Source organism: Nocardia sp. CA-119907 (genome assembly GCF_050955995.1).
GTDB lineage: Bacteria > Actinomycetota > Actinomycetes > Mycobacteriales > Mycobacteriaceae > Nocardia.
In genome coordinates this window covers 6,944,328-7,001,998 of record NZ_CP192091.1, presented here as the reverse complement: position 1 = coordinate 7,001,998, position 57,671 = coordinate 6,944,328, and the positions used below count along the sequence as shown (strand labels likewise).

Here is a 57,671-nt window from a genome sequence, read left to right as displayed (position 1 = left end):
CTATAGCCCAGATCTGCCCGGCTGTGTCGCGGTGGCGGACGACCAGGATGAGTGTCTGCGACTCATGATCGAGACGATCGAGTTCCATCTCGCGGGGTTGCGCGAGGATGGCAAGCCGATCCCGCATCCGAATACTGTGGCCGCGACGACATTTACGACGGCCGCATGAGGTCGCGCGGCTAATAGATGACGCTGTTGGCGGCGATACGGGTAGCGAGGGTGGCCAGGTCGTCGGCGGTGAAACCCGGGTAGCCGTGGAGGACTTCGCGCCAAGGGGCGGGGATGGCGCTGGCGCCCCAGCGGGCGCCGAGGAGACCGCCCGCGATGGCGGCGGTGGTGTCGGTGTCCCCGCCCGCGCGGACACAGAGTTCGAGGGCGCGGGGGAGATGATCGGGGCCGGAGGCGTCGGCGGTGGTGATGGCCCACCAGGCGGTCTGGAGGGCGTGCACCACCCAGCCGTTGTTCGAAAAGTCTCGCGGGGTACCGGATTCGGCTTGATCGAGCAGATAGGTCCAGTAGGCGGCGCTGGGCGAGTCGTCGACGAAGGCGCGGACGCCGTCGAAGCTTCCGCTGAGCACCGCGTGCCGAATGGCGGCGGTCCAGATCTTGCAGGCCTCGATCGCCTGCTGGTCGTGATGGGTGAGCGCGCCGATCGCACCGGCCATCCGGACGCATTCCGCGGCGTCGCCGAGATAGGCGAGGGCGACCGGCGCGGTGCGCATGAGCGAACCGTTGCCGCCGGTCTTGCCGTGCAATGACATGGCCTGCGTCTGCATTTCCCTAGCCGAGCGCGGGCGCACCGCGAGCACGGCGCGGGTCTGGATGCCGATATCGGGCGGATCGGAATCGAACCACCGGACGAATCCGGCGGCCACCTCGTCGAGGTCGATACCGGACCCCTTATCGGCCGCCAGCGCGATGGCGATCGCCATGGAGGTGTCGTCGGTCCACTCTCCAGGGGCCCACCGGCACGGCCCGCCGCCGATCATATCGATCGCGACATGTGTTCCCGGCCACGTGAATTCGTAGCCCGCGCCGAGCGCATCGCCCGTCGCGGTGCCGAGCAGCACGCCCGCCGCACGATCGAGTTGCGCATCGTCCAGCATCGAAGAAACCTTCCGGTCCGGCTGTGATCGCGGCCAATGTACCCGATGACCAGGGCAATTCCGTCCTGTCGGTATCGACAAGTGACGCTGTACAAATCTGTGCCCTCATCACGAAACCAGGGCTGGGAATAGCAGGTCAGTCGCGGTCTGCGAGAGTCGACGGTTCGCGTTCGGCGGCCCTGGCGCCCGGCCGACCGCGCCGCCGCCCACGCATGAGCGCATCGGCGGTGAAGATCGCCAGTGCCACCCAGATGAGCGCGAATCCGGCCCACCGCGACGCGGGCATGGGCTCGTGCGCGACGGCCACGCCCCAGGCCATCTGGAGTGCCGGAGTGAGGTACTGGAGCAGTCCCATGGTCGAGAGCGGAACCCGTTGCGCGGCAACGGCGAACAGCAGCAATGGCAACAGGGTGACCGGACCGGTCGAGATCATCAATCCGGAATGCCCTATTCCGCTGGCGAATTCACTGCGACCCGTCACCGCGAACACGATGACGAAGGCCAGTGCGAACGGCGCGGCCACCACCCCCTCGGCCGCGATCCCGTGCAGCGCGTCCAGCGGAATCACCTTTTTCACCAGCCCATAGGTGGCGAATGAGCAGGCCAGTGCCAGCGCGATGAGCGGCGGCCTGCCGTAGTCGACGGTGAGCACCACGACGGCCAGCGCACCGAGTCCGAGCGCCGCCCACTGCGCCCCGGCCAGCCGCTCGCGGAAGATCAGGACGCCGAATGCCACCGTCACCAGTGGATTGATGAAGTAGCCGAGCGCGCACTCCACCACATGCCCGGAGGTGACGCCGTAGACGTACACGCCCCAGTTGATCGACAGCGCCGCGATGGCCACCGCGGCCATCCGCCAGGTCCGCGCGCCGATCCCACGCAGCCCACCCAGCCGGCCGGTCACCGCGAGCACGGCGAGCACCAGCACCAGGGTCCACAGGATGCGCTGCGCCACCACCTCGGCCGGGTTGGCGAAGGCCAGTAGTCCGAAGTATGCGGGGAACAGGCCCCAGATCAGAAATGCGCCGGTACCGAACGCTACGCCGGGGACTGTCCTGCTTCGCTGCACCCTGCCGACCGTAGTTCTCGGTAGCCTTGCGGTCATGTCGATAACCGTGTCAAAGACGGCCGTCACCGGGCTGACCGCGGCGGAGGTCGAGCAGCGTCGCCGCGACGGGCACACCAACGATGTGCCGGACCGGGCGAGCCGATCCGTCCGCGACATCGTCCGTGCCAACGTCTTCACCAGGATCAACGCCATCCTGGGCGTGCTGTTCATCCTGGTGCTCGCGACCGGTTCGATCATCGACGGCATGTTCGGTCTGCTGATCATCGCCAACAGCGCGGTCGGCATCATCCAGGAGATCCGCGCCAAGCGCACCCTGGACCAGCTGGCCATTGTCGGCCAGGCCAAGCCGACCGTGCGTCGCGACGGTAAGGCGCAGGAGGTCATGCCGAAGGAGGTCGTCCTCGACGATCTGATCGAGCTCGGTCCCGGCGACCAGATCGTCGTCGATGGCACCGTCGAGGAATCCGCACTGCTCGAGGTCGACGAATCGCTGCTCACCGGTGAGGCCGATCCGGTGGACAAGCCGGTCGGCGGGGCGGTGATGTCGGGCAGCTACGTCGTCTCCGGTTCCGGCGCCTACCGCGCGACCAAGGTCGGCAAGGACGCCTACGCGGCCAAACTGGCCGAGGAGGCCAGCAAGTTCACGCTGGTGAAGTCCGAGCTGCGCAGCGGTATCGACACCATCCTCAAGGTCATCACCTACCTGTTGATCCCGGCCGGTCTGCTGAGCATCTACAACCAGCTGTTCTCCAGTAAGGAGTCCTGGCAGCCCGCGGTCACCGGCATGGTCGCGGCACTGGTGCCGATGGTGCCCGAGGGGCTGGTGTTGATGACCTCGGTCGCCTTCGCGGTCGGCGTCGTGCGACTCGGCAGACGCCAATGCTTGGTGCAGGAATTGCCCGCCATCGAGGGCCTGGCCCGGGTGGACGTGGTCTGCGCGGATAAGACCGGCACGCTCACCGAGAACGGAATGCGCCTGTCGGATATCAAGACCCTCGGTTCATTCGACGATGCCGAGGTGCGCCGGGCCTTGGCGGCCGTGGCCGCCGACGATCCGCGCCCGAATGCGAGCGTGCAGGCGATCGGCGAGGAGCTGACCGATAGACCGGATTGGCAGCAGACCGCGGTCGCGCCGTTCTCCTCGGCGAAGAAGTGGAGCGGCTTCTCCTATGGCGAGCACGGCGACTGGCTGCTCGGTGCGCCCGATGTGCTGCTCGATCCGAGCTCCGAAGATGCCCGCGTCGCAGAGGAACTCGGCTCCTCGGGTCTGCGTATTCTGCTGCTGGCGCGCAGCGACCGTCCGGTCGATGCCGCCGACGCCCCCGGCACCGTCGATCCCGCCGCACTCGTCGTACTCGAGCAGAAGGTGCGTCCCGATGCTCGCGAGACCCTGGATTACTTTGCCGGCCAGCAGGTTTCGATCAAGGTGATCTCCGGTGACAATGCCGTGTCGGTCGGCGCGGTGGCGTCCTCGCTGGACCTGCCCGGCGGCGATCATCCGGTCGACGCCCGCGAATTGCCCGAAGACCGTGACGCGCTCGCCGATGTGCTCGAGACCGCGACCACCTTCGGCCGGGTGCGCCCGGATCAGAAGCGGGCCATGGTTGCCGCTCTGCAATCTCGCGACCACACCGTCGCCATGACCGGTGACGGTGTGAACGACGTACTGGCGCTGAAGGATTCCGATATCGGTGTGGCCATGGGGTCGGGCAGTCCGGCCACGCGCGCGGTCGCGCAGATCGTGTTGCTGGACAATAAATTCGCCACGCTGCCGTATGTGGTCGGTGAGGGCCGCCGGGTGATCGGCAATATCGAGCGGGTCTCGAATCTGTTCCTCACCAAGACCGTGTACTCGGTACTGCTCGCCTTCCTCGTCGGTATCGCCGGTATCGGCTCGCAGATCTTCGATTACGATCCGATCGGATATCCGTTCCTGCCGAGGCATGTCACGATCGCGGCCTGGTTCACCATCGGCATCCCGGCCTTCATCCTGTCGCTGGCGCCGAACAATGAACGCGCGCGCTCCGGATTCGTCTCGCGCGTCATGCGTTTGGCGATTCCGTCCGGTGTGGTGATCGGCGTCGCCACCTTCGTCGCCTACCTGATCGCCTACGCGGGGCCGCATGCCACCCCCGAGCAGAAGGAGCAGGCGGGCACCACGGCGCTCATTACGCTGATCATGATCGCGGTGTGGGTGCTCGCCATCGTCGCCCGGCCGTATGTGTGGTGGAAGGTGGTGCTCATCGGCGCCTCGATCCTCGCCTATGTGCTGTTGTTCACCATCCCGTTCACCAGGCATTTCTTCAAACTCGACCCCTCGAATGTCGGACTCACCACCGCGGCGTTCGTCTGCGGGGCGGTCGGCATCGTGCTCGTCGAGGCCGCCTGGTGGATCGCCGCCGCCGGTCGCGGCGAGAAGCACTCGCTACTTCCGAGCTCACCGGGCGGGGGCGCCTGAACAATTGGACAGGTGACTCGGCGCGCCACGAGATACCTTGTGCGAAGCGATCATTGAGGGTTGGAGTACCTTCTCGACTATGGAGGTATTGCTGCACCAGATCGACGCGTTCGCCGACGCACCGTTCTCGGGCAACCCAGCCGCGGTCATGCCGCTGCCCACCTGGCTGCCGGACGAGCTGTTGCAACAGCTGGCCGAGGAGAACAACCTCGCCGAGACCGCCTTCTATACGTCCCAATTACCCGTCGAGGCGGGTGGGCCACCCGGAGAATGGCCCGCCTGCCACCTGCGCTGGTTCACCCCGACGATGGAGGTGGACATGTGCGGCCACGCCACCATGGCCGCGGCCGCGCAGATCCTCGAGGACATCCACCCGGGCGAGGACCGGGTGAGCTTCTTCACGCGCAGCGGCTGGCTGCACGTCGACCGCACCGATGACGACGAATACGTACTCGACCTGCCGGCCCTGGAATCCAAGGAAGTCACGCCCGATCCCGTACTGGTGGACGCGCTCGGTGTGCGCCCGGTGCGCGCGTACACCGGATTCGACGAGGTGATCGTGCTCGGCTCCGAACGGGAGGTGCGCGAGGCGCGGCCGAATTTCGCGGCCTTCCCGCCGCTCGCGTTCGATGCCGTGATCACCGCGCCCGGCGACACCGTCGACTTCGTCTCCCGGGTCTTCGGTCCGGACCTCGGTGTGGCCGAGGATCCGGTCACGGGATCGGCCCATGCCCAGCTGGTTCCGCTGTGGAGCCGCGAATTCGGCCGCCCCCAACTCAGTGCGCGTCAGCTGTCCCGGCGGGGCGGCAGCCTGCGCTGTGAACTCGCTGGCGACCGGGTGCTGCTCATCGGACGGTGCCGTCGGTACCTGGATGGTGTTGTGACACTGCCGGATCGAAGTTGACGGAGGCGAGCGCATCGCCCACTGCACCGATAAGTGGTGCCGCGACTACTGATCCGGGACCGCCCCGTCGTCTGGGCCGGGCAGGGCGATGTCCTCGTACTCCGGCAGTAGCGGGACGATGGCGAAGCTGGTGGCGACCGCGTCGGCGGGTAGCGCCTGTACCGCGCGGATGCCGTTCTGGGCGGCCAGATTTCGGAGTTCGGAGAGTCGGCCGCGAACCACGAGACCGACGGTGCACGCGCATCCGGCGCGCAGGCGGGCCACCGATACCGCGGTGATGCGGCTGGTGCGCTCGTCGGCGGGGTGCTCGGCAAGCAGCTGCCAGGCGGCGTTATCGGCGGAGGCGACCGCGACGGCATTGCCCGCGGGCAGTTGGACCGTGACGATCGGGGTGTGCACGCGGGGGATCGACACGTGATGGCTGGCCGCGGCAATGCGCAGGCCGCCGCTGTGCGCCGGAATCTGGTTGGGGGTGAGCGGTTCGGTGAACGAAACCAGTGCCCAGTGATCACTGGTATCCGGGCCGGATAGCGAATCCCGGGCCCGCACAAGATAATCCGCGACCGGCTCGCCCCGTTCGGGGCCGAGCCGGTCGGTGGAGATGCCGGATGGACGTGGCGGATTCAGCGCGCCGAGCAGCACGATGAGCACCGCGAACCCGACCGCCGCAACGGCGATCGCGATGCGGCGCAAGACCATCGAGTCAGGCATTGCGCAGCACGTCGAGCGCGTTCCTCAGATCGTCCGGATACTCGCTGGTGATCTCGAGGTACCGGCCGTCGACCGGATGGTTGAACCCGAGCGAACGCGCGTGCAGCCATTGCCGTTCCAGCCCGAGCCGCTCCGCCAGCCGCGGATCCGCACCATAGGTGAGATCACCACAGCATGGATGCCGGATCGCGGAGAAATGCACCCGGATCTGGTGGGTGCGCCCGGTTTCCAGATGAATATCGAGCAGACTCGCCGCCTGGAACGCCTCGACGGTGTCGTAGTGCGTAATGCTCGGTCGCCCGTCCGCGGTCACCGCGAACTTCCAGGCGTCACCGCGGGCCCGGCCGATCGGCGCATCGATGGTGCCGCTGCTCGGATCCGGATGTCCCTGCACCAGTGCGTGATACCGCTTATCGACGGTGCGCTGCTTGAACGCCCGCTTGAGCACCGTATACGCGTGTTCGGACTGCGCGACCACCATCACACCGGAGGTGCCGACATCGAGCCGGTGCACGATGCCCTGTCGTTCGTGCGCACCCGAGGTCGAGATGCGGTAGCCCGCCGCGGCGAGTCCGCCGACCACCGTCGGACCGGTCCAGCCGACGCCGGTATGCGCCGCGACGCCGACGGGTTTGTCCACCGCGACGATGTCATCGTCGGCATAGAGGATTTTCATCCCCTCCACCGGGACGGCCTCGATGGTGAGTTCGCGCTTGGGTTCTGGAAACTCGACCTCGAGCCAGGCGCCCGCGACCAGGCGATCCGATTTGCCCGCGGCGACGCCGTCGAGCTGCACCGAACCCTCCTCGGCCAGGGTGGCCACGGCGGTGCGGGACAGGCCGAGCAGTCGGGACAGTCCGGCGTCCACACGCATGCCGTCGAGCCCGTCGGGTACGGGCATGGTCCGCGTTTCCCTCATGCCGCCACCTCGCTGGCGCTCGGTTCCGGCATGAGCGATGCCCGCTGTGACATGATTCGCTCGCTCATGCCGCCGTCCCCTTGCTGTTTGCCGCACCGTTGGCGCCATTGTCCGACGGTTCGTCCTTCGGCGCCGCGGGCGAATCGGTCGCGGTCTCCTCGTGGCGGCCGTGTCCGGTGCGCGAGCCGTCGGGTTCGAAGCCGAAGACCGTCAGCACCACCAACAGGATCGCGCCGCAGACGATCGAGGAGTCGGCCAGATTGAACACTGGCCACCAGCCGACCGCGATGAAGTCCACCACATGGCCCTGCAGCGGTCCCGGCGCACGGAACAACCGGTCGACCAGATTGCCGAGCGCGCCGCCGAGCACCATGCCGAGCCCGATCGCCCACCACAGCGAGCGCAGCGTGCGGCCGATGCGGATCACGCCGATCACCACCGCCGCGGCGACCAGCGTCAGCAGCCAGGTCATGCCGGTCGCCATGGAGAATGCCGCACCCGGGTTGCGCACCAGCGACAGCCGCGCGAAATCGCCGATGATCGGCACCGGATCGCCCGGGGTCAGCTTCGCGACGACGATGGTCTTGGTGAGCAGGTCCAGACCCAGCAATACCGCGGCGATGATCAGTAGCGTGCGTAGCCGCAGCGGTGCGGCGGCCTTCCCGGAATCGGCGGTTGGCGTCGGTGTTTCTGTCTCGTCGCTGGGCGGCACCGCCTCATCGTCGGTGTTGTCCTCGGGCGGCCGGTCATCACTCACGTCGACCATCATCTCTCGAGTGACGACATGCCCTGTGCACGCGGTCACCTGCATGTCCCAGCTGACACTCAGGAAGCGGTCGTACTCTGATGCTCGTGACGGTGTTGTCTTCCCCCCACATACCCCGAATTGCACGCTCGGGTGTGTTGTTGATGGTGCTCGCGGTCGGACTGTCCGCGTTCGGCGTCGGCTGTAGTGACGGCTCCGACGCGCGCGTGGAAGCCGACAGCACCGAGCCGCTCGGCATCGGTAAGGAAGTGACCGTGCCGATCTCGGCCGCTGTCGCCACCGTCATCTCGACGGGCGAGGAGCCGCGGTCGCTGCTGCGTCCCGGCTATCCGGCGGGCACGGTGCAGCAGGTGACGCTGCGCACCGATCATCACATCGAGCAGCAGATCAATGATCAACCGCCGAGCGATTTCTCCTCGCCCGCGCTGACGATTCCAATGACGGCCCAGACCGATGCCGACGGTGTCGAGCTGACCCTCGGCACCATCTCCACCCCGGATCCGTCACTGGCCAAGGCGCTCACCGCCGCCGGCGGTTCGCACGCCGGATTCGATATGAGCGATCTCGGTGCGATCACCGCGCTGCGCCTCGCCCCGTCACCGGATACCTCCAATGCCGCCCGCGCGGCCTTGGAACAGGCCTTCTATCAGGCGGTCTACCGTTCGATCACCTTCCCCGACCAACCCGTCGGCGAGGGCGCGGTGTGGACGGTGCGCCAAGAGGTCGACGGCGGTGTCGCGCTCGACCAGGTGACCACCGCGACGCTGACCAAGCGCGACGGCGACCGGCTGACCATCGAACTCGAGGTGACCCAGAAGCCGAAGTCGCCGGTCTGGACGCTGCCCAATAACGCGGGCACGCTCGACATCAAGGATTACGTCATGCAGGGCGCGGGCACGATCACTGTCGATCTCGGCCTGCCGCTGCCGGTGGCCGGATCCATAACCGTCGGCGGGCATCAGGCCTACCGCGATCCGCGCAGCGCGAGCATGCTGCAGCAGACGATCAATACGCAGGTCACCTGGAACGAATGAGGGCGGCCCGCGGTCTGCGGAGCAGCCGCAGGTCGTGAGACCAAAGCGCCGATCCAGTGCCTTTTGTCGGATCCGGGGAATAGGCTCGCACCTGTCCGACAAACGCCTCGATCGGAGGTATTCGATGTCCGATGTCAAACCGATCCCTGACGGATATCCCGTGGTCTCGCCCGGGCTGGCGATTGATGGCGCGGCGGCCGCCATAGATTTCTACAAGCGCATCTTCGGCGCATCGGAGCGGATGCGCATGCCGGGACCGGAAGGCAAGGTGGCGCATTGCGAACTCATGTTCGGCAATTCGCTCGTCATGGTCGGCGATCCGGCTCCCGATATGGACTTCCTCGACCCGAAGACGGTCGGCGGCACACCCGTCAATCTCTATGTCTACGTCCAGGACGCCGATGCCGCCTTCGCCGCCGCGCTCGCCGGGGGCGCCAAGGAACTCACTCCCATGACCACCCAGTTCTACGGTGATCGCAGCGGTGCGTTCGAGGATCCGTGGGGGCACCGATGGACCGTGGCCACCCATGTCGAGGATGTTCCGCCGGACGAGATGGACCGGCGGATGGCCGAACTGTTCGGCGGCGCCTGACCTGTGCTCGGATGGTTGGCCGCGCGGACCGTATGCCGCGCGGCCCGAATCGATCTGTGCGGGACCTACCCGAGCACGATCGAGGCGCCCTCGACGCGGACCGATTTCGAGGCGAGTGGCCGGGTGGCCGGGCCGTTGACCACCGAGCCGTCGAGGCCGAATTTACTGCCGTGGCAGGCGCAGTTGATGGTGCCGCCGGATACAGTGGCGACCTTGCAGCCCGCATGTGTGCAGGTCGAATCCAAGCCGACGAATGAACCGGCACTGGGCTGGGTCACCACCACATCGCCCTTGATAACACCGCCACCGACCGGCACTTCGGAGGTGGTCGCGATCGCAGCCGGTTGCCCGGCGGGCGCCTTCGGTCCGGGCGGTCCCGCGGCGGGTGCCGGTGCTTGGGCCTGGGGACTGCTTTCCTTGCCGTAGGTGGTGCACGCGGTGAGCGCGGCCGCGGCGGCCGCGGCGCTCGCTCCCGCGATCACGATGGTGCGGCGGTTGAGACAGAGATCATCATTGGACATAGCGGACTCCGATCAGAAGGGTTCAGAAGGTGATGCCGTTGTGCTGGAAGAACCACAGGCCCGAGGTGAGCCACAGGCCGGTCAGTCCGGTCAGCACCAGACCGCCCGCGACCGGAATGACCCAGCCGGGCAGGCCCTTTCGGGTCAGCAGCAGCATCTTGGCAACGAACGCGCCATAGAAGAAGCAGCCCAGCAGGGAATGGATGAGCACGCGGCTCTCGTAGTCTTGAAAACCCAATGCGTACAGGCAGTGCACGGCGACCGGAACGGTGACGAGTACGGCCAGGCGGCCGGACCACACATGGACGGTGCCGATCCATGGCGGGGTCTTGGCGAAGAGCGCGTCGAGTTTGCCGTACATGGCCAGTGCCGAGAGGAATTGGAACAGCGCGAGCGCGGTGGCGAGGGTGGCGAGCCAGGTCTTCACCGCAACCGGACTGGAGAATCCGGCCACATTGATCGAAAAGAACCGTGGGTCATGCTGTTTCGCGTAGACGCCGAGCAGTACCGAGACCGCCGCGCTGATGAGCAGCGGTATGACGATGGCCGCCGCCGATGCCCGGCTCGGATTCGCCCGGATCGTTGGCGCTTCTCGATCAGCCGACACTGTCACCACCACTTATCTTGTTCGCCGTGATCTTCTTGCCATTGACGACGGCCGTCGCATCGGGTGCGAGGGTGACCGCCGGTGCGGTGGAGCCGTCCGGATTGCGCTGGACGCCGGTGACGCCGCCGTTCGCGTCGACTATCCAGCTCTGGCGAGTGCCGGCCTCGCTGTAGATATAGAGCCCGGCGGGTGGTTGTACCGGGGTGGCGGTGTAATTCCACTGCTTGCCGCCGATCCAGAGGGTGCCCTGCACCGATCTACCGTCGAAGGCACCGGTCAATTTGGCGTCGTCCTTGCCGGTGAGCTGCACGGATCCGTTCGTCGCGCTGCCACGCAGCCAGGATTCGATCGTCTTGCCGTCACAGGCGTAGGCGATGGCCTTATCGCCCGCGATGGTGATCTCCAGGGTGATGGTGCCGCCGGAGGCCAGCGGGATCTTGCCCACGTAGTCGGCCTTGGCCGGGAAGGGCGCGGCCGCGGGCGTCGTGGTGATCGGCGGTGCCTGCGTCGTGGGTGCGGCGGTGGTTGCCACCGTGTTCGTCTTCGCCGTCGACGGTTCGGTGTCCTTGGACATATTGATGCCCACAAGGACGAGGCCGAGTACGGCCACTGCCGCCAGGGTGAGCCACGGTCCCAGTCGTTTCATAGGGTCTCCTCGATGGGCGGCCGCTGGTGCCGCTGTTCGAATTGTCTACGTGGCAGCCCCATCCAGCGGTTCAAACCAGTATTCGCGGCAACCGCCGAGCGGCGTGTCACTCGAACGTGTCGGTTCTTACCGATCGGTCAGTGAGGCGAGCCTTTTACCAGGGCGAATCCGTTGCGGTCAGATGCTCTCGGATTCTGCCCACCGCCACTGTCGAGCGGTACCGGCGATCGGAGCGTGGAAACCCGGCAGCGGCGTGTGGGGTGAGGTGAGGTGAGGATGTTACCGAGCGGGCTGAGGTCTCGCTGTCGTGCTGGTGATCGCGGCGGCGAGGTCTCTCGCTTGTGCTGGAGTCAGGTCGGCACCGGCGGCGTGGGCTGCGGTGAAGGCCGAATCGCCAAGGGCGGCAATGATTCTGGCGGTGGGTCGGTCGATGTCATGGCGTTCGGCGGGCAGCAGGGGGATGCCGTTGGTAATGCGTATGGCCTCGGCCGTGCCCAAGAGGGTTGCGGCGGTTTCGTATTCGCCCAGTTCGGCGGCCGTGGCGGCCGAGGCGGCGATGGCGAAGGTGGTATCGCGGGGAGCGGCGATGCGCTGGGCGCCGTCGAGGGCGGACAGGTGCAGGGCAAGGGCGGCGGTCGGGTCGCGGTTTTCGAGGATATAGCCGAGTTCGACCTGGAGCATGGGCAGGAACAGGGGTGTTTCCGCCCCGTCGGCGGGGGCCAGTTCCAGCAGCTCGCGCAGTATGTGTTCGGCGCGGTCCGGATTGCCGTCGCGGCGGGCCGTGAAGGCCGCGACAATGGAGGCGAACAGGCGGCCGGGAGCGTAACCGTGTTCGGCGGCGATGCGCAATGCCTGGTCGGCGAGGGCGGCGGCGCGGTCGAATTCGGTGTGCTGCATACAGATCCAGCCGAGCCAACACAGGTGGGTGCAGACCTGCCCCCACAGCTCCAGCTCCTGCGCCAAACCCAATGCTTCGGTGTGGATTTCCAGCGCGCCGGTCAGATCGCCGGTCAATTCGGCCAGCCCGCCCAGCCATTCGGCCGCCTGCAGGCGACCCCAGCGGTCATCGATTTCGGCGAAGATACGGGCGGCCGCGCGGGCATGCCGCTCCAAGGCGGGCAAATCGACTCGGCTGTGCGCGGCCTTGGCCAGCGCCACATGCGCGGTCGCGACGGCCCACCGGTCACCGAGTTGCGCACCGACCGGGAGCGCCTGTTCGATGACCGCCTCCAGTTCCGGGAGATCACCGGATTCCAAGGCGGAGAAGGCAAGGAACAACGCGGCCCGCGCCCGCCCCACCGGATTGTCGACACTGTCGAAGGCGGCGAACACCTCCGCCCGCCGCGCCGCCCCATCGGCGAATTCACCCTGTTGGAACGCGAACCCGAGGTCCCACGCCAGTGCGCGGGCACGCGTCTCCGCCGAACTGCTCTGGCCGGGGTCGGTCAACGCCAGGGCGGCGGCCAACCAGCGGCGCGCTTCACCGAATCGGCCGCGCAGGAGCCAATACCACGCGAGGGCGTTGACCAGGCGCAGGGCGTGTTCCGCGTCCGCCGCGCGCACGAATCCATCCAGTGCGGTGCGCAGATTCGCGCTTTCGCTGTCGAGTCGGCGTAGCCAGCGTTGCTGGTCCGCGCCATAGAGTTCGGGTTCGGCCTGCTCGACGAGGTGTAGGTAGTACAGGTGATGCGCGCGGTACACGGCGTCGAGTTCGCCCGCCTCCGTGAGCCGGTCCACACTGAACGCCGCGACCGATTCCAGCAGCCGGTAGCGGCGTCCGGACGTTTGCACGAGTGAGCGATCCACCAGACGCGCGACCACATCGGCGATTGTGGCTGGATCCAGCCGGACCGGCGTGGACGCGGTGTGACTGCCATTCGCCCAATCAAATCCGGTGACCAGGGTTGCGTCGGCGGGTGGTCGGATGCCGCCAGTGGTGTCCGCTGCGGTGGCGCGACGGCCATCGGCGGCCGCCGTTGGGTCTGCGGCGCATACGGTTTCGGCGGCGTCGAGGGTGCAGCCGCCCGCGTGCACCGCCAATCGGCGCAGCACCGTGCGCTCGGTGTCGTCGAGTAGGCCCCAGCTCCAGTCGATCATGGCGGTGAGTGTCTGCTGTCGCGGCGGGGCACCGCGGTGGCCGGTGGCCAGCAGGCGGAATCGGTCGTCGAGGCGGGCCACCATTTCGTGCACGCCGAGGGCGCGGACTCGGGTTGCCGCCAGTTCCAGGGCCAGTGGGATGCCGTCGAGTCGACGGCACAGGGTGGCAACGGATTCGGCGGTGTCGGCGTCGAGGGTGAAGTCGCGGTCGCTCGCGCGGGCACGTGTGACGAAAAGCTGGACGGCACTGGACTTTTCGAGTTCGGACAGCTCTTCTTCGGCGGCGGGCACGGCCAATGGTTCGACCGCGACGATATCCTCACCGGGCAGCCGCAACTGTTCGCGGCTGGTCGCCAGGATGTGCAGCTTCGGTGCCGCGCCGAGCAGCAGTTCGGCGAGGTCGGCCGCGTGGTCGACGACGTGTTCGCAATTGTCCAGGACCAGGAGCAATTCCTGATCGGCAAGTACCTCGCACAGCAGGTCCGTCGGATCGGCGCCGTCGGTGATGCGGACACCGAGCACCTGCGATACCGCCTCGGCCAGCCATGAGGTGGCGTCGGTCGAGGTCGGCTGCAATGGCGCGAGCTCGATCAGCCAAGCGCCGTGTGAGAAGCGCTCTTTCAGCCCGGCGGCGGTCGTCAGCGCCAGGCGGGTCTTGCCGACGCCGCCCGGCCCGGTCAGCGTCACCAGCCTGGTTTCCGATACCGCATCGCGCAGGCGCGCCACCTCCTCGTCCCGCCCGATCAATGCGGTGCGCTGGGCCGGGATATTGGAGCTGCGCCGTCGGACCGCGTTTTCCGGTCGCGGTGCGGCGACCTCCAGCTCCTGACCGAGAATCGAGCGCTGCAGCGCAACGAGTTCCGGGCTCGGATCCAGACCCAGTTCATCATCGAGGTGGCGGCGCAGATCCTCGTAGCTCGCCAGTGCCTCGGCCTGGCGTCCGGCACCGTAGAGTGCGCGCAATAGTGCGGCCCGAAGTCGTTCGCGCAGTGGATGTTCGCGCACGAATACCGCGAGATCGCCTGCGACCTCCCGATATTCACCGAGCGAAAGCCGCGCCTCGGCCAACTCCTCGACCGCGACCAAGCGCTGCTCCTCGAGCTGCGCGATGACGGGCCCGGCGAATTCGGCATCGCGGAAGTCGGCGAACGCGGGTCCGCGCCACAATCCCAGCGCCTCGGTGAGCGCCGTCATGCGGGCGGTGGTGTCGGTGGTGGCACGGGCCGTGGCGATCAGCGAGCGGAACCGCTGCGCGTCCACCTCGGCCCCGGCCAGCCGGTACCCGGGCGGCGGCGACACCACCAGATCGCGCCCGCCGGGTTCGGCATCCTCGAGCGCCCTGCGCAACTGTGACGCCTTCGCGGCCAGCGTGCCCGCCGGATTGCCCGGCGGATCCGCGGCCCAGATGTCGTCGACGAGCCGGTCCGCCGACACCGGCTGACCACCAGCGACCAGCAGATCCGCCAGCAGCGCGCGCACCTTCGCGCCGGGAATCGGCACCACGGTGCCGGTATCGGTCCACACCGTCAACGGACCGAGCACACCGAAACGCATGTGCGCAGCTTAGCCGGGGTGCCGCTGACCGGAATCGGACCGTAAACAAACCGGAAGGCGGCGCGCCCAGAGTTGGTGACAACGCAGGAACACCGACCAGGGAGCCCGATATGAAACTCACCACCGCGATCGCCACCACCATCGCAGCGACCGTGACCGCACTGCTCACCGGCTGCGGAGCCGAGAGCGCGAAGGCCCCGGCTCCGGGCGCCTATGCCGACGTCAACGGCCTGCACATGTACTACGAGGTGCACGGCCCCGTCACCGACCAGCCCCCGCTCGTGCTGCTGCACGGCGCCCTCTCGGGCATCGGCACCGATTTCGGCCAGCTGATTCCGGAACTGTCCAGGACCCGCCGCGTCATCGCGATCGAACAGCAGGCGCACGGCCGCACCGCCGATATCGATCGTCCGCTGCGCTACGAGCAGATGGCGGAGGACACCGTCGCCCTGCTGCACAGCATCGGCGTGCGCCGCGCCGATATCTTCGGCTACAGCATGGGCGGTGGCGTCGCACTGCAGATCGCGCTCACCCATCCGGACCTGGTGCGCAAGCAGATCATCGCCGCGGCCAGCCTCGATGTGAACGGCATCAAACCCGGACTGATGGATGGCATCGCTGAAATCCAGCCCGAAATGCTCTACGGCACACCGTTCCACAATGACTACCTCGCGAATGCGCCTCGCCCCGAGGACTTCCCGCGGTTGGTGGCCAAGGTCGGCGAACAGGACAAGAACGCGACGCCCACCTTCCCGGTCGAGGCCGTCCGCCGGATCACATCGCCCACATTGACGATGGTCGGTGACGCCGACATCATCCGACCCGAGCACGCCGTCGAAATGTTCCGCGTCTTCGGCGGCGGCGCGATGGGCGACACTCCGGCGGGACTGCCGAACGCACAGCTGGCCATCCTGCCCGGCACCTCGCACATCACCCTGGTACACCGCCCCGACCTGCTGCTGTCCATCATTCCGGCATTCCTCGACGCGACGATCAAGGCCGCACAGTGACCGAGCATGCGATCGAGGCGCTACCTCGTGCGCAGTCCGGGGTAGCGCACCAGCGCCTGCGCATCGCGATGATCATCGGCTCCACTCGTACGGGCCGCTTCGGTCCGACCGTCGCGGACTGGGTCGCGGGTCGCATCCACCGCCGCCGCGACCTCGACTTGGACACCATCGACCTCGCCACCGCCGGACTGCCCGATCGGCTGACCGATCCGACTCCCGCGCCGGTGCGCGAAATCGGGCAGCGCGTCGCCGCCGCCGACGCCTTCATCGTCGTCACCCCCGAATACAACGGCAGCTTCCCGGCCGCGCTGAAGAACGCGATCGACTGGTTCGATGTGGAATGGGCGGCCAAGCCGGTCACCGTCGTCAGCTACGGCCGCGACTCCGACGGCAGCCGCGCCACCGCCCAGCTGCGTCAGATATTCGGAGAACTCGACGCCGTCCAGATCCGCCGCACCGTCCCGATCACGAGGGCATGGCAGCGCTTCGCCGCCGACGGCAGCTGGCCCCGCCGCGACCCCGAACTCGAAGCGGCAGTGTGTGCCGCGGTAGACCAACTCATCTGGTGGGCAACGGCTTTGCGAGCCGCCCGCGCGCGAGACGCCTTCGTCTTCTAACAGGCCTCGTGCGGTGCGGGCATGCGGTGGGCGAGCAGAAAACGCATCAGGTTGCGCTGGACCTCGATACCCCAGTCGTCCTGAACGATGCGTGCCCCGATCATGTGCTCGGCGAGCAGCGGTGTGGTGAATTGCGCCAGTTCACATCCGCGCGGACTGGAGTAGTGCTCGGTGGTGAGCGGGATCGGGACATCCGGTCCCTCGACGTGGACCTCCAGACCCATCGGCAGGGTCGGTACCGATCCCGGATCCGCGAGATTATCGGCCTCGCGCCACTGGGCGAGGTTGCTGCGGCCGATCACGTAGTTGCTGATCTCGTCGAAGAGGGTCTGCAGGAAGTACGTTGGCATCGGGCGGGCGCGTGCCCCCATCGCGTCGATGATCAGCTGGCCGCCGAGTTGGGCTCGATAGGGCGCACCGGCCATCGGGGCGATCGCGGCGTAGAGGTCCGGATAGGTGGCGCCCAAATTGGTGGTCATCGCACCACCCGCGGAGTACCCGCCGAGATAGACGCGCGAGCGATCGAGTTGGAATTCATCGATGAGCGTGGTGGTGATGCCGGCGATGATGGACGGCTCGCCCTGGCCGCGTTCGCGGTTCTCGGCTTTGTCCCAGTTCCAGCAGAATTCCTTATTGGCCGCCCGGTCCTGGATCGGATAGGCGAGCACGAAACCCATTTCGTCGGCGACCCGGGTGAGCGAGAAGCCGGTCGGCTGGGCGTCGGCGAGGGGGTCGTTGCAGCCGTGCAGGTACACCATCAGCGGCCTACCCGCACTGCTGCCCGGCGGTACATGCAGGTAGTAGCAGCGGGTGCCCGCGGCATTGGTATAGCAGCGATTGTCGATCTGGGCGTGTGCGCGCGGTGCACCGAGCAGCAGAGATGTGGTGGCGATCAGGAAGGCGCCGACGACAGCGCAGAGACGGATCGCGGCAATTCGCACGTCGGGAATACTAGCCGGGCACTGAACGTCTGCGGCGATCGTGTGTTCGCCGACGCGGCGGGGCGGACCCGGTCCCCCTCATCAGTGCGGTGGCCGGGTCCGCCCGGGAGCGTCGCCTAACCGCGCGCGATGGCCTCGAAGACCTTCGGATCGACGAGGGTCGACGTATCGCCGAGTTCGCGACCCTCTGCGATATCGCGAAGTAGGCGGCGCATGATCTTGCCGCTGCGGGTTTTCGGGAGTTCCGGGACGATATGGATTTCCCTGGGTCGGGCAATGGGGCTGATCTCCTGGGAGACAGCGGCTTTCAGCTCACCGATCAGCGCAGCACCGGAATTGTGCGCACTCGCGGTGAGGATGACGAAGGCGACGATGGCCTGGCCGGTGGTGGCGTCGTTCGCACCGACCACCGCGGCCTCCGCGACCGACGCATGCCCGACGAGCGCGGATTCCACCTCGGCGGTGGAGATCCGGTGCCCGGAGACATTCATGACATCGTCGACCCGGCCCAGCACCCAGAGATCGCCGTCGGCATCGAGCTTGGCGCCGTCACCGGCGAAATACCAACCGCGCTCGGCGAATCGGTCCCAGTACGTCGCGCGGAACCGATCCATATCGCCCCAGATGCCGCGCAGCATCGAGGGCCACGGCTGATCGAGTACCAGCAGTCCGGAACGGTCGTTGTCGAGTTCGACGCCGTCGTCATCGACGATCTTCGCGGAGATGCCGGGCAGCGGGGTCATGGCCGCACCCGGTTTGGCGGCGGTGACACCGGGCAGCGGGGAGATCATAATGGCGCCGGTCTCGGTCTGCCACCAGGTGTCCACAATGGGAGTCCGATTGCCGCCCAGCACCTCTCGGTACCAGCGCCAGGCCTCGGGATTGATCGGTTCGCCGACGCTGCCGAGCAGGCGGATGCTGGACAGATCGTGTGCGTCCGGAATCTGGCGGCCCCACTTCATGAAGGTCCGCACGAGTGTGGGTGCGGTGTAATAGATAGTGACGCCGTATTTTTCGATGATGTCGAAATGCCGGTGCTCATCGGGAGAGTTGGGTGTGCCCTCGTAGATGACCTGGGTGGTCCGGTTCGACAGCGGTCCGTAGACGATGTAGGTGTGTCCGGTGACCCAGCCGATATCGGCGGTGCACCAGTAGACGTCCTGTCCCGCTTTGTGATCGAAGACGTTGTGGTGGGTGTAGGACGCCTGGGTCAGGTAGCCGCCGGTGGTGTGCAGAATGCCCTTGGGCTTTCCGGTGGTGCCGGAGGTGTAGAGGATGAACAGCGGATGTTCGGCGTCGAAGGCCTGCGCCTCGTGATCGGGGGCGGCGTCGGTGACGGTGTCGTGCCACCACAGGTCGCGGCCCTCGGTCCACGGGACCTCGATATTGGTGCGGCGCACCACGAGGACGTGTTCGACGGTGTGCGCACCGTCGGCCAGCGCCTCGTCGACGGCGGCCTTGAGCGGCGCGGCCGTACCGCGCCGCCACTGACCGTCGGTGGTGATCACCAGCCGCGCACCGGCGTCATCGACGCGCTGGCGCAGGGCCGTCGGTGAGAAACCGGCGAACACCACCGAATGGGTGAGCCCGAGCCGAGCACAGGCCAGCATCGCGATGACGGCCTCCGGAACCATCGGCATGTAGATGGCGACGCGATCGCCGGTCCGCAGCCCGAGTTCGGTGAGATAGTTTGCCGCCCTCGATACTTCGGCGAGCAACTCGCTGTAGGTGATATCGCGCGAGTCGCCCGGTTCGCCCTCCCAATGGATGGCGACCTGCTCGCCGTACCCGTCGAGCACATGCCGGTCCACGCAGTTGTAGGCGACATTGAGCTTGCCGTCGACGAACCACTTCGCGACCGGTGCGTCGCTCCAGTCGAGGATCTGGGTCCACGGCTGCTGCCAGTGCAACCGCCGAGCCTGCTCGGCCCAGAACTCCAGCCGATCGGCGGCGCGGTCGTACAGCGCACGCGACGCGTTCGCATTCGCGGCGAATGCCGGATCCGGCGGGTAGGCAGTGTCGGTGGTCGAGTCACGGTCGGTGGTTGCACTGGTCAACGTCGATCTCTCCTATCGAAACAACAAGGGCGGCAGGCTCGGTCGGCGGTTCAGTGCACGACCGCCTTTTCCGCGCCGACACCGGTGAGCGAGCGCACCTCCATCTCGGCCTGCTTCGCCGGATCCTCGGGCTTACGTCCGCCGAGGAAGGTGCCGACCACACCGAGCACGAAAGCCAGTGGGATGGAGACGATTCCGGGGTTCGACAGCGGGAACCAGTCGAAGTCCGAACCCGGGATCATCGAGGTCTTCGTCCCGGATACCGCCGGGGAGAACACGATCAGCACAATGGTCGAGATCAGGCCGCCGTACATGCTGAACAGCGCTCCGGTGGTGTTGAACCGCTTCCAGAACAGCGAGTACACGATGGTCGGCAGATTCGCCGCCGCCGCGACCGCGAAGGCCAGCGCCACCAGGAATGCGATGTTCTGGCCGTTGGCCAGGATGCCGAGACCGATGGCCAGCGCACCGATGACGACCGCGGTGATCCGGGAAACCTTGACCTGCTTGTTCTCGTCGACATTGCCCTTCTTCAGCACACTGGCGTAGATATCGTGCGCGAACGACGCCGAGGCGGTGATGGTCAGACCCGCGACGACCGCCAGGATGGTGGCGAAGGCAACCGCCGAGATGATGCCTAGTAGGACCACGCCGCCGAGCTCGAAGGCCAGCAGCGGTGCCGCCGAATTCTGCCCGCCCGCCGAGGCGAGAATGCGGTCCGGTCCGACAATGGCGGCCGCGCCGTAGCCGAGCACCAGGGTGAACAGGTAGAACGCGCCGATCAGGCCGATCGCCCAAACCACCGAGCGGCGTGCCTCTTTCGCGGTCGGCACGGTGTAGAAGCGCATCAGCACATGCGGCAGACCCGCGGTGCCGAGCACCAGGGCCAGGCCGAGGGATACGAAGTTCAGCTTGGAGGTCGCGCTGCCGCCGTACTGGGCGCCGGGGGCGAGCACATCGCGGGCGGCCACGCCCTTGGACTTGGATCCGTGCACCGCATCCTGGGCCGAGCCGAGGATATCGGAGAAGTTGAAGCCGAATTTGGCGAATACCAGCACGGTCATCAGCGCCGCGCCGGTGATCAGCAGCACCGCCTTGATGATCTGTACCCAAGTGGTGCCCTTCATGCCGCCGACCAGCACGTAGACGATCATGAGCACGCCGACCACGGCGATCACGATGCTCTGTCCGGTCTTGTCGGAGATATCTAGCAGCAGCGCAACCAGGCCGCCTGCGCCCGCCATCTGCGCGAGCAGATAGAACAGCGAGACCGCGAGGGTGGTCAGCGCGGCGGCGGTGCGGACCGGACCTTCCTTCAACCGGAAGCTCAGCACATCGGCCATCGTGAATTTGCCGGTGTTCCTGAGCATTTCGGCGACCAGCAGCAACGCGACCAACCAGGCGACCAGGAATCCGATGGAGTACAGGAATCCGTCGTAGCCGTACACCGCGATGGCGCCCGCAATGCCGAGAAAGCTTGCGGCGGAAAGGTAGTCTCCCGCGATGGCGATACCGTTCTGCGGTCCGGAGAAGCCGCGCCCGCCGGTGAAGTAGTCGGCGGCGGTGCGGTTATTGCGGCTGGCGCGGATCACCACGACCATCGTGATGGCCACGAAGAGACCGAAAATGGCGATATTCGCGGCGGGATTGCCGACCGTCGCGGCGGCAAGGTACTGCTGGTTCACGCCTGGCCTCCCTCGAGGTAGTTGCGGATCGACGCGGCGCGTGGATCCAGTTCCTTATTGGCGAACCGGACGTAGAGCCAGGTGATGACGAACGTCGATACGAACTGACCGAGGCCGAGCAGCAGGCCGAGATTGATGGTGCCGATGACCTTGGTGGCCATGAAGTCGTGGGCGTAGGCGCCGAGCAGCACGTAGCTCAGGTACCAGACCAGGAACAGCGCTGTCATTGGAAAGACGAAGCGGCGCAACCGACTTCGCAGTTCCTGGAATTGGGGACTCGACTGGACGGCGGCGAAATCCTCCGCAGTCGGCGTGCGCCGCGGTGGCGTGCCATCTTTGTCGAGGTCGATACTGGTCATCGCAGGGTCCTAGCGTGTGACGTGGCTTACTACCCGCCGACCATAAGGGGACCTTCGTGAGCGAATCATGATGTGGCGTGGGTCACTCTGTGAAGGCGCCCGATTGTGCGGTGAACGGTCGGCTGGCCGCGATGAACGGTCGGCGGTCAGCTCGACCGCAGCACCCGCTCCCGGTCGGCGCCCATGCCGAGCCGCTCGGGTGCGTGCATGCGGACGAAGATGCGCCCGATCCGGCGCGCGCTCTGTCCCGGCGTCAGCTTGCTGACCAGCATCATCGCCGCGAATGCCAGCGGCACGCTGATCGCCGCGGGATAGCCGAGTATCGCGGCGAGCCAGCCGTTCGCGAGTCCATCGGAGATACCGCCGGTCACGGATACCGCCGTCGCCCCGCCCGCCGCCGATCCGCCGACGATCAGTCCGGTCGCCGCGCCCTTCGCCGTCAGGCCGCGCCACCAGATGCCGAGCACCAGCAGCGGACACAGCGTCGAGGCGGCCACCGAGAAGGCAAGGGCGACAGTGCGGGACAGATCCAGCGACACCACGGTGAGTGAAAGGCCCAGTGGCACAGCACCGGCGAACAGCGCGGCGGCCCGGAAATCGCGAATCCGCCCGCGCAGCATATCGGTGCTGAGCACACCCGCGATGCTCACCAGCAGACCGGAGGAGGTGGACAGGAATGCCGCGATGGCACCCGCGGCCACCAGTGCCGCCAGCAGTTGGCCCGGCAGGCCCGCGAGCACGGAACCGGGCAGCAGCACCACCGCGGCATCGGAGGTGCCGGTGATCAGCAGTTGCGGCACATACAGCCGCGCGAATACCCCGAGCAGAATGGGGAACAGGTAGAACAATCCGACCAGCCCGATCACCGCGAGCGCGGTGGTGCGCGCCGCCCGGCCATCCGGATTCGTATAGAAGCGCACCAGCACATGCGGAAGTCCCATGGTGCCGAGAAATGTGGCGATGATCAGCGAATAGACCTGATAGGTGGGATGCGCGCCGCCGAATCCGCCGCCGGGTGTCAGCCAGGCCGCGCCGTCGGTCGGCGCTCCGGCCACCACCGGTACGGCAGAGCCCGGCTCCAGGGTCAGTTCGGTGCCCGCCGCCAGTTCGTGTCCACCCGGGGTCAGCAGGACCGGACCGTCCACCGCGCGTCCGTCGAGTGTGCCGGTGATCGAAACCTGTTGTGGCGCATCGACGCGAACCACTACGCCGGTGCTGACATCCACCGTGGTGCGCTCGGTGACCACCGGGGGAGCCGGGGTGCCGAGTTCGCGATCCTCGGCCAGGAAATGCCCGAGCAGCACCAGCGCCGGAATCGCCACCGCGGTCAGCTTCAACCAGTACTGGAATGCCTGTACCAGCGTGATCGAGCGCATGCCGCCGCCGGCCACATTGGCGATGATGATCGCGCCGACCGCCACCGCGCCGACCCATTTCGGCACGTTCAACAGAATGTGCAAGGTCAACCCCGCCCCCTGGAACTGCGGGATGAGGTACACGCCGCAGACCAGCACCACCACGACCGCCGCCAGCCTGCGCAGCCGCAGCGACCCGAGCCGGAACTCCGCGAAGTCCGGCACGGTATACGCCCCGGACCGCCGCAGCGGAGCCGCGACGAACAGCAGCAGACCGAGATATCCCGCGGTGAACCCGACCGGATACCACAGTGCGTCCGCACCGTACTTCGCGATCAGCCCGGCGACGCCGAGAAAGGAAGCGGCCGAAAGGTATTCACCGGAGATCGCCGCGGCATTCCAGCGCGGTCCGACGCTGCGCGAGGCGACCAGGAAATCAGAGGTGGTGCGCGCCAGCCGGACACCGTAGACGCCGATCGCGACGGTAGCGAATGCCGCGAAGAGCAACGCGAGCACCGTGAGTACCGGGGCTGTCGGGGTGTTCACGGTCTGCCTCGATCAGTGCCGTGTGGTATGGAATCCCGTCGGTAGGTCCGATACGCGGCGGTGGGGCGTGATGCCAAATGACCGCATCTGTCGGTGTTGGCCGGGCCCTTGTCCGTCTTACTCGTCGCGGTGCCTGGAGACTCGGCTGAGTGGGGGTGAGCGAGCGGGATTGCGACGCGGCCCCTTTCGTCGCAGTGGACCGAGTTCCTGTCCATCCAACTCGTCGTAGCGCATGGATACCCGGCGGCGCGGCGGCGGGCGAGCGGAGGTGCGGCGCGGGACATCGATTCAGTCCTCGGCCAATTCCAGGAAGTCCTGCTCATTGCGTTCGGCGAGTCGGACGTAGAGCCGCCCGACGCCGTACAACACCGGATACACCGCGACGCCGAGCAACAGCCACGGCAGCCGCACCCCGAGCAGGACGAACGATCCGGTCGAGCCGAGTCGGAAAAGCACCGGGAGCGAACACAAGACGAGGACCATGACCAACCCGACCCGCAGCGCCAGCCCCAGCTGAGCCCGGATCAGCCCACCGATCAGCGCCGCCCCGATCTCGGTCTGCTCGACCACCTCCGTGCGGGTCCGCGCGCGGCGTGCGCCGCGGCGTTCGGCGAGCACAACGCGCTGGCGGGTCGGGCGCTGCTGCGGTGTGGTCACGGATTCGTCCACTGCTGGCGCGGCCCGTGCACCAGACGCTGCTTGAGTTCGCGCACCTGCCGGCGGCTGACCGGCAGTTCCACCGCACCGGCCCGGCCGTCGGCCCGCAGCCGGACCACCGTCGCATTGCCGACCGTGCGCAGCCCGGTCACCAGCCGCAGCGCCACCAGATAGGACCGGTGTACCCGCAGGAACCCGGCGTTCTCCCAGCGGGACTCCAAGGCCGACAAGGGAATCCGCACCAGATGCGAGCCCGCGCTGGTATGCAGCCTGGCGTAGTCGCCGTCCGCCTCCACCCAGCTCACGCTGGACCGGTGCACCAATGTGGTGACCCCGCCCAACTCCACCGGGATGACCTCGCTCGGATCGGCCTGCGGTTGCGCGACGGCCGGTGCGGTACCGCGCGCGCCCGCGATCCGGCGCACCGCCTCGGCCAGCCGCGCCTCGCGCAGCGGTTTCAGCAGATAGTCCACCGCACCGAGATCGAATGCCGCGATCGCCCGGTCATCGTGCGCGGTCACGAAGACCACGGCGGGCGGATTGGCGAACGCGGACAGGATCCCCGCCAACTCCATCCCGTCCAGCCCGGGCATATTGATATCGAGAAACACGGCATCGATCGGATGGGCCCGCATCAGCCGCAGCGCGCTGGTCGCATCATTCGCGTGGTGGATATCCCCGACGCCCGGTTGCGCGCGCAGCAAATAGACCAACTCGTCCAGAGCTGGCTTCTCGTCGTCCACGGCGAGCACACGCAATGCGGCGGCGGACTGGTCGGTGGTCCGGGTCACAGTCGTTCCATGGTAAATGCCGCGTTCGCGCCGCCGGTTGGGATATCCGCACCAGGCGAAAACGGCCAGGATGAAGTCGGCGGCACATCCGCGTCCGGGCGCTCAGGCCTGGATGCCCGCGCGGAATTTCGGGACCCGGAGGCTGACCTTGGTGCCCGCGCCGGGGGCGGTCTCCACGATCAGTCCGTAGTCATTGCCGAAGGCGGCGCGCATGCGGTCGTCGACATTGGCCAGACCCACATGTGCGGATTCGCCGGAACCCGCTGGTCCGGTACCGGTTTCGATGGCATCGAGCGCGCCGGAGCGCAGCAGATCCGGATCCATTCCGATCCCGTCGTCCTCGACGCTGATCACACAGTCGGTGCCCGCGTCGGCCGCGACAATGGTCACGGTGCCGCCGCGCGCCACTCCGGCCAAACCGTGTCGAACGGCGTTCTCCACCAACGGTTGCAGCGCGAGGAACGGCAGCACGACGCCGAGCACCTCGGGCGCGATCTGCAACCGCACCTCCAGCGCGTCACCGAACCGGGCGCGTTCCAGCGCCAGATAGCGCTCGATATTGCGCAGTTCGTCGGACAGCACCGTGAACTCCCCGGCGGCGCGGAAGGAATACCGGGTGAAGTCCGCGAACTCGAGGATCAGTTCGCGCGCCCGGTCCGGATCGGTACGCACGAACGACGCCACGGTATTGAGCGCGTTGTAGATGAAATGTGGGCTGATCTGCGCCCGCAGCGCCCGCACCTCGGCCCGATCGAGCCGGGCCCGCGACGCGTCCAACTCCGCCAATTCCAGCTGCCCGCAGGCGTATCGTGCCACCTCCGCGACCGCGCCCAGCCGTCCCGGCTCCGGCTTCCCGGCGGTCACCACTCCCAAAGCCCCTGCCACCCCGGCATTTTCGATGAGCAGCGGTTGCGCGATCAGCGTGCGCCCGGCATGTTCACCCCGACCGGGCCCAGACACCAGTACCGGCCGTTCGGTCGCGACCGCCCGCCGGGCCGCGTCGGCGAAGGGTTCGGCCAGCTCCGAATGCGGACCGTCCCAGGCCAGTAGGGTGCCGTCGGCATCAGCCACCCCCAGCGCATCGGCCCCGGTGAGCGCCCGCAGATGCGGTGCGGCCTCCTGGGCCGACCGATCGGTCAGCCCCTGCCGCAACGGACGCGCGGCCAGCGACGCGGTATGCAGCGCGGTGTACACCGCCCGCTCGGCCGGAGTGGTCACCATTCGCCGGGTTCGCGACCAGACCAGCAGCGCGCCGACGATCAACACCGCACCGGCGACGACCGCGATGACGGCGGTCGTCGTCACCGCGGACCCATCGAACGCGTCTGTCGCGGCCAGCCCATCGCCCGATTATCGTCGTGGCTCCCACCGAATGCGGGGGCAAACAGCGCAGATCGTAGATTCGCCAGGCGGCACTTCGGGTGCCCGATACAGTCTTCCCGTGACGGTGGGCTACTCCGGGACTCCTCTGGCCAGAAAGATCGGCATCAAACCAGGTCACCGGGTGGTTCTATGTCATGCGCCAGCGCGCTGGCAGATTCCCGATCTGCCGCCGGATGTCGCGATCGTCGCCGACGATCCGGAGGGCGCGGATATCGTCCTCGCGTTCTATCGCGAATATGCCGACCTGGCGCACGAGGCGCCACAACTTGCCGCTCGACTGACTCCGGGCGCGATGCTGTGGATCGCTTGGCCGCGCAAGGCGGGCGGGCACGTCAGCGATATCGCTGAGAACGATCTGCGCGAGCTGCTGCTCCCCATCGGCGTCGTCGATGTGAAGGTGGCCGCACTCGACAACGATTGGTCCGGTTTGAAATTCGTCTGGCGCAAGCGCACGTGATCGCGGGCTCGCGTAGTGTCGAGCGATCCGCGGACCACCCCACTGTCGCGGAAATCGGACAGTCGCAATAGTGGGTCCCGAGACGCGCCGGTGATCTTCACCACCGACACGCCGGGCACCTGCGTGAGCCCGGCGCGGCAGGGCCGAACTCGTCGGTGGGGACCCCTAGAATCGCTACACCAACCCCCGTCGAGACCTTGGGAGGAAGGACCGTCTTGGCCGCCTCGTCCGGATCGTTCGTTCACCTGCACAATCACACCGAGTACTCCATGCTCGATGGTGCGGCCAAAATCTCTCCGCTCTTCGCCGAGGCAAAACGGCTGGGAATGAACGCGGTCGGCATGACCGACCACGGCAATATGTACGGCGCCTCGGAGTTCTACAACTCCGCCAAGAAGGCCGATATCAAGCCGATCATCGGGATCGAGGCCTACATCGCACCGGGCTCCCGGTTCGACACCAAGCGCGTGCAGTGGGGTGATCCGAGCCAGAAGGGCGACGATGTCTCCGGCTCCGGTGCGTATACGCACATGACCATGGTCGCGGAGAACGCGACCGGCCTGCACAACCTGTTCAAGCTGTCCTCGCTCGCCTCGCTGGAGGGCCAGCTCGGCAAGTGGGCGCGCATGGACGAGGAGATCATCGCCGAGCACGCCGCGGGCATCATCGCCACCACCGGCTGCCCGTCGGGTGAGGTGCAGACCCGCCTGCGCCTCGGCCACGACCGCGAGGCCTTGGAGGCGGCGGCCAAATGGCAGGAGATCTTCGGACCGGACAATTTCTTCCTCGAGATCATGGACCACGGCCTGTCCATCGAGCGGCGGGTCCGCGAAGGGCTGCTCGAGATCGGCAAAAAGCTCGGGATCCGGCCGCTGGCCACCAACGACTGCCACTACGTCACCAAGGACGCCTCGACCAATCACGAGGCGCTGCTGTGTATCCAGACCGGTAAAACCCTCAGCGACCCAACGCGTTTCAAGTTCGACGGGGACGGCTACTACCTGAAGTCCGCGGAGGAGATGCGGGCGATCTGGGATATGGAGGTGCCCGGTGCCTGCGATTCGACCCTGCTGATCGCCGAGCGGGTGCAGTCCTACGACGAGGTGTGGCAGCACCGCGACCGGATGCCGATCTTCCCGGTGCCGGAGGGACACGACCAGGCCAGTTGGCTGCGCCGCGAGGTCGACCTCGGGTTGCAGCGCCGTTTCCCGGACGGCGCGCCCCAGGAATATCTGGACCGGGCACAGTACGAGATCGGCGTCATCCTGGAGATGGGCTTCCCGGCCTACTTCCTCGTCGTCGGCGACCTGATCAACCACGCCCGCGACGTCGGCATCCGTGTCGGTCCCGGTCGTGGTTCCGCGGCCGGTTCGCTGGTCGCCTACGCGCTGGGCATCACCAATATCGACCCGATTCCGCACGGTCTGCTCTTCGAGCGCTTCCTCAATCCCGAGCGCGTCTCGATGCCCGATATCGATATCGACTTCGACGATCGCCGCCGCGGTGAGATGGTCCGCTACGCGAGTGAGAAGTGGGGCACCGACCGGGTCGCCCAGGTCATCACCTTCGGCACCATCAAGACCAAGGCCGCCATCAAGGACTCGGCGCGAGTGCTGTTCGGCCAGCCCGGTTTCGCCATCGCCGACCAGATCACCAAGGCGCTGCCGCCGCCGATCATGGCCAAGGACATCTCGGTGTCCGGTATCACCGATCCGGAGCACGAGCGGTACAAGGAGGCCGCCGAGGTCCGCGAACTGATCGCGAGCAATCCGGACGTCGCGAAGATCTACGAGACCGCGCGCGGCCTCGAGGGTCTGATCCGCAACGCGGGTGTGCACGCCTGCGCGGTCATCATGTCCTGTGATCCGCTCACCGACGCGATCCCGGTCTGGAAGCGGCCCCAGGATGGTGCGCTCATCACCGGCTGGGACTATCCGTCCTGTGAGGCCATCGGCCTGCTCAAGATGGACTTCCTCGGTCTGCGCAACCTGACGGTGATCGGTGACGCGCTGGAGAATATCCAGGCCAACCGCGGCATCGATCTGGATATGGACCGGTTGCCGCTCGACGATCCGCGCACCTACGAATTGCTTTCGCGCGGTGACACTCTCGGCGTATTCCAGCTCGATGGTGGGCCCATGCGCGATCTGCTGCGCCGCATGCAGCCGACCGCGTTCGAGGACATCGTCGCCGTCGGCGCGCTGTACCGCCCCGGCCCGATGGGCATGAACGCGCACAACGACTACGCCGACCGCAAGAACGACCGGCAAGAGGTCAAGCCGATCCATCCGGAGCTGGAGGAGCCGCTCAAGGACATTCTCGGCGAGACCTACGGCCTGATCGTCTACCAAGAGCAGATCATGCACGTCGCGCAGAAGGTCGCCGGCTACTCGCTCGGTCGAGCCGATATTCTGCGCCGCGCGATGGGTAAGAAGAAGGCCGAGGTGCTGGCCGCGGAGTTCGAGGGCTTCGAGGCGGGTATGCAGGCGAGCGGCTTCTCCAAGCCCGCGATCAAGGCGCTGTGGGACACCATCCTGCCGTTCGCCGGTTACGCGTTCAACAAATCGCACGCCGCGGCCTACGGCCTGATCTCCTACTGGACCGCCTATCTGAAGGCGAACTATCCCGCCGAATACATGGCGGCCCTGCTCACCTCCGTCGGTGACGATAAGGACAAGGCCGCGGTCTACCTGTCGGATTGCCGCCGCCTCGGTATCACCGTGCTGCCGCCGGATGTCAATGAATCCGAGCTGAACTTCGCCTCGGTGGGCAAGGACATCCGGTTCGGTCTCGGCGCGGTGCGCAATGTCGGCGCGAACGTCGTCACTTCGATCATCCAGGCGCGCAAGGACAAGTCGAAGTTCACCGACTTCTCCGACTATCTGAACAAGATCGACGCCATCGCCTGCACCAAGAAGGTCACCGAATCCCTCATCAAGGCAGGTGGATTCGATTCGCTCGGACACCCGCGCAAGGGTCTGCTGCTGATCCACTCCGATGCCATCGATGCGGTGATGTCCACCAAGAAGGCCGAGGCGATCGGCCAGTTCGATCTGTTCGGCGGGTTGGACGACGGTGATGATTCGGTGGCCTCGGTCTTCAATGTCAAGGTGCCCGAGGACGAGTGGGAGACCAAGCACAAGCTGGCGCTCGAGCGCGAAATGCTCGGCCTGTACGTATCCGGGCATCCGCTCAACGGCGTCGAACATGTGCTCGCGGCACAGGCGGATACGCCCATTCCGGCCATTCTCGAGGGCGATATCAAGGACGGCGCCCAGGTGACCATCGGCGGCATCCTCGCCTCGGTCAACCGCCGCATCAATAAGAACGGCCTGGCCTGGGCCTCGGCGCAGATCGAGGATCTGACCGGTGGTATCGAGGTGCTGTTCTTCCCGCAGGCCTATTCGGTCTACGGCGCGGATGTGGTGGAGGATGCGGTCGTCCTGGTGAAGGCCAGGGTGTCGGTGCGCGATGATCGAATCTCCTTGATCGCCAACGATCTCGCCGTCCCCGACCTGTCCTCGATCGGTGTGGCCAAGCCGCTGGCGGTGGTCATGCCGACGCGCCTGTGCACCCCCGACAAGATCGGCGAACTCAAGCGCATCCTGTCCAGACATCCGGGTACCGCCGACGTCCACATCCGCCATGTGGGGGCGCGCGACAATACGTCTCTGTGGAAATTGGCCGATAGCCTGCGCGTTTCGCCATCTTCGGCGCTGATGGGCGACCTCAAGGCCCTGCTCGGCCCGGGCTGCCTCGCGGGTTAGCCCACACCTGTACCAGCCGAATGCCCGGACCCGCGTGCAGGTCCGGGCATTCGGCATCGAGAGGTGTTGCGGCGGTTCGTGTTCAGGCGTGGAGTTCGGCCATGGTGCGTTCCGCCGGAACAACCGTTCCGCTCGGCTGGGCGCGGCGATGCAACGCCGCCGCCCACACGATGGTGGCCAGTGCCGCGACCCCGAGGACCGCGCCGATCCAGGCGACCGATGGGGAGCCGAGGCCGCCGTCGATGGCCAGGCCGCCGAGCCAGGGGCCGACGGTGATGCCGACATTGAACGAGGAGAAGTTGACCGCCGTCGCGAGCGTGGGTGCATTGCCCGCCAGGGCGAATACCCGGGTGTTCAGTGCCGGATTCATCGCGAATCCGAAGGCGCCCAAGAGGAATACCAGGATCACGACCGGCACCGGCAGGGTCGCGGTGAGCGCCAGTATCGCCGAGAAGAGGATCAGTCCGGTCGCTCCGATGGTCAGCACCCGGAAGGGATGGGCATCGGCGGTTCGGCCGCCCACCGTGATGCCGATCAGCGCCCCTACGCCATAGACAGTCAGCACCAATGGAATCCAGCTCTCCGCGATCCCGGTCGTGCGGGCCAGCAGTGCGCCGAGGTAGGCGAAGGTGACCAATAGTGCGCCGGTGCAGAGCGCGGTCGTGCTGTAGGACAACCACAGTCGCGGATTGATCATGGTGCGCAGTTCGCGGCGCAGGTCGGGTACTTCGGCGGGGCGTCCGCCCGGAATCTTGCCCGCCACACCGGCCATTGCCAGCGCCGACAGCACGGCGACCGCCCAGAACGCGGCACGCCAGCCGAGGTGCTGGCCGATCATCGTGCCCGCCGGAAGTCCGACGATAGTGGCCACGGTCAGTCCGCCCGCCACAATGCTCATCGCTTTGCCGCGCACGTTATCCGGCACCAGGCTCAGCGCCGTGGTCGCGGCGACCGCCCAGAATCCGGCGTACACGAACGCCCCGACCACTCGGGTTCCGAAGAGCACCCAGTAGCCCGGGGTCAGTGCGGCCACCACGTGCGCGGCGATGAACACGCCGAGGAAGGCCAGCAGTGCGGTGCGGCGCGACCAGCGCAATGTGACCACCGCCAGCACCGGCGCGCCCACCAGCATGCCCAGCGCGAATGCCGAAATCAGCAGGCCCGCTCGAGGTATGGAGACGCCCAGGTCGGCGGCCATGTCGGTGAGCAGGCCGGAGAGCATCAGCTCCGAGGTGCCCTGGGCGAAGATGGATAGCCCGAGGATGTAGACGGCGAATGGCATCGGGGCCCTCTCTAGTTTTGGATTGATCAGTTCAGAATTGGACGACAAAGAAACGGCGCTGTGCCGCTGGTGTCGGTTTGTGGGACGCGATCCAGGCAGCCGGCTGATCGCTCGGCGCTAGAGAACGCTCAGTGCCGTGGTGGCGATCGCCTCCAGGGTGTCCCTTTCGGCTCCGCCGCGCGCCGCCACTCGCATGCCGCCGATCGTGGTGATCACGAAATGGGCCAGGGTGCGGGCGTCTTTGCTCGCATCTATCTCGCCGGATCGCTGACCTGCGCGGATCGCCACGGTCAATGCGTCGAGTCGCCGATCCTGATCCGCGCGCAACGTCGCCGCCACCTCCGGATCGCGCGGAGCCAGCTCGACCATCGAGTTGACCACCAGGCAGCCGATGGGATCGTCGGTCGGTGCGTCGATGGTCTGCCACAGCAGCGCCCGTATCTTCGCCCGCGCGGGCAGGTCGCCATCGAGCACATCGAAGATCGAGGCGTTCTTGGTGGACATGTACCGCCGCAGCGCCCGCTCGAACAACTCGTGCTTACTGGTGAAGGTGTTGTAAATGCTGCTGCGGCCCAAACCCGTTGCCTCGCAGAGGTCTTGGGTCGAGGTGCCCTCGTAGCCCGCGGACCAGAACGCCCGCATCGCCGCGTCGACCGCCCGGTCCTCATCGAATGCCTTCGGTCGTGCCATGGTGTCAAGCTAGCATGTTTTGAACTAATCGGTCCAATAAAGCTCTCGACCGCTGCTTCGAGGGAGTGCCGGTTGGGCTATGGCGAAACGGCGACACCCAACGAGAGTGCGGCGATGAACTTCGGTCCGTCGGCGTAGAACTCGTCGAGGTCGCGGATCTCGAATCCGGCGTCCTCGACGATGCCGCGGATATTTCGGTCGAGATTGCAGCCGCCCGCGATGGCCTTCTCGATCGGATTCAGTCGGTGCTGCCACACCTGGACGCCCGGATCCGGGGCCAGCCCGTGCTCGACGAAGTGCAGGGTTCCGCCGGGGACGAGCACCCGGCGCACCTCGGCCAGCGCGGCCGCGATATCCGGAATCGTGCACATCGTCCAGGTGGAGAGGACGCAGTCGAAGCTGTTATCGGCGAAGGGCAGCGACTGGCCGTCGAGTCCGGCGCGTTCGATCGGCACGGTGGCCTTCGCCCGCCGTTTCTCCGCCAGCCGCCACCCGAGGTCGGCGGGTTCGACCGCGCTGACCGACTCGATGCTCGCCGGATAGAACGGGATATTCAGCCCGGAACCGAAGCCGATCTCCATCACGCGCCCGTGCAGTCCGGCGCAGGCGCGCTTGCGCTGCGGATTGTTGAACCTGGCCCCACAGGCCAGATTCACCAGGCGCGGTACGACCTGATCGCTGTAGATTCCCACTTCTTCACTGTGTCAGGGGGCCGCGGCGCGGGCAATGGTGCGCTGACCGAAAGGGTGCGGCCGATGTCAGCGGGCCGCACGGCGGAGGGCATGCGATGCTGGCTCGGTGACCTTGTTCGAGGTGTGGGCCCCGCGACCGGAACGGGTGCGGGTCGAGGTCGACGGCAGCGCGCATCCGATGACGAGGTCCGCCGACGGCTGGTGGCGGGCCGAGGTTCCCGCCGGGGCCGGTGCGCGCTACGGCTACCTGCTCGACGACGATCCGACCGTCCTGCCCGATCCGCGCTCGGCCAGACAGCCCGACGGCGTGCACGCCCGCTCGGCGGTGCACACCCTGGATCCGGCCGGGTGGACCGATACGGACTGGACCGGCCGCCCGCTGGCGGGTGCGATTCTCTACGAACTGCATCTGGGCACCTTCACTCCCGATGGCACCTTCGACGCCGCCGTCGAACGCCTCGACCACCTCGTCGAACTCGGCGTCACCATGGTCGAGCTGATGCCGGTCAATGCCTTCGACGGCATCCACAACTGGGGCTACGACGGCGTGCTCTGGTATGCGGTGCACGAGCCCTACGGCGGCCCGGACGGGCTGCAGCGTTTTGTGAACGCCTGCCACACAAGGGGTTTGGCGGTCGCCCTCGATGTCGTCTACAACCATCTCGGCCCGTCCGGTAACTACCTGCCCCGCTTCGCGCCCTATCTGACCGAGGGCCGCAATACCTGGGGGCAGAGCCTCAATCTGGATGGACCGGCCTCGGATCCGGTGCGCGGCTTCATTATCGATAACGCGCTGCGCTGGCTGCGCGACTTCCACATCGACGCGCTGCGGCTGGACGCGGTGCACGCGTTGGTCGACCGCACCGCGACCCACGTACTGGCCGAACTGGCCGTCGAGACCGAATGCCTTGCCGCACATGTGCGCAGGCCGCTGTCGCTGATCGCGGAGAGCGACCTCAATGATCCACGACTCATCACCCCGCCTGCGGCGGGCGGCTACGGACTGACCGGCCAGTGGAACGACGACCTGCACCACGCCGTGCACACCGCGGTCTCGGGTGAACGTCAGGGCTACTATGCCGATTTCGGCACGCTGCGCTGTCTGGCACACACGTTGACGCACGGCTTCTTCCATGCCGGAACGTATTCCAGCTTCCGCGGCCGAATCCACGGCCGCCCCATCGATACCCGGTTGGTCCCGGCGAGTGCGCTATTGGCCTACACCTGCACCCACGATCAGATCGGCAACCGGGCGCTCGGGGACCGCCCGAGCGCCTATCTCACCGACGGACAGCTGGCGATCAAGGCCGCCCTGGTGCTGTTCTCGGCGTATACGCCCATGCTGTTCATGGGGGAGGAGTGGGGTGCGCGCACCCCGTTCCAGTACTTCACCTCGCACACCGATCCGGTGCTCGGAGCGGCCACCGCGACCGGGCGCAAGGCCGAATTCGCCGAACATGGCTGGGACACCGACGATGTACCGGACCCGCAGGACCCCGAAACCTATCTGCGTTCGAAGCTCGATTGGTCCGAGCTGGCACAGAATCGGCATGCTCGGCTACTTTCTTGCTATCGAAGACTGATCGGTTTGCGGCGTGAGCGACCCGAGATCACCGACCCGTGGCTGACCCGCGTATCCGTCGACTACGACGAGAGCGCCCGCTGGATCGCGGTGCGCCGCGGCCCGTTGACATTGCTGTGCAATCTTGACGAAGAGCAGGTCACCGTGCCGATCGCCGGTTATTCCCTCGTGTCGTGGGAGCCCGCGACCGAAGGCGTTGCCGCGACGGGGATTCCGGGCCACTCGTTCGTGATACTCGAGACTGGATAGCGAAACCCTGCGCCCGCGGTGCGATTACCGGAAAATCGCTGAATGTAACTGTCCGAGACAGGATCATTGCCGAAGGTGTTCGGCGCCATTACCGTTGGTATATGAGCAACGTGGCTTCGCCCGGGGACCTAGCGGATCTCCCCGACGGCGTGGGTGGCAGCGCCACCGCCGAATTCGCACCATTGGCACGCGCATTCGCGAAGGTCTTCGGGCGCCGTCGGGGGGCGGGAGGCGCCCTGGCCGTGCATCTGCGCGGCGAGCCGCTGGTCGACATCTGGACCGGCAGTGCGGGGGATCGGCCCTGGACCCAGGACACCGGGTCGATCGTCTTCTCCGCGACCAAGGGTGTCACCGCCACTGTCATCCACCGACTGGCCGATCGCGGTCTGCTCGACTACGAGGCTCCGATGGCCGCGTACTGGCCGGAGTTCGGCCAGAACGGCAAGGGCGACATCACCATTCGTCAGGTAATGACCCACAGTGCCGGACTCGGTGGCCTCAACCCGATCGCCGCCGGACTCGAGGATGTACTCGACCATCAGCTGATGGAGGAACGCCTCGCCGCCGCGAAACCCGATCACCTGCTCGGCACTCCGGCCTATCACGCACTCACCTTCGGCTGGCTGCTCGCCGGACTGGCCCGCGCCGTCACCGGCCACGGGATGGGCGAGTTGTTCCGCACCGAGGTCGCCGATCCGCTCGGCATCGATGGCATCCACCTCGGCAAACCGCCTGCCCACGCGTCGACGACCTATGCGCCGCTGGCGGGCACCCAGCTGAGTCTGGTTGGAAAGCCGATCAGCGCAAAGGTTTTGGGTGCCAGCTATGGTCTGCCCGGCGCCCTCGGCGCGGCCGCACGGTGTCTGTTCCTGCCCGGGCTGGAGACCATTCTGGAGGGTGAGCTGCCGCCGATCCTCGATACCGAACTCGGTGCGGGCAACGGTGTGTGCACCGCGCCGGCGCTGGCCATCATGTACGGCGCGCTGGCCAATGGCGGCGTGGCCGACGGTGTGCAGTACCTGTCACCGCGAACGATCAAGGCGCTGAGCCGGATTCGGACTTTCCGTCTCGACCGCGCACTGTTCTACGCGCCGATGCTCTGGCATCTGGGCTACCACTCGCTGCCGATGCCCGGCGCGCGCGGCGGCTTCGGCCATATCGGCCTCGGCGGCTCCTTCGGCTGGGCCGAGCCGCGTCTCGGGCTGTCGGTCGGATTCGTGCACAACCGGCTCTCGGCGGGACAGCTGAGTTTCGATCAGGCCTCGGCCGCATGGCTTTTGCCGATGGTCATGGCGGGCCTGCGCACGACCCGGCGGGCCGCCGCCGTGGTGCAGACGCCCGAGGCCGCCTAATCGAGGAGTGAAGAACCGGCCGCGCAGACCATGTCGACGCGGCCGGTTCGTATTCGTGCTGCTGGTTAATTGTTCAGGTGAGGTAGCGGTAGGCCGGGGAATCCGGCTCGAGACGTTCGCACTGGATCGGCGAATCGTGCATCCGCTCCAGTAGCGGGCCGAGTCCGTCCGGTGCGCCGAGTTCGATGCCGACCAGCGCGGCACCGGTTTCCCGGTTGTTGCGCTTGACGTACTCGAACAGGGTGATGTCGTCATCGGGACCGAGCACCTCATTGAGGAACCGCCGCAATGCGCCGGGCTCCTGCGGAAAGTCCACCAGGAAGTAGTGTTTCAGGCCGCGGTGGACCAGCGAGCGCTCGATGATCTCGCCATAGCGCGACACATCGTTATTGCCGCCGGAAACCAGGCACACCACTGTGGAACCCGGCTCGATCGCGATATCGGCCAGCGCCGCCACCGCCAGCGCGCCCGCGGGTTCGGCGATGATGCCCTCGCTCTGGTACAGCTCGAGCATGGTCGTGCAGATCGCGCCCTCGTCGATATGCATCATCTGGAAAGCGCCGGCGCCCCTTGGTGATTCGGTCGCGGTCAGCAAGGGCAGTGACCCGTGCGAGACCACCCGGCCGCCGAATGCGGAAATCGCCGTATAGGGCAGCTGGCCAACCCGACGCACCGCCGCGCCGTCGACGAACGGATCGATCTCCGGCAGCGTCACCGGGCCGCCCGCGACCAGTGCGGCGGTCATCGAGGCCGCACCCGCCGGCTCGACGCCGAGGATGCCGGTGCTGGGCGAGCGCTTGCGCAGGTAGGTGCCGATGCCCGCCAGACAACCGCCGCCGCCGACCGGGACCACCACCAGATCGGGGGTCCGGCCGCCGAGCTGCTCCAGGATCTCCGGGGCGATGGTGCCCTGGCCGGCCGCGGTGCGCGGATCGTCGAACGGCGGCACCATGGTGGCGCCGGTGCGCTCGACATCCTGGGCCGCGGCCGCCGCCGCGGCGTCATAGGTTTCCCCGACCGCGATCAGTTCGACGTATTCGCCGCCGTGCACCCGGATGCGGTCGCGCTTCTGCTTCGGTGTGGTGGTCGGCACGTAGATGCGGCCCTTGATACCCATCGCATTGCAGGCGAAGGCCACGCCCTGGGCGTGATTGCCCGCACTGGCCGCGACCACGCCCGCGGCTCGTTCGGATTCGGTGAGCTGGACGATCAGGTTGTAGGCGCCGCGCAGCTTGTAGGAACGCACGGCGGTCAGATCCTCGCGCTTGAGGTAGACCTGCGCGCCGGTCAGTAGGGACAGCCGGGGGCTGTGCTGTAGCGGGGTCGGCTCGATAATTTCGGCAATTCGCTTGGCGGCGGCGTCGATCTCGTCCGCGCTCAGCGTCGGACGAGTAGTGGACTGGTCGTCGAGTAATTCAAGCGGATTGGACACCCGAAACATGCTGCCACCCGCCGCGTCGGCCGGACTCGGCGGGTGGGCGTCTGAGGAGCGCAAACGGTCGGTTTCCCGGCCGCTATCGGGTCGGACCTACCGGGGCGTCAGGACGAAAACCGGGATCGCGCGGGTCGTCTTGGTCTGATAGCCCGCGTAATCGGGCCAGACCTCGATCGCCCGCTCCCACCACAGCGCCTTCTCCTCGCCGAAGACCTCGCGTGCGGTGTAGTCCTTGTTCTCGGCGCCGTCACGCAGTTCGACATGCGGCTCGGCCTTGATGTTCCAGTACCAGACGGGATGCTTCGGCGCACCGCCCAGCGAGGCCACGATTGCGTACTCGCCGTTGTGCTCGACCCGCATCAGCGCGGTCTTGCGCAAGAGGCCGGTCTTCGCACCCCTGCTGGTCAACACGATGACGGGTTTGCCCTGCAGCGTCGTGCCCTCGGCGCCGCCGGAGTTCTCGATCTGTTCGGCCTGCTCACGGGCCCAGTCGGATGTGCTCGGTGCGTACTCACCTGTCAATGGCATGACATGGGCAACACCGCTGGCCGCAGCAGTGTTCCCGGCACAATGTTAGGTGGCCCGAACTTCTGCATCCGTGTAGCCTGACGCCATGGCAGTGGTTCACCCCTCGACCCGCCCCGCGGCGGTGGAAATCGCGGGCAGCGCGTGGCCGATGTACAAGCTCGAGGCGCTCGCCCTCGGGCTGGTCATCTGTCTCGTACTGGCGCTGATCACGGGATCGCTGCAGGTTGCGGTGCTGGTCGCGGCTGCGGTCGGTGCTGGTCGCTGGGTTGTTGGGCAGGTTGGTGCGCGAGACCGGGGTGCGCGCAGACGCTGAGCGTTCGGGGTGCGTGGGGTCAGGCGGTGTCCAAGGGGAGGGTGGTGAGTTCGGTGCGGGAGAGGACGCCTAGTTTGGGGTAGGCCTTGTAGAGGTGGTGGCCTATGGTGCGGGGGCTGAGGAAGAGTTGCGCCGCGATATCTCGGTTGGACATGCCCTGGGCGGCGAGGCGGACGATCTGGAGTTCTTGCGGGGTCAGGCGGGCCAGGACGCCGGTGGTCGGGCGGGTGGCGGTGCCGACGCCCAGGGCGGCGAGTTCGGTGCGGGCGCGCTCGGCCCAGGGGGTGGCGTCGAGGCGGTCGAAGGTTTCCAGGGCGGGCTGGAGTTGGTTGCGCGCCTCGGTCTTTCGGCGGTTGCGGCGTAGCCATTCGCCGAAAAGCAGTTGCGTTCTGGCCTGTTCGAAGGGGCGACCGCCACGCTCGATCGCGGCTTGAAAGTGCTTCTCCGCCTTGGCTTCCGGGGCTACCAATGCCATGCACCGCTGGACCAGAGCGGCTACCCATTCTTGTTGGGACACCTCGGCCCAGGTCTGTAGTCGTTGCAACGCGTCACCGGCTCGCTCGGGGCTGCCGAGGCGCACCGCCGCTTCGATCAGGTCGGGCAGGGCACGCAGACCGATCACGTGGTGGCGGGAGGGTTCCACGGTGAGCAGTTCCAGGCGCGAGAGGGCGCTGTCGACCTTGCCCTGGCCGAGATCGAGTACGCCGAGCGCCGCGAGCGTCCATGGTGCGCCGGGCGCGGTGGCGCCGCCGAGTTCTTCGGCGAGTGCTCGATCGACCAATTCTCGGCAGTCCTGTTCGCGACCTTCGATGGCGGCCAGATAGGCGAGGTAGCTCGACATCTGGCTGATCCAGTGCCGCTGTCCGATGTCCTGGGCGATCCGCAGGCCCTCGGTCGCGGCGATGCGGCCCTCGCGGGGACGGCCGAGGAACAGTTCGGTCTCGGCGCGGAAGAACAGCAGCGTCGGCAGCAGGGCGATGCGACCCTGGTCGCGGCATTCGGCGATGAGGGTCTTGGCCAGTTCCGCGGCCTGTTCGTCCTGGCCGACGACCATCCCGATACCGCACATCTGCACCAGATCGCGCGGGCTGTCCGCACCGTTGCGCCGGGACGCGGCGGCCGTTTCGCGCAGGTCGATGGTGAATCGGCCATCGATGCCGGCGACCGTGTAGCGGGCGATGGGCGCCATCGGCTCGGATTCGGGCAGGGACAGCGCATTGATGTGCTCGGCCACCTCCGCCAGTTCTGGTGCGCCGAGGTACCAGGCCGTATGCACCGCCTGCATGAGGATGCGGGCGGCGCGTGCCGGATCGTCGGTGCGTACCAGATCGGCGCCGGCCAGTAGCAGCCGATGTGCCGAAAGTGGTTTGCCCGCACCGAATTCCGCGGTGGCCCGGACCAGATCCAGCCGGGCGCAGAGCAGCGGGTCGGTGGTCTGGGTGGCCGCGCGGTCGGCCAGGCGGCTGGCGCGGTCCAATAGTCCGGCCTCACCCGCGGTTTCGGCGGCCGAGACGAGTCGGCGCACGCGGGCCGCGGCATCGGTGCTCAAACCCGCCGCGCGCTCGTAGGCGGCGACGGCGCCGGAGTAGCCGCTGCGGCGGCGGGCGCGATCGGCGGTGTCCTCGAGGGCGGCGGCGGTGGTTTCGTCGGGTCCGGTCGCCGCCGAGGCCAGATGCCAGGCGCGCAGGTCGGCGTTCTCGGGGTCGGTCAGCGCGGCGGCCAGGGCGGCGTGGGCGGTGAGGCGTTGGGTCAGTGCCGCACCCTGGTAGACGGCCGAGCGCAGCAGCGGATGGCGGAACCGCATGGCCTGTCCGTCGCTGTGGACGAGTCCGGCGTCGGCGGCGGGTTGCAGGTCCGGCAGACGCGCGCCGAGTGCGTCGGCGGCGCGCAGCACAGTGGTGAGATCGTCGGTGCCCGCGGCGGCAGCCACCAACAGCAATGTCCGGGTGGCGGCGGGGAGTCTGGTCACCTGGCCGTGGAAGGCGACCTGGAGTCGCTGCGTCAACGGCAGCGGATTCGGCCCGCTCGTATGGCCCGATCCCGTTGCCTCGGCGGCCAATACTGCCGGCAGCTCTTGCAGCGCGAGTGGGTTACCGCCCGCCTCGGCCAGCAGCCGGTAGCGCAGGGCGGGTGACAGCTCCGGAGCGTGGCTGTCCACCAGTGCGGCCGCCGAGTCCTGCGGCAAACCCGTCAGCACGAGTTCGGGCAGTCCGGGTGCGGGAAAATCCTGGTCGCCGGTCCGCGTCGCGAAGATGATCACCACCCCTTCGGCATCGAGGCGCCGCGCCACGAACAGCAGTGTCTCCGCCGTCGCCCTATCCAGCCAGTGCGCGTCATCGATCAGACACAGCAGTGGCCCCTCCTCCTCGGCCAGCAGGGATAACACCGCCAACCCGATCAGCATCCGATCCGCCGGATCATGGTGCGCCAGCCCGAAGGCCCCGCGCAGCGCATCGCGCTGCGGTGCGGGCAACCCGTCGACCAGTGCCATCCCCGGCTTGATCAGCAGATGCAGCCCCGCGAACGGCAACTCCGCCTCGGACTCGATCCCGGCACTGCGCACCGCGGTGATCCCCTGCGCCGCCGCATAATCCAGGAGCGCGGTCTTCCCGATCCCCGGCTCCCCACGCAGCACCAGTGCCCCACTGCGACCCGCCCGCGCCTGGTCGAGAAGCCGATCGATCTGTGCTTGTTCGGCTTCTCTTCCATGGAGCATCTGCCCACCGTAGCCGTTGGCCACGACGATGTTCGATCCGATGAGGGGCCGTGTCACAGCCCGTTTTCATAGCCGTGTGCTACTACAGTGCGCTTATGCCCTCGAAGTTGACGGAGATAGCGCTGGTGGGTTGCAGCGTCTTGATCGCCGCAATGTCGCCGGTGGCGTCCGCGCCGGCCGAGGTCGTCTCGATGGCGCCGCATGAGAAGACCATCGCATCGCCGATCGGCGGCAACATCATGGTGGGTAGTAAGGACGAGACCATCAACCGGATCGCGCCGCTGAACCAGGTGGGAACTACCCGGGAGGCGCTGGTCACCACCACTGCCTACGGTCAGATCGATGCGGCGGCAGCGGGCAGGCTGAAGGTCGGCTACCACGTCGGTTGTGCGGTGACGATCGGTACGGGCACCCTTGGCGCGACGCCCGACCTCATCATCCCAATACCCCTGCCCTGGAACAACGTGTCGACGACCACGCCAGAGTTGCCGTTCACGACCCTGCCGATCACGCCGACCCTGCCGACCCTGCCGATCACGCCGACCCTGCCGACCCTGCCGATCACGCCGACCCTGCCGACCCTGCCGACCCTGCCGATCACGCCGACCCTGCCGACCCTGCCGATCACGCCGACCCTGCCGGTTGCGCCGAGTGTGCCGGTCGTGCCGAGTGTGCCGGTTGCGCCGATCACGCCGACCCTGCCGGTTGCGCCGAGTGTGCCGGTTGCGCCGATCACGCCGACCCTGCCGGTTGCGCCGAGTGTGCCGGTTGCGCCGGGTGTTTCGGTCGCGCCGAGTGTGCCGGTCGCGCCGATCACACCGGTCGCGCCGAACGTGTCGACTACGCCGAGCGTGCCGATCACGCCCATCAATCAGAACGTGCCGATCACGCCGAACGCGTCGCCCACGCCGAACGCGCAGAACGTGCCGATCACGCCGGTCGCGCCGAATGTGCGGATCACGCCGAACGCGTCGCCCACGCCGAACGCGCAGAACGTGCCGATCACGCCGGTCGCGCCGAATGTGCGGATCACACCGAACGCGCCGATCACGCAGAACGCGCCGATCACGCAGAACGTGCCGATCACGCAGAACGTGCCGATCACGCCGCCCACGCCGAACGCTCCGAACTTGCCCAACAGGCCGAACGTGCCCGACTGGCCCAACTGGAATGGGCAAGGGATCAGTGGGAACGAGATCAGCGGGAACGAGATCAGTGCGAACGAGATCGCCGACGGCGGCGGGCTCGACGTCCCCATCTTGGTCAATCCCAACCCCGTGGTCACCCTGAACCTCAATCCGGGTGAGATCGCGGAGGTTCCGCTGGCGGAGAAGGAGATGATCCCCGGCACGCTCATCCAGACGGTGGTCCGGGACTTCCACATCAAGGTCGATGCCTGCACCGGTCCGGTTACCCTGCGGCAATTCGCCTATGTCTATGCCGTCTCACCCGAGGTCGACGATTCGAGTGCGGTCTTCGGCGACCCGACCTGGTTGTAGCCGCACCGGGTGCTCGCACAATCCCGTCCGGCGCCTGTCGTCCCATTGAAAGACAACGTTTTCATTAACGTCCCCGCTGGGGCCGCCGATGATTCGGGTAGTCGAGTACGCAGGTTTCGACGGTAATCGGGGCGGAGGATCTTTACCTATGAAACGACTGGTGGTCTGCTGCGACGGTACTTGGAAGGCCGAATCGAGCAGCACGGTATCGAATATCATCAAGATCGCGCAGACGATTCGGTACGAGGCGCCGGGACCGTCGGGGGAGCCGATCCAGCAGTGGGTCAGCTATGTTTCCGGGCCGGGCGCCCGCGGCTTCCTGGCCGACCGCCTGATGGGCGGCGCGTTCGGACTCGGACTCGAGGCGAATCTGTCCTCGGCGTACTGGCATCTGGCATTGAACTGGCAGCCGGGCGATGAGATCTACATTTTCGGTTTCAGCCGCGGCGCGTTCACCGCACGTAGCCTGGCCGGTCTGATCGGCCGCATCGGGATCATGACACCGGATGCCATGATCGAGGGAAAGTACCCGGAGGCCTTGCGGATTCACCATCAGCCCGCGCCGCGGCGGACACCGGAGAATCCGGATCCGAAGGAGCCGCAGGAGTGGATCGACTTCCGCAAGGCGAACTGCTGGGGCGGCCCCGCCAAGATCGACTTCATCGGGGTCTTCGATACCGTCGGCGCGCTCGGCGTGCCCGGACTGACCTCGCTGCGGCATCGATTCCACGATGTGAAGCTCGGGCGCAATGTCTACTGCGCGCGTCAGGCCCTCGCCCTCGACGAGCGGCGCCGCAACTTCGAACCGTGCCTCTGGGAGGTGCCGATCGAACCGGATGTGAAGTACTCCCACGACTACGACCGCGTCAAGCAGGTGTGGTTCGAGGGCGTGCACAGCGATATCGGTGGCGGTTACCAGCAATGCGGGCTGTCCGACATCACGCTGCGCTGGATGGTGGGTGAGGCGGAGGCCGTCGGGCTGGTCTTCGACCGGGAGCGGCTGGAGGGTCTGGCCGAGCGCTGCCGAGCCGAGGACAACCATATGGAGCTGCACGGTTCGCTGAGCATCGGATACCGAATCCTCAATGTGCTGCGCACCCTTCGCCAACCCAGGAACCCGCGGTTCTACTGGGATTCCTGGCGGCGGCTCTACACCAACGGGGATCGGAGCGTCCGCTTGGCCTCCACCGTGCACGACGCCACCGACTATCGGCCCGTGAATCTGCTGCGCTGGCTGCGCGAGCACGACGGGATGGTGCCCGAGACGCTGATCGAGAAGACCGGCACGGTCACCACGATCGCGCCGGAGGAGCCCTGAGCTCACCCACCCCGCCGACTACGCAAGCTCCGTCGGCTGCCATCCCCCTAGCGCACCAGTAGGGCGACGGGCAGTCGGGCGAACAGCTTCTCCAATCGGGCCCGGCCCTGGAAGGTGTGGCCGGTCAGCCGGTCGGTCCAGCTGCCCTGCGGCAGCTCCAAGGTGGTATCGCCCCAGCCGGTTTCGGCCAGCGCGAGGCTGTGCCGGGTGGCGGCGACGACCACCTCGGGTGTCTCACCGGCCCGGCCGCGCGCGTAGGCGACCAGTCTGCTCTCCTGCTCGCCGGTGGCGAACAGCGGCAGATAGGTGCCGCCGACGAAGCAGTCCGGACGTTCCCGGCGCAGCCACAGCGCGTAGGCGACGATCCACATCTTCGCCGCGCCCGTGGTGTCCAATGCCGGTGTGCCGGTGAGCGATTGCAACAGGCCCGCGCGCGCCGCGAAGTCGACCGGACGCCGGTTGTCCGGATCGACGAGGGAGTCCTCCCACAGCTCACAGCCCTGATAGATATCGGGAATCCCGGGCCCACACAGTTGCAGCAGCTTCTGCGACAGCGAATCCGACCAGGCGTGCGGTGCGAGTTCGTGTACCAGATCTCCGATTTCGGAGCCAACGGGTCCATCGATCACCGCGTCCAGCCAGGTGTGCACCTTCGTCTCGAATTCGGCATCCGGTTCCTCCCAGGAGGTATGGACGTCGGCCTCGCGAATGGCCTTCTCCGCGAACAGATGCAGTCGCTCGCGCAGCCCGGCCACCGAGGAGGCGGGCCGGCCGTCGGCGGGCCAGATCCCGAACATGTTCTGCAATAAGAACAGCGTCGTCGCGCCGTCGGGGCCCGGGGTGATGTCCTGCCAGGATTCGACGGCGCGCGCCCAGGTCTCCGCGGCCTGGGAAAGTACCCCGATCCGGGCCCGCACATCCTCGCCGCGCTTGGTGTCGTGGGTGGACAGGGTGGTCATGGTGGCGGGCCAGCGCTGTGCGCGTTCGCTATTGGAGAGGTGGAATTCGTTGAGCGAGTGGCCGAATCGCGCCGGATTGCCGCCCACCTCCTGTAGTGAGACCAGTCGCGCCGCCTGATAGAACATGGTGTCCTCGACGGCCTTGGCGGTGATCGCGCCGCAGACCTGGCTGAATCGCACGGCCGCCTCGCCATCGGTGGCCAGCGCGGCCACCAGCACGCTCAGCGGCGCCGTCAGTTCGCTATTGCGCTTTTCCACCTCGGCGACCACCGCACCGGTCATCCCCGCGAGCGGTGCGTAGTCCACCCGATAGACCGGCATGAAGGCCAGCACCTCGATGGTGGCGTTGGTCAATGCCATGGTGTCGAAGCTCTCGGCTCTGGCATCGCGCTTGATCGCCGCGACCAGCCGCCGGATCTCCGGTGCCAGAATGTTTTCCGCCACCGCGCGTTTGATCCGATGTTCGGTTTCGCCGATCCAGGCGCGATCGCTGCCGTGTCCGGCGAGTTTGCGCGACAGTTCGGTCAGCGCCTGTTCGCCGTCGGGGTGGATCAGCACGCCGCCGTAATCGGACAGGGCGTCGTAACCGGTGGTGCCGTCGACCGGCAGGGTGGCGTCCAGCGGTTCGCGATTGGCGAGGATCTTTTCGACGAGTAGTAGCCGGTGCGGGCCGATGAGCCGACGCAGCTTCGCCAGATACGCGGCGGGATAGGACAATCCGTCCGGATGGTCGATCCGGACGCCATCGATCAGATCGTGCTCGCACCAAGCGGCCAGTTCCCGATGGGTGATCTCGAAGACCTCGGGGTCCTCCTGTCGGACCGCGGCCAAACTGCTGACGGCGAAGAACCGTCGGTAGGTGCACAGTCCGGCCTTCCAGCTGACCAGCCGGTAGTGCTGTTTGTCGTGGATGCGCAGCGCGTTGTCGCCGTCGGTGCCCGCCGCGATGGGGAAGCGCAGATCGTGCAGTGCCAGCATCGGTTCCGAACCGGATCGGTCGACGGTCAGCGCGGCCGGATCGTTCTCGCTCTGCAGGACGGGCAGCGCCAAGCGCCCGCCCGCGCCGTTGCCCGCGCTCCAATCGATATCGAAGAAGTGCGCGAACTTCGATTCGCGGCCGTTGCGCAGCACATCCCACCACCACGGGTTCTGCCGGGGATCGGCGATGCCGACGTGGTTGGGCACCAGGTCGACGATCAGACCCATACCCCGGCTGCGCACCTCATCCGCGAGCGCCTTGAGTCCGCCAGGGCCGCCGAGGGCCGCCGAGACCGTGGTCGGGTCGGTGACGTCGTAGCCGTGCTTCGATCCGGCCGCCGCGGTGAGGATCGGCGACAGATACAGATGCGAAATCCCCAACTGCTGTAGGTATTCCGCGATCGCGCGGGCATCGGTGAAGGTCAACGCGTCCGGGCGCAGCTGGAGTCGGTAGGTGCTGCGGACCGGGGTCTGCCGGGCCGTGGCGCGGCCGCGGGAGATGGGATCGGTGTGATGGGTGTGCGTCTCGATCTTGGGGGTCTCGGTCATCGGCGTTTCGGTTATGCGGGGCAGTGGAGGACGAGCAGACAACGAGCGGGGACGGCGATGACGCTCGCCGCCGGATAGGTGGCCTCGGCGCGGCCGTCGGGCATCGAACAATCCAGTGCGACAGACCATTCGGCGCCGTAGTCGGGGCCGGGCAGTGCGAAGTCGAGGCCGGTGTGGTGCGCGTTGAAGCACAGCAGGAACGAATCGTCGGTGATGCGCTCGCCGCGCGGACCCGGCTCATTGATGCCGAGGCCGTTGAGATACACCGTCAGCGATCTGCCGAATCCGCTGTCCCAGTCCGCGGGCGTCATCTCCTCACCCGCCGGGGTGAGCCAGGCGATATCGCGCGCGTGGTCTTTGGCGCGGATCGGCCTGCCTGCCAGGAAGCGGCGGCGCCGGAAGATCGGGTGCCCGGTGCGTAGCGCGATCACCCGCTTGGTGAACTCGAGCAGATCCGAATTCGTCTGCATCAGTGACCAATCCATCCAGGCCAGCGGCGAGTCCTGACAGTAGACATTGTTATTGCCCTGCTGCGTGCGGCCCATCTCGTCGCCGTGCGCGAGCATCGGGGTGCCCTGACTGAGCACCAGCGTGGCGAGCAGATTGCGACTCTGCCCGGCGCGCAACGCCAGAATCTCCGGATCGTCGGTCGGTCCCTCCACCCCACAGTTCCACGAGCGGTTGTAGCTCTCGCCGTCGCGATTGCCCTCGCCATTGGCCTCATTGTGTTTCTCGTTGTAGGACACCAGATCCCGCAGCGTGAAACCGTCGTGCGCGGTAATGAAGTTGATGCTGGCGCTCGGGCGACGGCCGGTGGCCTCGTACAGATCCGAGGATCCGGTGAGCCGGGAGGCGAATTCGCCGAGGGTGGCCGGTTCACCGCGCCAGTAGTCGCGAACGGTGTCGCGGTACTTGCCGTTCCACTCGGTCCACTGGCCGGGAAAATTGCCGACCTGGTAGCCACCCTCGCCGACATCCCACGGCTCCGCGATCAGCTTCACCTGGCTGACCACCGGATCCTGCTGCACCAGATCGAAGAACGTCGACAGGCGGTCCACATCGTGCAGTTCCCTGGCCAGGGTAGCGGCCAGATCGAAGCGGAAGCCGTCGACGTGCATATCCAGGATCCAGTAGCGCAGCGAGTCCATGATCAGCTGCAGCGTATGCGGGTGGCGCACGTTGAGGCTGTTACCGGTGCCGGTGTAATCCATGTAGTGCGACGGGTCGTCGTCGACCAGGCGATAGTAGGCGGCGTTGTCGATACCGCGGAAGGCCAGGGTCGGCCCGAGGTGATTGCCCTCGCCGGTGTGGTTGTAGACGACATCGAGGATCACCTCGATGCCCTCCGCGTGCAGGGCGCGCACCATGGCTTTGAATTCGGTGACCGCGGCACCGCCGCGCGGACTGGCGGCGTATTCGTTGTGCGGAGCCAGGTAGCCGAAGCTGTTGTAGCCCCAGTAGTTTCGCAGTCCCTGATCCAAAAGGACACGGTCGTGTAGGAATTGGTGCACCGGCATCAGCTCGATCGCGGTAATGCCGAGGCCCTTCAGATGTGCCACGATCGCCGGGTGCGCGATACCGGCGTAGGTGCCGCGTAGTTCCTCCGGAATATCCGGATGCGTCATCGTCATGCCCTTGACGTGCGCCTCGTAGATGACCGTCTCGTGGTAGGGGCGATTGGGTCGGCGATCGGCGCCCCAATCGAAGAACGGGTTGATCACCACACCGGTCATGGTGTGCCCCAACGAATCCTGACCGTAGGTGTAGAGCGAGGAGTCGTTGTCGAATTCGCCGTCGAAGGCCTTGCCGTACGGATCGAGCAGCAATTTGCTTGGATCGCAGCGCAATCCGTGCTCGGGATCGTAGGGCCCGTGCACCCGGAAGCCGTAGCGCTGCCCCGGTCCGATGGTCGGGAGATAGGCGTGCCAGACGTAGGTGTCGACCTCTTCCAGTGGCACCCGGGTTTCGGTGCCGTCCCTGGCGATCAGGCACAATTCGACGGCGTCGGCAACCTCGGAGAACACCGAGAAATTGGTTCCGGCGCCGTCGTAGGTCGCGCCGAGGGGGTAGGCCGTGCCGGGCCAGACACCGAGGGGTGTCACCTCACCGGTCGCTGCGTCGGGCTGAGCCATGTCAACGACAGTAGCGTCAGCCGGAGCGCACTCCGTATGGGTGGTTGCGGCCGGGCGAGTCAGTCCTGGTCGCGGCCGGTTACCGAGTAGCGCCGCCGGTAGCCGATTCGGGTGGCCAGCCGGGCGAGTCCGCCGAGTATCGCGCGCTGCGGCCAGATCGGGATGCCCGCGAGATAGCCGTCCTGGTAATCCCACAGCAATGCCAGGGCCAACGGGTTGCGCGGCATCCGGGAACGGACGGTGGTCTTGCCCGCGGCGTCCAGTGCGTGCCACACCTGGAACATCTCCCAGTGCCGCAGCGGCGGGCGGATCTCGTGATCGAAGACCGTATCGGGCGCCTCGCTCCAGAACTCGTGTACGGCGCGCGGGGGCGCGGTGAGCGAGTCACCCGGGCCGACAACGGTTTCCGCGCCGTCGATCTTGAAGCGCAGTCGACCGCGGCGCACGGTCCACGATTCGCTGAGTTCGGGATGCCAGTGCGGGCCCGCCTGCCGGTCCGCCTCGGGCAGTTGATGTTCCAGGCGCAGGTAGGGGCCGCGTTCGTCGTCACCTCGCGCGATGAAGGTGATGCGGTGTCCGTTGCGGAAGGTGAGTGTTTCTCGCATATCTCCAGATATAAAGGTAACCTTCATAATGTGTCAACGGTTGATCCTCACACCACATTGCTGAAGCTGCTCGGTCAGGCGACGCACGCCTTCGAACGGGAGCTGAATCGGGAATTGCGGGCCGCGCTGCGCGACGATCTACGCCCCGCGCACTACGCGGTATTCCGCTATCTGGCCCCGGAAGGCTCGCGGATCAGCGAATTGGCGCAGGAGGCGGGTATGACTCAGCAGTCGATGGGGGAGTTGGTCGCGCATATGGAGCGGTGCGGATATGTGGAGCGGAAGGTCGATCCGAGCGATCGGCGGGCGCGGCTCGTGGTGCTGACCAGCGAGGGGCGGGCGGCGCTCGGTATTGCGGCCGAGCGGATCCGTCGGATCGAGCACAGGCTCGTGACGCGTCTGGGGGAGCGCGGGTTGGATGAGCTGCGGCAGGGGTTGGGGCGCGTGCCCGAGGCGCTGGCCGACTAGCGGTCAGTCGCGCGTCGGCAAGGTCAGTCGCCAGGTCTGGCCGACCAGATCGTGGCCGAAGCTGTGGTGCGGACTCGATTCCACGAGTTCGAAACCCGCGCGCTGATAGATGTGCCGCGCCGAGGTGAGAACATCATTGGTCCACAGCACCATCTCGCGATAACCCACTTCGGTGGCGAATCGCAGACACTGGTCGACCAGTGTCGAGCCGACGCCGAGCCCGCGGGCGGTCGGCTCCACCAGCAGCAGCCGCAGCCGGGCCGTGGTCTCGTTCTCCGCCACGCAGAACACGCAGCCCACCGGTTCACCGTCGTATTCGGCGATCCAGGCACGCTCGCGGCGGGCGTCGTGCGTGTCCAGATAATCGGCGACGATGCGGGCCACGAGCGCTTCGTAGCTGGTATCCCATCCGTATTCGGCCGCGTAGAGCGCGGCATTGCGCTCGATCACCCAGCCGTAGTCGCCCGGTCGCGGGGCGCGGATCGCCAATTCTCCCGGTCCTCGACCGTCGAGAATGCGCTGGATTGTGCGCATGGAGGTGACCAGCCGGGCGCGTTCGGCCGGTGAGTGCGCGTTGAGTAGATAGCCCACCTCGCTGTTCGATCGCTGGTTGAGCACCGCGAAGATCTCCTGGCCGCGCGCGGTCAGCCGGACCTCCTGGCGTCGCCCATCGCTCTCGCTGCGGTTGCGCTGGACCAGTCCGTCCTTCTCGAAGCGGGCCAGAATGCGGCTCAGATATCCGGGGTCGAGGTCGAGCGTGCGGCGCAGTGTGACGACCTCGGTGGAGCCGGAGTCGGCAAGTTCGAACATGATTCGCGCTTCGGTCAGTGAGTATTCGCTGTCGAGCAGGCCCTCGCGGAGCACGCCGATGACCCGGGTATAGCGGCGATTGAATTCGCGGACGGCGTCGATATCGGTGGCGGCAACGGTGGTCATGGCGGCTCCCCAATCTTTGACTGAGTCAAAGGATACGCCACGCCGCCCGGGTCGGCGCGGAATTCGCGGAGGCAGGATCGTGCGCGCGCAGCTCGGGTGGTAACTTGAACACCGTTCAAGCGCGCCTCGGGAAGGCCGGGGCCGTCGCGCGACCGCGAGGATTGCTGTGGCACTGAATTCCCCCACCCCGCCGGCTCCGCCGGCTGCCATCCCCTTGAGTTCTGACGAGATCACCGCCATCGATGCCGAACACGTCTGGCATCCCTACGGCGGCTTCCCCGCGACGACCGAGCCGCTGGTGGTGTCCGGTGCTCGCGGCACCCGGCTCACACTGGCCGATGGCCGGGAACTGGTCGACGGGATGAGCTCCTGGTGGGCCGCCATCCACGGCTATCGGCACCCGGTGTTGGACGCCGCGCTGGTGGCGCAGTCGCAACGGATGAGTCATGTGATGTTCGGCGGGCTGACCCATGAACCGGCGGCCCGGCTGTCCGAACTGCTCGTCGAGCTGACGCCCGCGGGACTGGACAAGGTGTTCCTGTGCGACTCCGGATCGGTATCGGTCGAGGTCGCGGTGAAAATGTGCCTGCAGTACTGGCGCGCGGCGGGGCGGCCGGACAAGCATCGGCTGCTCACCTGGCGCGGCGGGTATCACGGTGACACCTTCACGCCGATGAGCGTGTGCGATCCGCAGGGCGGCATGCATTCACTGTGGACCGATGTGCTCGCCGAGCAGATCTTCGCCCCGGCGCCGCCGCTCGAGTACTCGGCGGAATATGTGGCCGAATTCGAGCGACTGCTCGCCGCGCATGCCGATGAAATCGCCGCGGTGATAGTGGAACCGGTCGTACAGGGGGCGGGTGGCATGCGCTGGCACGATCCCCGGTATCTGACCGATCTGCGACGCCTGTGCGATGCATACGGGGTGCTGCTGGCCTTCGATGAGATAGCGACCGGATTCGGCCGCACCGGAGCGCTTTTCGCGGCCGACCACGTCGGGGTGAGCCCGGATGTGATGTGCGTCGGCAAGGCGCTCACCGGCGGCTATCTGACCTTGGCCGCCGCACTGTGCACCACGCGGATCGCCGAAACCATCAGCGCCGGACACGGTGGACTGATGCACGGGCCCACCTTCATGGCCAATCCGCTGGCCTGCGCCGTCGCGGTGGCTTCGATCGAACTGCTGCTGCAACGGGATTGGCGCGGTGAGGTCACCCGGATCGAATCGGAGTTGGAAACCGGTCTGGCTCCTGCTCTTTCGCTGCCCGGTGTGCTGGATGTGCGGGTGCTCGGTGCGATCGGCGTCGTCCAGCTCGACCATTCGGTGGATATGCGCAAGGCCACCCATGCGGCCGTCGAGGCCGGAGTCTGGTTGCGCCCCTTCCGCGATCTGATCTACACCATGCCCCCGTTCATCAGCACGACCGACGATGTCGAACGGATCGCCGCCGCGATGGTCGCCGCCGCCCAGGCCTGATCGCGGCTAGCCGGTGCCGCTTTGGGTTTCGGCGATCTCGGGGTGATCGGAATCGGAGACGACCTGCCAGACCCGGAAGACGCAGTGGTAGTCGTCGGCCCAGCCGCTGGCGATCAGCAGGTAGGTATCGCCGTCGCGGAGCAGGACGCGGCGGCCGGGGAGCCTCGGATGCTGTGGGATGAAGGTCGGGATGAGTGCGCTCAGTTTGGCCATGGCATGTTCGCGGGTGCCGACCACCTGCGCGAGAACGCGCGGCGACCAGCGCGTGTGATCCCCGGAACCCGTTGTCTCTTCGACGACTATCGCCCACCGTGGCATTCGGCCCTGCTCCCTTTGGCGGAAATGCCGCGTCACCGTTGGACGGTGACGGCCTTCAACGATGGGTCCCACGGTACCAGCAGCGACCCCTGGGCAGGCGGCCTGAACGGTGTTCAAGTATGCTCCGGAGCTGTGACTACCGATCCGTTGGGCTGGTTGGATGAACGCGCCGCCGAGCGCGTGAGCGCTGGGTTGCGCCGTGAGCTGCGGCCCCGCGCGCCGCAGTCGCCGTCGATCGACTTGGCCTCCAACGATTACCTCGGGCTGGTGCGCCACCCCGAGGTGATCGAGGGCGCGGTCGAGGCCGTGCGACGCTGGGGTGCCGGGTCGACCGGATCCCGGCTCGTCACCGGGACCACCGCCGAACACGAACAGCTGGAGACCGAACTCGCCGAATTCGTCGGCGCCGAAGCCGGTTTGGTCTTCGCCTCCGGCTATGCGGCCAATCTCGGTGTGGTGACCGCGCTGGCCGGACGGGGTGCGCTGATCGTCTCCGATGCGGGCAGCCATGCCTCGCTGGTGGATGCCTGCCGACTCTCGCGGTCGCGCGTGGCGATTGCCCCGCACCGCGATGTCGCTGCGGTCGAGCGGCTGCTCGGTGAGCGCACCGAGGAGCGGGCGCTGGTTCTCACCGATTCGGTGTTCAGCGCCGACGGTGATCTGGCTCCGCTGGCCGAATTGCACCGGGTCACCCGGGCCGGCGGTGCGGTGTTGATCGTGGATGAGGCGCATGGGCTCGGTGTGCGTGGTACGGGCGGACGCGGGCTGGTGCACGAGGTCGGTCTGGCCGGGGAGCCGGATCTGGTGATCACCGCGACACTGTCGAAAGCCCTTGCCGCGCAAGGTGGTGTGGTATTGGCCAGCGCGCGTGTGCGTGCGCATTTGATCGATGCCGCGCGCACGTTCATCTTCGATACCGGGCTCGCGCCCGCTGCGGTCGGCGCCGCTCGGGCCGCCCTGCGATTGTTGTGTCGCGAACCCGAGATGGCGCAGCGGGTGCTGGAGCGGGCCGCCGAGATCGCGCGCATTGCCGGTGTGGCGGAACCGGATTCAGCGGTTGTCTCGGTCGTGCTGGGGGAGGCACAGGTCGCATTCGATGCCGCACAAGCCTGTCGCGAGCGTGGGCTGGATGTCGGGTGCTTTCGTCCGCCTTCGGTGCCCGAGGGGACGTCGCGATTGCGGCTGACCGCGCGGGCGAACTTGACTTCCGTTGAAATCGAGACCATCGCGACAGTTCTCACCGAGGTACTGGCGCGAGCGCGTGGACTGGAGGTAGTGGGCGCATGAGTGTGCTCTTTATCACCGGGACGTCGACGGAGGTCGGCAAGACCGTGGTGACGGCGGCCCTCGCCGCGGCCGCCCTGGCCGACGGTCGGACCGTGGCCGTGTGCAAACCGGCCCAAACCGGTGTCGGCCCGGGGGAACCCGGCGATCTCGCCGAAATCGAACGTCTGACCGGGGTTACACGAACGGTGGAGCTGGCTCGCTATCCCGAACCGCTGGCGCCGGATACCGCCGCGCGCCGCTGTGGACAGCGGCAGCTGACATTGAGTGAAACCGCCGCCGCCATCGACTCGCTCGCCGATGCCGACCTGACATTGGTGGAAGGCGCTGGCGGATTGCTGGTCCGCTTGGGCGAGTTCACGCTGCTCGACCTGGCGCAGAAGCTCGATGCGCCCGTGCTGCTCGTTGCCGCGGCCGGACTCGGCACCCTCAACCACAGCGAATTGACCACGCGGGCACTGTCTTCCGCTGGAGTCCGCTGTGCGGGTCTGGTCATCGGCTCCTGGCCCGCCGAACCGGATCTGGCCGCCGAATGCAACCGCACGGACCTGCCCCGGCTCACCGGCGTCGACGTGGTCGGTTCGGTGCCAGCGGGTGCGGGCCGCTGGGATCGCGATCGCTTCGCCGCGGCCGCTCCCGGTTGGTTCACTCCGGGTTGGTCCCCGCTCGGCTGAGCGTTGAGACCGTTCGGATCCGGTGGCTCGAGTTGCTCCGTGCCTTCCACTCGGATCGGACGGCAGGTGAAAGCGCCGCGGGCGACCGTGTATCGGCTGCTGCTCGATGCCGAGGCGATGGCGCCGCGAACTGCCCTGACACGCTCATCGAGGCATCGGCGTCACCTCATCAGTGCGGTTCAATGATGGAGGTGGGCACCGGATTCCAGCGATCGATCCGATCGGGGTCCGCTCCAGGACGCGCTCGGCCGCTCGCCGGGGATCGGCGGGCTCGTCTGGCAGTACCCGCGAACCTTACCTACCCTGGGGAAGATGTCGCCGTTGGATGATCGGCACCCGTCCACCGTCTCGGACTGGGACGGCGCGCGACGGAATGCCCGGCTCCGGGAGACTCGTCTCGGGCACGGATGGCAGACGTTGCGCCGAACCAGGCAGGCGGTGCTGCGGGTCGCTGTGGTGTTGCTCGCTGGGCTGACCGTGTTCGCCCAGTACTGGGAGTACGACGTGACCCCAGAACGTGATCGGCTCGCGCGCACCGAACCCGCGGTGCTGCCGATCGCCGCGCCCGCGCACGAGCGCGATTGGGACACCGTCGTCGTCGATATGGTCGGTCTCGGTGGTCTGAATGCCAGCAATACCGCGGCCGCGCTGCCCGCGCTCAGCGAGATGGGTGTGGTCTGGGCGATCAAATACGACAATCAAGGCATTGATACCAAGGTGATCGCCGACCTGATCATCCGCGCCGCGCAGATGTCGGGTCTGAAGAACATCGTGCTGGTCGGGCACAGCATGGGCGGGGTCATCGCACTCGAGGTCGCCCGGCATATCCATGTCGGCAGCGACCGCCGGCTGGTGGGGGTGCTACTGGATTGCACGCCGGTGGATCTGAACGCGGTGCGCCCGGAAAGCCGCGGTGCTGGTGAGGATATGGTGCGCTGGATGGGCTGGCTCCCCGGTGCACGCGAGAGCCGCACCCTGCGGCTCGCCGTCGAAACCTATGCGCGGCGGGACCGATTCATCGATCGTGGGCGCGATGGATTGCCCGGTGTCCGGCTGGAGCCATTGCGCGATGTGGTCGAGGAAGTGTTGCGCGAGAAGGTCTTTTCCCGCGATGCGGCCAGCAACGGTCTGATCGAGACACAGTTCCTGGCGATCGTGGCGGGCGGTGCGATCAACGACTTGCGCGCGCTGTCGCGTCCCGCCAATGGCAAACCGCGTCCTGCCATCGTGTTCATCCGTCCCCGGGATCCGGATAACGACCGGGTGGTCGATGTCGAATACTCCCATCAGGTGCTCATCGAGCGGGTCGGCGGCGTGGACGGCTCGCTGCTGGTCGTCATGCCGCGAAATACCGGGCACGCCAATCCGATGCAGCGACCCGAGGCCTACAACCAGATCATCGACCAGCAGATCCTGCCGTTCATCGAGCGATATCAGCAGCGGGTGCGGGAGTCGGTCTCCTCGGCTGCGCCGCCCTGACCCCCGACTCCGGAGTTGGAATCAGGCTAAGACAAACCGTATTCGCACCGGTTTTGTCTTGCTTCAATGCCAGCATGCTTCGACCACGTACGCTCCTGACCGGCCTGCTCGGCCGCACAACCGCCAGTTTGCTCGCCGTGGCGGCCGTTGCGAGTCTGGGACTCACCGGCTGCGCGAGCGACGACAAGCCGGTCGGCAATGCCAACGCACCCTTGCCCACCGAAATCCCCGCGGGCACCAAACTCGTGCTCGCCGATCAACAAGAGCGGTTCAAGTCGGTACTCCAGTTCTCCGGCGAACTCGACAAATTGCCGTTCAAGGTGGAGTTCGCCAACTTCATTGGTGGACCGGCCATCCTGGAAGCCTTCCGTGCCGGTGCCGCGGACGTCGCGACGGTCGGCGATGTCCCGCCGATCCACGCGCAGGTGGCCGGGCAGGACGTGCCGATCATCGCGGCCTACCAATCCAACCCCAGTGCGCTGAAACTCGCGGTGGCGCCGGGCAAGACGGCCACCACGCTGGCCGATCTGAAGGGTAAGAAGATCGCCTACGCGGAGGGCACCGCCCAACAGGCCGCGGTGCTGCGTGCGCTCGCCAAGGCGGGGCTGAAACCCGGTGATGTGCAACTGGTTCGGCTGCAGCTCGCGGAGTTCCTCGACGCGGTGCGTACCGGCCAGGTCGATATCGCGCCGCTGGCCGAACCGAATGTCACCCGGCTGTTGCGCACCCCGGGTACATCGTTGATCCCGGATTCGGAGACCGCCGGCATCTACGGCGGCGTCGGCTACCTGTACGCGCGGCGCTCCGTGGTGACGGATCCGGCCAAGGCGGCCGCGACCCGGGCGCTGGTCGCCGCCTACGTTCGCGCCTACCAGTGGGTCAATACGCACCAGGAAGAGTGGGCGCGCAAGTATTACGTCGAGAGCCAGAAGGTCAGCGCCGATGACGCCAAGCGCATCGTCGACTCGCTCGGCACCTACACCTTCCCGCATCTGGATCAGCAGCTCGTCGATCGTCAGCAGGGCACCATCGACGCGATCGACAAGGCGGGTGAGCTGCCCAAGAAGGTGCGCGCCGCGGACGGTTTCGATCTGCGCTTCGACGCCGTCGTCACCCAGGCCGTCACCGAGAGCGGCGCGGCATTCGAACAGAAGGCGAAATAGCCAATGGCCACCGTGGATGTCGGCGTATTCGGCCGGATCGGACGATCTTCGCGCACCGCGTCGGAGCCGGTGCTGGCCCGGCGCAAGCCTACTCGACCGCGCCTCGGTCCTGGCCGCTCGATCCCGTTCGGGATCGCCATCGGACCGGTACTGCTGATCGCGGCGTGGGTGCTCGGATCCGCCACGGGCGCACTGGATGAGCAGACGCTGCCCGCACCGTGGACGGTCGCCGAAACCGCACGTGATCTGCTCGCCGACGGCAGGCTGCAGTCGAATCTGGTCACCTCGCTGAAGCGCGCGGGCTGGGGTCTCGGGCTCGGTGTCGTGATCGGTGTGGTGCTCGCCTTGATCGCCGGACTGAGCCGAATCGGGGAAGCCCTGCTG

At 67.0% G+C, this 57,671-nt stretch carries 52 protein-coding genes and 1 pseudogene (2 of these 53 cut by a window edge); 22 read left to right on the top strand and 31 right to left on the bottom strand.

Going from position 1 to position 57,671, the window contains the following annotated elements:
• On the top strand, window positions 1–169 hold the 3' portion of the coding sequence (locus tag ACQP2D_RS31265) for a type II toxin-antitoxin system HicB family antitoxin (RefSeq protein ID WP_433679509.1). Its footprint begins 233 nt before the window's first position; 169 of the gene's 402 nt are visible here — the last part of the coding sequence; its start codon lies beyond the left edge, outside the window; it ends in the stop codon at window positions 167–169.
• Between the two features lie 10 nt (window positions 170–179).
• On the opposite strand, the gene ACQP2D_RS31260 is transcribed toward ACQP2D_RS31265, so the two are convergent.
• On the bottom strand, window positions 180–1,106 hold the full coding sequence (locus ACQP2D_RS31260; protein WP_433679508.1) for an ADP-ribosylglycohydrolase family protein: 927 nt from the start codon (window positions 1,104–1,106) through the stop codon (window positions 180–182).
• A gap of 136 nt (window positions 1,107–1,242) precedes the next feature.
• The gene (gene rarD, locus ACQP2D_RS31255) at window positions 1,243–2,211 is read right to left on the bottom strand and encodes an EamA family transporter RarD (protein WP_433679507.1); all 969 of its coding nucleotides are present in this window, start codon (window positions 2,209–2,211) and stop codon (window positions 1,243–1,245) included.
• On the opposite strand from rarD, the gene ACQP2D_RS31250 reads away from it, so the two are divergent.
• Both ACQP2D_RS31250 and ACQP2D_RS31245 read left to right on the top strand, forming a co-directional pair.
• Window positions 2,210–4,633, top strand: a complete 2,424-nt coding sequence (locus ACQP2D_RS31250) for an HAD-IC family P-type ATPase (RefSeq protein WP_433679506.1) — start codon at window positions 2,210–2,212, stop codon at window positions 4,631–4,633. The two genes, rarD and ACQP2D_RS31250, sit on opposite strands and share 2 nt — an antisense overlap.
• Window positions 4,634–4,712: 79 nt before the next feature.
• A complete protein-coding gene (locus ACQP2D_RS31245; protein ID WP_433679505.1) occupies window positions 4,713–5,537 on the top strand; it encodes a PhzF family phenazine biosynthesis protein in 825 nt (274 codons plus the stop codon).
• Window positions 5,538–5,582: 45 nt separating this feature from the next.
• Here ACQP2D_RS31245 and ACQP2D_RS31240 read toward each other — a convergent pair whose 3' ends face one another.
• The 3 genes from ACQP2D_RS31240 to lspA form a co-directional block, all read right to left on the bottom strand.
• The gene (locus ACQP2D_RS31240) at window positions 5,583–6,248 is read right to left on the bottom strand and encodes a hypothetical protein (RefSeq protein WP_433679504.1); all 666 of its coding nucleotides are present in this window, start codon (window positions 6,246–6,248) and stop codon (window positions 5,583–5,585) included.
• The gene (locus ACQP2D_RS31235; protein ID WP_433679503.1) at window positions 6,241–7,167 is read right to left on the bottom strand and encodes an RluA family pseudouridine synthase; all 927 of its coding nucleotides are present in this window, start codon (window positions 7,165–7,167) and stop codon (window positions 6,241–6,243) included. The genes ACQP2D_RS31240 and ACQP2D_RS31235 overlap by 8 nt, the downstream gene beginning before the upstream one ends.
• Before the next feature lie 64 nt (window positions 7,168–7,231).
• Complete coding sequence (gene lspA, locus ACQP2D_RS31230) at window positions 7,232–7,924, bottom strand: signal peptidase II (protein ID WP_433679502.1); 693 nt, start codon at window positions 7,922–7,924, stop codon at window positions 7,232–7,234.
• Between the two features lie 89 nt (window positions 7,925–8,013).
• Here lspA and ACQP2D_RS31225 point away from each other — a divergent pair, with 89 nt between their 5' ends.
• Together ACQP2D_RS31225 and ACQP2D_RS31220 are read left to right on the top strand one after the other, a co-directional pair.
• On the top strand, window positions 8,014–8,967 hold the full coding sequence (locus ACQP2D_RS31225; RefSeq protein ID WP_433679501.1) for a hypothetical protein: 954 nt from the start codon (window positions 8,014–8,016) through the stop codon (window positions 8,965–8,967).
• 124 nt (window positions 8,968–9,091) lie between these two features.
• Complete coding sequence (locus ACQP2D_RS31220) at window positions 9,092–9,559, top strand: VOC family protein (RefSeq protein WP_433679500.1); 468 nt, start codon at window positions 9,092–9,094, stop codon at window positions 9,557–9,559.
• 65 nt (window positions 9,560–9,624) lie between these two features.
• On the opposite strand, the gene ACQP2D_RS31215 is transcribed toward ACQP2D_RS31220, so the two are convergent.
• From ACQP2D_RS31215 to ACQP2D_RS31200, 4 genes are all read right to left on the bottom strand, one after another.
• On the bottom strand, window positions 9,625–10,080 hold the full coding sequence (locus ACQP2D_RS31215) for a Rieske (2Fe-2S) protein (protein ID WP_433679499.1): 456 nt from the start codon (window positions 10,078–10,080) through the stop codon (window positions 9,625–9,627).
• A gap of 22 nt (window positions 10,081–10,102) precedes the next feature.
• Window positions 10,103–10,687: a DUF6529 family protein gene (locus tag ACQP2D_RS31210; RefSeq protein WP_433679498.1), complete on the bottom strand. Its 585-nt coding sequence runs from the start codon at window positions 10,685–10,687 to the stop codon at window positions 10,103–10,105.
• The gene (locus tag ACQP2D_RS31205; RefSeq protein WP_433679497.1) at window positions 10,677–11,333 is read right to left on the bottom strand and encodes a hypothetical protein; all 657 of its coding nucleotides are present in this window, start codon (window positions 11,331–11,333) and stop codon (window positions 10,677–10,679) included. Before ACQP2D_RS31205 ends, ACQP2D_RS31210 begins: the two co-directional genes overlap by 11 nt.
• Window positions 11,334–11,612: 279 nt before the next feature.
• Complete coding sequence (locus ACQP2D_RS31200) at window positions 11,613–14,984, bottom strand: BTAD domain-containing putative transcriptional regulator (protein ID WP_433679496.1); 3,372 nt, start codon at window positions 14,982–14,984, stop codon at window positions 11,613–11,615.
• Window positions 14,985–15,094: 110 nt separating this feature from the next.
• Between ACQP2D_RS31200 and ACQP2D_RS31195 the strand changes: the two genes are divergently transcribed.
• Window positions 15,095–15,994 (top strand): alpha/beta fold hydrolase, encoded by a 900-nt coding sequence (locus ACQP2D_RS31195; protein WP_433679495.1) that lies wholly within the window; start codon window positions 15,095–15,097, stop codon window positions 15,992–15,994.
• Window positions 15,991–16,611 carry an NADPH-dependent FMN reductase gene (locus tag ACQP2D_RS31190; RefSeq protein ID WP_433679494.1) on the top strand — a complete coding sequence of 207 codons (621 nt, stop codon included), beginning with the start codon at window positions 15,991–15,993 and terminating at the stop codon, window positions 16,609–16,611. Before ACQP2D_RS31195 ends, ACQP2D_RS31190 begins: the two co-directional genes overlap by 4 nt.
• Here ACQP2D_RS31190 and ACQP2D_RS31185 read toward each other — a convergent pair.
• From ACQP2D_RS31185 to ACQP2D_RS31150, 8 genes are all read right to left on the bottom strand, one after another.
• Entirely contained in the window at window positions 16,608–17,552 is a 945-nt protein-coding gene (locus ACQP2D_RS31185) for an extracellular catalytic domain type 1 short-chain-length polyhydroxyalkanoate depolymerase (RefSeq protein WP_433679493.1), read from the bottom strand. The genes ACQP2D_RS31190 and ACQP2D_RS31185 overlap by 4 nt on opposite strands.
• 116 nt (window positions 17,553–17,668) lie before the next feature.
• The gene (gene acs / locus ACQP2D_RS31180; RefSeq protein ID WP_433679492.1) at window positions 17,669–19,609 is read right to left on the bottom strand and encodes an acetate--CoA ligase; all 1,941 of its coding nucleotides are present in this window, start codon (window positions 19,607–19,609) and stop codon (window positions 17,669–17,671) included.
• A gap of 50 nt (window positions 19,610–19,659) precedes the next feature.
• A complete protein-coding gene (locus tag ACQP2D_RS31175) occupies window positions 19,660–21,294 on the bottom strand; it encodes a solute symporter family protein (protein WP_433679491.1) in 1,635 nt (544 codons plus the stop codon).
• Window positions 21,291–21,653, bottom strand: a complete 363-nt coding sequence (locus ACQP2D_RS31170; protein ID WP_433679490.1) for a DUF485 domain-containing protein — start codon at window positions 21,651–21,653, stop codon at window positions 21,291–21,293. Before ACQP2D_RS31170 ends, ACQP2D_RS31175 begins: the two co-directional genes overlap by 4 nt.
• 146 nt (window positions 21,654–21,799) lie before the next feature.
• Window positions 21,800–23,554 (bottom strand): cation acetate symporter, encoded by a 1,755-nt coding sequence (locus ACQP2D_RS31165; protein ID WP_433679489.1) that lies wholly within the window; start codon window positions 23,552–23,554, stop codon window positions 21,800–21,802.
• Between the two features lie 288 nt (window positions 23,555–23,842).
• Entirely contained in the window at window positions 23,843–24,211 is a 369-nt protein-coding gene (locus tag ACQP2D_RS31160; protein WP_433679488.1) for a hypothetical protein, read from the bottom strand.
• A complete protein-coding gene (locus ACQP2D_RS31155; protein ID WP_433679487.1) occupies window positions 24,208–25,002 on the bottom strand; it encodes a LytR/AlgR family response regulator transcription factor in 795 nt (264 codons plus the stop codon). Before ACQP2D_RS31155 ends, ACQP2D_RS31160 begins: the two co-directional genes overlap by 4 nt.
• Window positions 25,003–25,104: 102 nt before the next feature.
• Window positions 25,105–26,307, bottom strand: a complete 1,203-nt coding sequence (locus ACQP2D_RS31150; RefSeq protein WP_433679486.1) for a histidine kinase — start codon at window positions 26,305–26,307, stop codon at window positions 25,105–25,107.
• Window positions 26,308–26,443: 136 nt separating this feature from the next.
• Between ACQP2D_RS31150 and ACQP2D_RS31145 the strand changes: the two genes are divergently transcribed.
• Both ACQP2D_RS31145 and dnaE read left to right on the top strand, forming a co-directional pair.
• On the top strand, window positions 26,444–26,842 hold the full coding sequence (locus ACQP2D_RS31145) for a DUF3052 domain-containing protein (protein ID WP_433679485.1): 399 nt from the start codon (window positions 26,444–26,446) through the stop codon (window positions 26,840–26,842).
• Between the two features lie 215 nt (window positions 26,843–27,057).
• Window positions 27,058–30,609 (top strand): DNA polymerase III subunit alpha, encoded by a 3,552-nt coding sequence (gene dnaE, locus ACQP2D_RS31140; RefSeq protein ID WP_433679484.1) that lies wholly within the window; start codon window positions 27,058–27,060, stop codon window positions 30,607–30,609.
• Window positions 30,610–30,691: 82 nt separating this feature from the next.
• Here the strand turns inward: dnaE and ACQP2D_RS31135 are convergent, their stop codons facing one another.
• The 3 genes from ACQP2D_RS31135 to ACQP2D_RS31125 form a co-directional block, all read right to left on the bottom strand.
• Complete coding sequence (locus ACQP2D_RS31135) at window positions 30,692–31,891, bottom strand: Cmx/CmrA family chloramphenicol efflux MFS transporter (protein ID WP_433679483.1); 1,200 nt, start codon at window positions 31,889–31,891, stop codon at window positions 30,692–30,694.
• 117 nt (window positions 31,892–32,008) lie between these two features.
• Window positions 32,009–32,581 carry a TetR/AcrR family transcriptional regulator gene (locus ACQP2D_RS31130; RefSeq protein ID WP_433679482.1) on the bottom strand — a complete coding sequence of 191 codons (573 nt, stop codon included), beginning with the start codon at window positions 32,579–32,581 and terminating at the stop codon, window positions 32,009–32,011.
• 77 nt (window positions 32,582–32,658) lie between these two features.
• A complete protein-coding gene (locus ACQP2D_RS31125; RefSeq protein WP_433679481.1) occupies window positions 32,659–33,273 on the bottom strand; it encodes a class I SAM-dependent methyltransferase in 615 nt (204 codons plus the stop codon).
• Between the two features lie 106 nt (window positions 33,274–33,379).
• On the opposite strand from ACQP2D_RS31125, the gene treZ reads away from it, so the two are divergent.
• Together treZ and ACQP2D_RS31115 are read left to right on the top strand one after the other, a co-directional pair.
• Window positions 33,380–35,104, top strand: a complete 1,725-nt coding sequence (gene treZ / locus ACQP2D_RS31120) for a malto-oligosyltrehalose trehalohydrolase (RefSeq protein ID WP_433679480.1) — start codon at window positions 33,380–33,382, stop codon at window positions 35,102–35,104.
• Window positions 35,105–35,205: 101 nt separating this feature from the next.
• Entirely contained in the window at window positions 35,206–36,456 is a 1,251-nt protein-coding gene (locus ACQP2D_RS31115) for a serine hydrolase domain-containing protein (protein WP_433679479.1), read from the top strand.
• Window positions 36,457–36,529: 73 nt separating this feature from the next.
• Here ACQP2D_RS31115 and ilvA read toward each other — a convergent pair whose 3' ends face one another.
• Both ilvA and ACQP2D_RS31105 read right to left on the bottom strand, forming a co-directional pair.
• Window positions 36,530–37,888: a threonine ammonia-lyase IlvA gene (gene ilvA / locus ACQP2D_RS31110; RefSeq protein ID WP_433679478.1), complete on the bottom strand. Its 1,359-nt coding sequence runs from the start codon at window positions 37,886–37,888 to the stop codon at window positions 36,530–36,532.
• A gap of 96 nt (window positions 37,889–37,984) precedes the next feature.
• Window positions 37,985–38,419, bottom strand: coding sequence for a nitroreductase family deazaflavin-dependent oxidoreductase (locus ACQP2D_RS31105; protein ID WP_433679477.1), 435 nt, complete (start codon window positions 38,417–38,419; stop codon window positions 37,985–37,987).
• A gap of 85 nt (window positions 38,420–38,504) precedes the next feature.
• Between ACQP2D_RS31105 and ACQP2D_RS31100 the strand changes: the two genes are divergently transcribed.
• Complete coding sequence (locus tag ACQP2D_RS31100; protein ID WP_433679476.1) at window positions 38,505–38,732, top strand: hypothetical protein; 228 nt, start codon at window positions 38,505–38,507, stop codon at window positions 38,730–38,732.
• A 19-nt stretch (window positions 38,733–38,751) separates the two neighbouring features.
• Here the strand turns inward: ACQP2D_RS31100 and ACQP2D_RS31095 are convergent, their stop codons facing one another.
• Both ACQP2D_RS31095 and ACQP2D_RS31090 read right to left on the bottom strand, forming a co-directional pair.
• Window positions 38,752–41,448, bottom strand: a complete 2,697-nt coding sequence (locus ACQP2D_RS31095; RefSeq protein ID WP_433679475.1) for an ATP-binding protein — start codon at window positions 41,446–41,448, stop codon at window positions 38,752–38,754.
• 82 nt (window positions 41,449–41,530) lie between these two features.
• Entirely contained in the window at window positions 41,531–41,767 is a 237-nt protein-coding gene (locus tag ACQP2D_RS31090) for a hypothetical protein (RefSeq protein ID WP_433685982.1), read from the bottom strand.
• Here ACQP2D_RS31090 and ACQP2D_RS31085 point away from each other — a divergent pair.
• A pseudogene (locus tag ACQP2D_RS31085) lies at window positions 41,739–41,837 on the top strand (MspA family porin); the annotation flags it as partial. The gene ACQP2D_RS31090 and the pseudogene ACQP2D_RS31085 sit on opposite strands and share 29 nt — an antisense overlap.
• Here ACQP2D_RS31085 and ACQP2D_RS31080 read toward each other — a convergent pair.
• Both ACQP2D_RS31080 and ACQP2D_RS31075 read right to left on the bottom strand, forming a co-directional pair.
• Complete coding sequence (locus ACQP2D_RS31080) at window positions 41,822–42,316, bottom strand: hypothetical protein (RefSeq protein ID WP_433685981.1); 495 nt, start codon at window positions 42,314–42,316, stop codon at window positions 41,822–41,824. The pseudogene ACQP2D_RS31085 and the gene ACQP2D_RS31080 sit on opposite strands and share 16 nt — an antisense overlap.
• A 3-nt stretch (window positions 42,317–42,319) precedes the next feature.
• On the bottom strand, window positions 42,320–42,586 hold the full coding sequence (locus ACQP2D_RS31075; RefSeq protein ID WP_433685980.1) for a hypothetical protein: 267 nt from the start codon (window positions 42,584–42,586) through the stop codon (window positions 42,320–42,322).
• Between ACQP2D_RS31075 and ACQP2D_RS31070 the strand changes: the two genes are divergently transcribed.
• Window positions 42,579–42,947, top strand: coding sequence for an MspA family porin (locus ACQP2D_RS31070; RefSeq protein WP_433685813.1), 369 nt, complete (start codon window positions 42,579–42,581; stop codon window positions 42,945–42,947). The genes ACQP2D_RS31075 and ACQP2D_RS31070 overlap by 8 nt on opposite strands.
• 148 nt (window positions 42,948–43,095) lie before the next feature.
• A complete protein-coding gene (locus tag ACQP2D_RS31065; RefSeq protein WP_433679474.1) occupies window positions 43,096–44,265 on the top strand; it encodes a DUF2235 domain-containing protein in 1,170 nt (389 codons plus the stop codon).
• A gap of 47 nt (window positions 44,266–44,312) precedes the next feature.
• Here the strand turns inward: ACQP2D_RS31065 and treY are convergent, their stop codons facing one another.
• The 3 genes from treY to ACQP2D_RS31050 are packed head-to-tail and all read right to left on the bottom strand — an operon-like array spanning window position 44,313 to window position 49,488.
• The gene (gene treY / locus ACQP2D_RS31060; protein ID WP_433679473.1) at window positions 44,313–46,751 is read right to left on the bottom strand and encodes a malto-oligosyltrehalose synthase; all 2,439 of its coding nucleotides are present in this window, start codon (window positions 46,749–46,751) and stop codon (window positions 44,313–44,315) included.
• Between the two features lie 11 nt (window positions 46,752–46,762).
• Complete coding sequence (gene glgX, locus ACQP2D_RS31055; RefSeq protein WP_433679472.1) at window positions 46,763–48,883, bottom strand: glycogen debranching protein GlgX; 2,121 nt, start codon at window positions 48,881–48,883, stop codon at window positions 46,763–46,765.
• Between the two features lie 59 nt (window positions 48,884–48,942).
• Window positions 48,943–49,488 carry a cupin domain-containing protein gene (locus ACQP2D_RS31050; protein WP_433679471.1) on the bottom strand — a complete coding sequence of 182 codons (546 nt, stop codon included), beginning with the start codon at window positions 49,486–49,488 and terminating at the stop codon, window positions 48,943–48,945.
• A 30-nt stretch (window positions 49,489–49,518) separates the two neighbouring features.
• Here ACQP2D_RS31050 and ACQP2D_RS31045 point away from each other — a divergent pair, with 30 nt between their 5' ends.
• The gene (locus ACQP2D_RS31045) at window positions 49,519–49,956 is read left to right on the top strand and encodes a MarR family winged helix-turn-helix transcriptional regulator (protein WP_433679470.1); all 438 of its coding nucleotides are present in this window, start codon (window positions 49,519–49,521) and stop codon (window positions 49,954–49,956) included.
• Between the two features lie 3 nt (window positions 49,957–49,959).
• Here ACQP2D_RS31045 and ACQP2D_RS31040 read toward each other — a convergent pair whose 3' ends face one another.
• Complete coding sequence (locus tag ACQP2D_RS31040; protein ID WP_433679469.1) at window positions 49,960–50,892, bottom strand: bifunctional helix-turn-helix transcriptional regulator/GNAT family N-acetyltransferase; 933 nt, start codon at window positions 50,890–50,892, stop codon at window positions 49,960–49,962.
• Between the two features lie 208 nt (window positions 50,893–51,100).
• Here ACQP2D_RS31040 and ACQP2D_RS31035 point away from each other — a divergent pair, with 208 nt between their 5' ends.
• Window positions 51,101–52,369: an adenosylmethionine--8-amino-7-oxononanoate transaminase gene (locus ACQP2D_RS31035; protein WP_433685812.1), complete on the top strand. Its 1,269-nt coding sequence runs from the start codon at window positions 51,101–51,103 to the stop codon at window positions 52,367–52,369.
• Between the two features lie 6 nt (window positions 52,370–52,375).
• On the opposite strand, the gene ACQP2D_RS31030 is transcribed toward ACQP2D_RS31035, so the two are convergent.
• A complete protein-coding gene (locus tag ACQP2D_RS31030; RefSeq protein WP_433679468.1) occupies window positions 52,376–52,687 on the bottom strand; it encodes a hypothetical protein in 312 nt (103 codons plus the stop codon).
• Between the two features lie 132 nt (window positions 52,688–52,819).
• Here ACQP2D_RS31030 and ACQP2D_RS31025 point away from each other — a divergent pair, with 132 nt between their 5' ends.
• The 5 genes from ACQP2D_RS31025 to ACQP2D_RS31005 form a co-directional block, all read left to right on the top strand.
• Window positions 52,820–53,974, top strand: coding sequence for an 8-amino-7-oxononanoate synthase (locus ACQP2D_RS31025; RefSeq protein WP_433679467.1), 1,155 nt, complete (start codon window positions 52,820–52,822; stop codon window positions 53,972–53,974).
• Window positions 53,971–54,645 carry a dethiobiotin synthase gene (gene bioD, locus ACQP2D_RS31020; RefSeq protein ID WP_433679466.1) on the top strand — a complete coding sequence of 225 codons (675 nt, stop codon included), beginning with the start codon at window positions 53,971–53,973 and terminating at the stop codon, window positions 54,643–54,645. The genes ACQP2D_RS31025 and bioD overlap by 4 nt, the downstream gene beginning before the upstream one ends.
• Window positions 54,646–54,957: 312 nt before the next feature.
• On the top strand, window positions 54,958–56,124 hold the full coding sequence (locus ACQP2D_RS31015; RefSeq protein ID WP_433679465.1) for an alpha/beta fold hydrolase: 1,167 nt from the start codon (window positions 54,958–54,960) through the stop codon (window positions 56,122–56,124).
• A 74-nt stretch (window positions 56,125–56,198) separates the two neighbouring features.
• Window positions 56,199–57,287 carry an ABC transporter substrate-binding protein gene (locus ACQP2D_RS31010; protein WP_433679464.1) on the top strand — a complete coding sequence of 363 codons (1,089 nt, stop codon included), beginning with the start codon at window positions 56,199–56,201 and terminating at the stop codon, window positions 57,285–57,287.
• 3 nt (window positions 57,288–57,290) lie between these two features.
• A protein-coding gene (locus ACQP2D_RS31005) for an ABC transporter permease (protein ID WP_433679463.1) crosses the window boundary here: on the top strand, window positions 57,291–57,671 show its 5' portion. 486 nt of this gene lie beyond the right edge of the window; only the first 381 of its 867 coding nucleotides appear in the window; it begins with the start codon at window positions 57,291–57,293; its stop codon lies beyond the right edge, outside the window.

Coding starts and splice junctions, on each gene's coding strand:
- ACQP2D_RS31050 (WP_433679471.1), bottom strand. CDS start 49,488: ATGCGAGAAACACTCACCTTCCGCAACGGACACCGCATCACCTTCATC.
- ACQP2D_RS31030 (WP_433679468.1), bottom strand. CDS start 52,687: ATGCCACGGTGGGCGATAGTCGTCGAAGAGACAACGGGTTCCGGGGAT.
- ACQP2D_RS31100 (WP_433679476.1), top strand. CDS start 38,505: ATGGCAGTGGTTCACCCCTCGACCCGCCCCGCGGCGGTGGAAATCGCG.
- ACQP2D_RS31135 (WP_433679483.1), bottom strand. CDS start 31,891: ATGCCATTCGCCGTCTACATCCTCGGGCTATCCATCTTCGCCCAGGGC.
- ACQP2D_RS31250 (WP_433679506.1), top strand. CDS start 2,210: ATGTCGATAACCGTGTCAAAGACGGCCGTCACCGGGCTGACCGCGGCG.
- treY (WP_433679473.1), bottom strand. CDS start 46,751: ATGACCGAGACCCCCAAGATCGAGACGCACACCCATCACACCGATCCC.
- ACQP2D_RS31205 (WP_433679497.1), bottom strand. CDS start 11,333: ATGAAACGACTGGGACCGTGGCTCACCCTGGCGGCAGTGGCCGTACTC.
- ACQP2D_RS31245 (WP_433679505.1), top strand. CDS start 4,713: ATGGAGGTATTGCTGCACCAGATCGACGCGTTCGCCGACGCACCGTTC.
- ACQP2D_RS31105 (WP_433679477.1), bottom strand. CDS start 38,419: ATGCCATTGACAGGTGAGTACGCACCGAGCACATCCGACTGGGCCCGT.
- ACQP2D_RS31130 (WP_433679482.1), bottom strand. CDS start 32,581: ATGGCACGACCGAAGGCATTCGATGAGGACCGGGCGGTCGACGCGGCG.
- ACQP2D_RS31215 (WP_433679499.1), bottom strand. CDS start 10,080: ATGTCCAATGATGATCTCTGTCTCAACCGCCGCACCATCGTGATCGCG.
- rarD (WP_433679507.1), bottom strand. CDS start 2,211: ATGACCGCAAGGCTACCGAGAACTACGGTCGGCAGGGTGCAGCGAAGC.
- ACQP2D_RS31240 (WP_433679504.1), bottom strand. CDS start 6,248: ATGCCTGACTCGATGGTCTTGCGCCGCATCGCGATCGCCGTTGCGGCG.
- ACQP2D_RS31235 (WP_433679503.1), bottom strand. CDS start 7,167: ATGAGGGAAACGCGGACCATGCCCGTACCCGACGGGCTCGACGGCATG.
- ACQP2D_RS31225 (WP_433679501.1), top strand. CDS start 8,014: ATGCTCGTGACGGTGTTGTCTTCCCCCCACATACCCCGAATTGCACGC.
- ACQP2D_RS31010 (WP_433679464.1), top strand. CDS start 56,199: ATGCTTCGACCACGTACGCTCCTGACCGGCCTGCTCGGCCGCACAACC.
- ACQP2D_RS31040 (WP_433679469.1), bottom strand. CDS start 50,892: ATGACCACCGTTGCCGCCACCGATATCGACGCCGTCCGCGAATTCAAT.
- ACQP2D_RS31115 (WP_433679479.1), top strand. CDS start 35,206: ATGAGCAACGTGGCTTCGCCCGGGGACCTAGCGGATCTCCCCGACGGC.
- ACQP2D_RS31260 (WP_433679508.1), bottom strand. CDS start 1,106: ATGCTGGACGATGCGCAACTCGATCGTGCGGCGGGCGTGCTGCTCGGC.
- ACQP2D_RS31220 (WP_433679500.1), top strand. CDS start 9,092: ATGTCCGATGTCAAACCGATCCCTGACGGATATCCCGTGGTCTCGCCC.
- ACQP2D_RS31170 (WP_433679490.1), bottom strand. CDS start 21,653: ATGACCAGTATCGACCTCGACAAAGATGGCACGCCACCGCGGCGCACG.
- ACQP2D_RS31080 (WP_433685981.1), bottom strand. CDS start 42,316: ATGGGCGTGATCGGCACGCTCGGCGTAGTCGACACGTTCGGCGCGACC.
- ACQP2D_RS31065 (WP_433679474.1), top strand. CDS start 43,096: ATGAAACGACTGGTGGTCTGCTGCGACGGTACTTGGAAGGCCGAATCG.
- glgX (WP_433679472.1), bottom strand. CDS start 48,883: ATGGCTCAGCCCGACGCAGCGACCGGTGAGGTGACACCCCTCGGTGTC.
- ACQP2D_RS31195 (WP_433679495.1), top strand. CDS start 15,095: ATGAAACTCACCACCGCGATCGCCACCACCATCGCAGCGACCGTGACC.
- bioD (WP_433679466.1), top strand. CDS start 53,971: ATGAGTGTGCTCTTTATCACCGGGACGTCGACGGAGGTCGGCAAGACC.
- ACQP2D_RS31015 (WP_433679465.1), top strand. CDS start 54,958: ATGTCGCCGTTGGATGATCGGCACCCGTCCACCGTCTCGGACTGGGAC.
- ACQP2D_RS31200 (WP_433679496.1), bottom strand. CDS start 14,984: ATGCGTTTCGGTGTGCTCGGTCCGTTGACGGTGTGGACCGATACCGGC.
- ACQP2D_RS31095 (WP_433679475.1), bottom strand. CDS start 41,448: ATGCTCCATGGAAGAGAAGCCGAACAAGCACAGATCGATCGGCTTCTC.